The sequence below is a fragment of the Pandoraea cepalis genome, from assembly GCF_902459665.1.
GTDB classification, from domain to species: Bacteria; Pseudomonadota; Gammaproteobacteria; order Burkholderiales; family Burkholderiaceae; genus Pandoraea; species Pandoraea cepalis.
The window spans coordinates 1-56,672 of sequence record NZ_CABPSL010000013.1 but is presented as its reverse complement, the minus strand read 5'-3'; the positions used below and the strand labels follow the sequence as shown (position 1 = coordinate 56,672).

The window sequence follows — 56,672 nt, the reverse complement described above, 5'->3', positions numbered from 1 at the left end:
GTCCGTTGCTGTCACGCTTCACCGCGATGACGTAACGATCGCGCTCCTGCGAGTCGTTGCACAGCGAATAGCTGCGTCGCAAACCGTTGGGGGCCACAACGGTCAAGTTCGCGCCCGCCTCGAACGGCGGCAACGGCGCGCCCTGCGGGTCGGTCAGATCAAAGCGCCAGATGTCACGGGCGATCTTCTCCTTGCCCGCAATCTTCAGACGAAGAAAGCCGTCTTCCTGGGGTGTCGTCATATCTGTCTCCTTCTGGCCGATCCGGCGCTGCGTTGCCTCAACATGAATCGTATATTATTACTAGATCTCTAATTTATCAAGTCAAGACGCGCGACGCTTCGCGACCTTACTCTCGGTATAAACCCGTGCTTGCCAGCGACAAAAAGCCGCCGTAACCTTAAGATTAGAAATCTAATTATGTGATGGGGGAACGCCTGTTCCAGCCGGCATCACAAATGAAATTCGGAGACATTGAGACATGGCACATTCAACGTTGCACTCTGGGGACGTACCCCTGCCTGCCGTAGCCGACTCGGCGGCCGAGGAGGCGACTTACCGCAAGATCACGCTGAGGTTGATGACCTTCCTTTTCTTTTGTTGGGTCCTTAACTATCTCGACCGCGTCAACGTCAGCTTCGCGCAATTGCAGCTGAAGCACGATCTCGGTATGAGCGACGCCGCTTACGGCCTTGGGGTGAGTCTGTTCTTCATTGGCTACATCCTGCTCGAAGTGCCGAGCACGCTCTTGCTCCGTCGCATCGGCGCCCGCAAGACCGTCACGCGAATCATGCTGCTGTGGGGGGGCATCTCCACTGCGATGGCGTTCATGACCGCTCCCTGGCAGTTCTACCTCGCCCGAACACTCCTCGGCGCGGCGGAGGCGGGCTTCTGGCCCGGGATCATCCTCTATCTCTCGTACTGGTACCCGGCCAAACGCCGTGCTCGCATCACGTCGCGATTCTTGCTGGCGATTGCGGTTGCGGGGATCGTCGGCGGACCGCTTTCCGGCTACATCCTGCAAAACTTCATGGACGTCTGGGGTTTTCGCAACTGGCAGTGGCTGTTCTTTCTCGAAGGATTGCCGGCTGTGATTGCAGGCGTCGTTGCGTATTTCTATCTGATCGACAGACCGCAGGAGGCCGCGTGGCTGACCGATGAGCAAAAGCGTCTCGTCATTGGCGCACTGGAGGAAGAAAGCCGCAGCAAGCCGCACGACGCGCCGAGCAATCTGCTCGCCGCACTGCGCGACCCGCGCGTGTACGTGATTGCTGCAGGCTGGGCCACGGTGCCCATTTGCGGGACCATCCTTAACTACTGGACGCCGACGATCATCAAACAGGCAGGCGTCTCCAACCTGTTGCAGATCGGCTTCATGTCGGCCCTGCCTTACATCGTCGGCGCCGTTGCCATGTTGTTCATCGCGCGCAGCTCGGACCTGCGCCTCGAGCGCCGCTGGCACTTCGTCAGTGTGACGACAGCAGGCGCGGCAGGCGCTGTGCTCCTCACCCTGGTCACGCATAACTGGCTCGCTGCGATCGGATGCCTGAGTCTCGTCTCGATCAGTTATTTCGCGGCCGCAGCGATTATTTGGACTATCCCGCCGACGTACCTCAAAGGCACGGCCGCCGCCGGCGGTATTGGTGTGATCAGCAGCCTCGGGCAAGTCGGCGCCTTCTTCGCGCCTATCGTGCTCGGCTGGGTGAAGAGCGTGAGCGGCAGCTTTTCAGCGGGCATCCTGCTGGTCGCATTGTTTACGTTTGTAGGCGGCATCGCCGTGCTTCTGGGGGTTCCGCGCGAGCGGCGAGCATCGTAACGCCCGACGCTGGGTGCGACACCAGGAATTTTCATTGTGAGAAGGGAACAGGAATGAGCAAGCTTCAACTTTCCATCGCCGTGGGCAACTACGACCGGATGCGTCCGCTGATCGACGGCGACGTCCAGATCGACGGCGTGGACCCGGTGTTTATGTTGCAGGATCCGGAGGAGATTTTCTTTCGTGCGTTCCGCCATGCCGACTATGACATTTGCGAGCTATCGCTCAGCAGCTACTCGGTGAAGACGGCGGCGGGCACGTCGCCGTACATTGCCGTGCCGGTCTTCCCGTCGCGCGCGTTCCGCCACAGCTCGATCTACGTGCGCGCCGATCGCGGCATCAACCGGCCCGAGGATCTCAAGGGCAAGCGCATTGGTGTGCCGGAGTATCAACTCACGGCCAACGTGTGGGTCCGAATGTTCCTGGAGGAAGAGTACGGCGTGAAAGCCTCGGACATCCGCTGGGTGCGCGGCGGCTACGAAGATCCCACGCGCGTGGAGAAAATCGCACTCAAGCTTCCCGAGGGCGTGGTGCTGGAAAACGCACCAGAGGGCCGGACGATTTCGAACTTGCTGGCCGAGGGGGAAATCGACGGCGTGATCGGACCGCGCGCACCGTCGTGCTTCGACCGCGGACATCCGCAGGTGAAATACCTGTTCGAAGATCCGCAGCAGGCCGCCGCGGAATGGTATGAGCGGCGCAAGCTGTTCCCGATCATGCACACGCTCGGCATTCGCAAGTCGCTCACGGAGCAGCATCCGTGGCTGCCAGGCGCCATCGTCAAGGCATTTGAGAAGTCGAAGGAGGTCGCGCTCGCACGCCTGAGCGATACTTCGGCGACTAAGGTGACGCTGCCATTCATCGAGGACCAGTTGCGCAACGCGCGACGACTGATGGGCCACGATTTCTGGTCGTACGGCTTCGCGGAGAACGAGAAAGTGATCGACCGCTTCCTCGCCCAGCACTATGCGGAAGGGTTGTCGAGCCGCCGTGTGCAGCCCGCTGAACTGTTTCACCCGGCAAGTCTGGAGAGTTTCAAGATCTGAGCTCCCGCCCCGCAGGTTCGGTCGCCGCCGCGCGCGAACTCCCGCCGTACCCGTCTGCTGTGGCTCATGCGCCGGATTCGGCGATATGATTGCCGTATGTTTGGTTATTACGGGATGAGGAAGGTATGGCAACAGCACGCTCCCTTGGCAAATCCGGGGCACAAAGCACAGATCCCATTCTCCGGCACTGGCGCGAGGCGGTGCCCGACGATCGTCTCGCCCACCTGATCAAGGATGCAGCCCGCGCGATGGTGCGCGGACTGCAAATGCGCCTCGCGCAACATGAGGTGTCATTTGGCCACTGGGCTTTCCTGCGCGTGCTCTGGGTCAACGACGGGCTCACGCAAAAAGAGCTCAGCGACGAGACCGGAACCACGACGCCCACCACCTTCAGCGCGGTGCAGGCGATGGAAAAGCTCGGTTATGTCGAGCGCCGTTATGCCCCCGGCAACCGCAAGAACACGCACGTCTACCTCACGCCACGCGGCCGTAACCTCAAGAAAAAGCTCGTTCCGCTTGCAGAAGAAGTCAATGAGATCAGTGTTGACGGTTTAAAGGCGACCGAGATTAACGTCGCGCGCAAGGTTCTGCTTACGATCATCGAGAACATGGCACGCGACGAATCCGAGTCTAACGATCCGTCGCGTCGCATTCCGTCGACGCGCGAGGTAGGTAATCTCATCGCGGCACGCGCCGAAGCGTCCGAACACGATTGACGCGCAGCGCGACACTTCAGACCATTCCAAGCTGGCTATATTATTATAGATCTAATAATATTGGTGACCGTGCCCACGCACGATGGCAGGCCACTGCATGCTGCTTTCCCGCTCAAAAATACGGATACTGGAATGGATGAAATGACCCGCGCGGCGATGTTGCGCAACGTCCGCGATGCGCTTGCGGAAGATGTCGGCAACGCCGACTGGACGTCGCTGCTGATCAACCCCGACGCCTCAGCCGAGGCCGTCCTGACCGTGCGGGAGCCCGCACGGCTATGTGGCAGGCCGTGGTTTGACGAAACCCTCCGGCAGGTGGATCCGCGTATTGCGATTGAGTGGTTTGTCGGCGAAGGCGAAGGAATGCACGAAGGGCAGATCGTTTGCCGGATCACCGGTCCAGCCCGCGGCATGCTCGTGGCCGAGCGCACGGCGCTCAACTTCCTTCAGTTGCTTTCGGGTGTTGCCACCGAGACGAGTGCGATGGTGCGCATCGTCGAGGGCACGGCGGCGCGCATCCTCGACACGAGAAAGACGCTTCCGGGCTTGCGCCTCGCGCAAAAATACGCGGTGCGTATCGGCGGTGGCGAAAACCATCGTCGTGGCCTGTACGACGGCATCCTGATCAAGGAAAACCATATCGCGGCCGGGGGCGGCATTGCCTCCACGGTTCGGGCAGCGCAGGCTCTGGGGGCGGGCGTACCGGTGCAGATCGAAGTGGAAACGCTCGCTGAGTTAAACGAAGCGTTGGCCGCGGGCGCCACGGCGATTCTGCTCGACAATTTCTCGCTCGACGCGATGCGTGAGGCCGTGGATGTCACCGCAGGGCGCGCTGAGCTGGAAGTGTCGGGTGGCGTTACGGAGGACACCCTGCGCGCCATTGCGGAGACCGGCGTGGACCGCATTTCGTTAGGCAAGCTGACGAAGCACGTCACGGCGACCGATTTTTCGTTGCGCTTTGCAGCGTTCGCCGGATAGCGCAGTTGAGCGCACATACGCGCCCCGCAGAAGTCGGGGCCGTTGCCAGCGTTCCAGTTTTCCAACTGTCCGGAATGCCGCAAGCGCCGATAAAAAATCCCTCGTTTTAACTGTACTTGGCTCAGTTCAAAACGAGGGTAACAAGGGATCTTGCGCTTTCCTGAAGCGATCAAAGGGTTACATCTGCGCCCGTTTCGCTCGACTTCAGAATCGCGATGCAGATTTCCAGCGTGCCTTTCGCCCATTCGCCATCGTGCAGCGGTCTGCGTCCGTCGACGACCGCGCCATACAACTCGTCGATGACTTCAGCGCGCGGCACGACGGGCACAGGCAGCGGCAGCGTTTGGCACTGCTCGTCGCCGTAGATGACGATCGAATCGGGCAGCGGGCGCAGGTCCGCATGCTCGCAGGACACGATGATCGGGCCGAAATGCTGATGGAATCGTTGTGGCTCGTCCGCGGCGGCGGTGGGCGGTTTGCATGCCGATCCGCCGTAGGTGCCAGCCGCCTTGAGGTCGGCCTCGTCATCCGAGGACGCAAGCGTCTTCAGACGGCGGCGGGCGCTGCCGTACGTGTCGGGGCTCGTACGATCGCCCATTTCGCCGATCCAGCCGCTCCACTCGTCGGTATTGAAGTGGCCGTACCCGTTGTATGAGAGCGAGGCATAGGCGCCGTTTTCGAACCAGATCAGCGCAGAATAGGCTCCCTCGGTGGGGCGCGACGGATCCCACCGGCCGACACTCGCACGCAGCCGGATTGCGCGTGAGCCGGCCAGCATTCGCACGATGTCAACCTGGTGTGCCGCCTGGCTGAAGACGGCGCCGCCGCCTTCAGCCGTCGCCAGCTCCTCGGGCCGGCGCGGTCGGTACAGGTAGTCGGTGTAGTTGATGGCCTGGATCATCTTCACCGCGCCGAATTCGCCGAGACGGATCAATTCGCGCGTACGCAGGTACGGCGTATCGAAGCTGTGGCAATGGCCGACGATCAGATGCACGCCCGCGGCACGGCATGCGGCGATCATGCGGTCGCAATCGGCGGCGCCGAGCGCCATGGGTTTCTCGACCAGTACGTGTTTGCCTTTTGCCGCGGCGATTTCCGTGTGCTGCGCGTGGAACTGGTGCGGGCTCGCAACGTAGATGATCTCGACGTTATCGTCATCTGCCAACTCCGCCACGTCCGCATAGGTGGGCGCCGCGAAGTCGGCGGCGAACTGCCGCCGCGCATCCGCACGCGGATCGCACGCAGCGACGAGCTGGACTCTGGGGTCGCGCAGGAAGGTCGGCAGCATCAGCGAGAATGCCCGTCCCAGTCCTGCGACCCCGATGCGCAAACGGCGCTGCTCCATAACCGTGTGCCTCCCGTTATTGCTTGACCTGATAGTCCGTTGCGAGCGCGGCCGGTTGGTCGGCGAGTTCCGGGTTCCGCTTGCTGACGTAACGCGCGGCATACGTGCGCCAGTCGATTTCCTTCGGCACGACGGCCTGGTACGAGCATGTGTCCTGGGGAATCGCCTTCGCACCGGTGCCAATGGCGTTGCCGTCCTTGTCGAATTCCGCGAGTGCGTCGAGCATGCGGCGCCGGAATTCGACGATCGCGAGATCGCTTGCCCCGAGACGCTCGTCAGAGCGGTCAGCGATCGGACCCATCGTGACCCACATGGCGATGTCCTGGTTGGGGAAGCCCGAAATGCCCGTGAAATTGCCGGCCTTCATCGCCTGGCGGTCCTGCCAGAAGCGGTTGTCGTAATTGCGCAGCGGGCGATAGTGCTGGTCGAGATCGATGCCGATCTGCTGACGCAGGAACTTGCGCCAGGTTTCAGTTTCCGGTGTCGTCTCCGGATCGCCCCAGGCGATGAAGTAGAACGCCGTGTTCGTGTCGTCCATCGGCACGTTGATGTTCGCAACGTTGTAGAGATTGTTCGGGGGAATCAGCACCGTGCCCGGCGCCACGAACACCGTCGAGCGCACGTAGTCGTGCGTGCCGGCGTTGAAGATCGGGCGGCGCAGCGCGGCATAACGGAAGCCGTAGTCGGTACGCTCGACCTGCAGGCGCGGGGCCTTGTCGGTGGACGGGCGCAGCCAGTTCTTGTCGGTCGCTTCGGCGCCGCCGACGCGTGCCGGCACGAAGTCGGACGAATGCAGGCTGGAGCTGTGTGCGGAGTCGATCGCGCCTTCGAGGATCTGCGCCCAGTTGCACGGCAGCAGTGCTTTCGCGATGCTTACGCGGGTGTCGGCGGTCGGTGCCCAGGCCGGCGGCTGGAAGTCGGGGATGGCGTCTTGCGGGCCCATATACGCCCACACCATGCCGCCCCATTCCCGCACCGGGTAGGCCTTGTGCTTGACCTTGTTGGCCATGCAGCTCGTCGCCGGCTCGGACACCATTTCGAGCACGTTGCCCCCGACATCGAACTTCCAGCCGTGATACAGGCAGCGCAGGCCGGCGTCTTCATTGCGGCCATAGACGAGCGATGCGCGACGGTGCGGGCAGTACTCGTCCAGCACCCCAACGCGGCCTTCCGAGTCACGGAATACGACGAGATCCTCGCCAAATACGCGCGCCTTTACCGGCGCGCCATCCGGCTCGGCGACTTCTTCGATCAGGCAAACCGGCGTCCAGTGTCGGCGCATCAGTTGGCCCATCGGGGCATCCCCTTCGACGCGGCACAGCAATTCGTTCTCTTGGTGGGTCAGCATGTCATGTCTCCCGGCGACAGGTCGCCTTCATCAGCAGGTTTTGCTAACTATATTAGATATCTAGTTAAATTGGCAAGAGACTTGCTGGCGCATCCGGGAAAGTACGCATGGCGGATAGCGTCGCTGGACCGGAGATATTCGATCCCAAAATATAAGGAAGCGAGATTCAACGACGATAGATACCGGAATGAAAAACAGATATCTAATCTTCAGATATTGCCGAGACGACGATGTCGCGCTGTCGGCAACGCGACGCGGGACATCGAAACGCTGGTCGGCGCGTCGGATGGATACGTTCAGCAGGGAGTAATGCAGGCGGGTGTGGCAGGCGGGCATGCCGCTGATAGCCACGTGTACAAAGCCACTACCCAGCCAATTGCACAAGCGCCCGATTGAATGCGCCAGGGTTAGCGATGTTCATGCCGTGCGAGGCACCAGCGATGGTCTGACGCCCGGCGTGTCCGATCCACTGCTGAAGTCGCTCGACGGTATTCCGAAACATGCGCGGGCTCTTCTGCCCATCGATCAACAGCGTCCGGCACTGGATTTCGCGGGCGGCTTCGGGGGTATAGGCGGGCAGCGGATCGCGCAACTGCTTGGGCAGCGTTACCGCATTGTCCAGCGCCATCCTGCGGAAGCTCTGGGTGCTCTTGCTCCAGAAGCCCGGCATGGTGACCGAGTCCACAAACAGGTTCAGGCCGGCGTCGAATTTGCCTTGCTCGATCAACTCGGCGGCCGTGGCTCTCAGCAATTGCGTAGCGGGTGGCAATTTACCGGTCTCCGCGTTCGGCGTCATCTGCAACGGACCGCCGGGGTCGGCCAGCGTGAGTGTCTTCACCAGATGCGGGTATTGGCGGGCCAGATGAAACGCCACGCAGCCGCCACGCGAGTGGCCAACCAGATGCACTGCGCCAAGGCCCAGCGCCTCGATGAACTCCGCCATCTCCACCACGTGCGCTTCCCAACTGAAGTCACCATGCCCGAACGCGTGCGTCTCCGGCCAATAGTGACCCAGGCTCGGCGCGAAACAGTGGAAGTGCGCCGACAACGCGGCAAGCTGAGGATCCCAGTAGCGGTAATCGCACAACGATCCGTGCACAAAGACCATCGGCTCGCCGCTTCCGGCTTCCACGTAGGGCACCGAGGCGCCTGACGCAATGGCCGCAAAATTGGGTTGCGGCTGCACACCGGCAAGGGCCAGCGTCGTCAGGGGCGTGTGGGCATTCATGGTCAAGACTCCGTTTTCCCAAACTTTGCGCCAATGCGATGGAAAAGAAAATCGCATAATATTGATGCAATCTTTCAGTTTTTCTGATGTATATACGCGAGCCAATACCCATGAGTACCGAGATGAAAGCCCTCGACGTTGGCGTGCTCACCATGATCGTTGCCGTTGCCGATACAGGCACGATCAGCCGAGCCGCCGATCTCGTGCATCGATCGCAATCGGCGGTGAGCATGCAGATCAAGGCGCTGGAGTCGGCGCTTGGCAAAGCGCTCTTCGTGCGCAAGCCGCGCAGCGTGGTGCCGACGCAAGACGGCGAGGTGCTTCTGGCATACGCGCGGCGGATCATTGCGCTGCGCGATGAGGCCTGGGCAGCGGTCGTGCGGCCGGATGTGACGGGCCGCGTGGTGATTGGTGTGCCGGACGATTACGCGTCGTCGCTTTTCCCGCCGATTCTCAAGAAATTCTCGGCCAGCTACCCCAAGGTCGAAATCCAGGTGATTGGCCTGCCCAGCGTTGCGCTGGCGCCGATGCTGCGCGACGGCACGGTGGACCTCGTATGCGCAACGCGGGTTAAAGGACTAACCGGCGATTTCTTGCGGCACGAGCCGATGGTGTGGGCCGCCGCCCCGGGCGCGACGGACATTTGGCGAGAGCGGCCACTGCCCATCGCGGTGTTCTTGCCGGGCAGCGTGGCACGCGAGAAGGCGATTCGGAGTCTGGAGCGCGCAAAGATCGCCTATCGAACGTCGTATGAGAGTCCGAGCCTGCTGGGCCTGCTGACGATGGCCCGCGCCGGCCTCGCCATTACTCCGCTGGCGCGATGTGCCGTGCCGTCTGATTTCACGTTGCTCGGGGCGGCGCATGGTCTGCCGGAGATTGGCACGCTCGAGATCGTGCTTGCGCGAAGTGTGACGTCCAACCGACAACCCTGCGATTTTCTCGCGGAGCGCATCATTGCTGAGCTGAATGCATGAATGCGCTGAGATGTGCCTCGTCTGCCGTTGTCCGCGGCTGCATCCTGACCGAAAGCGCTGCCTTGAGACGGATAATCTGCTGACCAAGCGCGGAGGTCCCAACGCCTGGTTCGGCGGCGGCCCGGTCCATCGGAGAGCGAACGGCGCACGCGACCTGCGAGCGTGCGCCGCCACGCGCATTTCTAATGGACGCTATGTGGCTGCCCATTCTTGTTTTCGCGCGCTAGTACCGACATGACGTCGGTTACCCGCTTCGATGTAGTTAAAACCGGTGACGAAGGCCGACGGTCACGGCCGTCTGATTGTTTGTGGACGACGCCGTCAGTCCGTCGATGTCGGCCGTAATGCCAGATCGTCCCGTTCCGCTGACATGCTGATAGATGGTCTGCAGATAGACGTCGGTTCGCTTCGACAGCAGATGATCCAGCTCGACATTCACCTGGTTGAACTTCGGCGACACACCATTGAAATTCGCGTCAGTGAACGTGTACGAACTAAGCAGCATCCATGCGGGTGATATGTTGTAACGCACGTTGACTTCGTAGTTCGTGAAGCGCGCACTGCTTCCTGCGAGTGCGAGATTGCCGGAACGTCCAGACGCCGAGCCGCTGATGGAGACTGGGTTGTCAAGGCGCGTTTGCGTAAATACCAGGCCGACGGTTGTCTTGCCGAATGCGTAATTGAGCCCGGCACCATAGGTGCGCTGACGTTCCGCAGTAAAAGGAGCATCGTCGCTGACAGCGCCGCTGGGATTGACGGAGGTTCCGCCGTGATTGACGAACAAATACGAAGTGGCAAATCTTAGCGATCCATACGCATAATCCACACCAAGATTCCATGTGCGATTCGCGCTGAAACCTCCTGCCTGGTTCGAGAAGCCATAAATGCCGCCGAATCGTAATCCGCCATACGTCGGGCTCTGATACTTCACAGAGTTATTGACGCGGAAAGAGTTGTTGAGATTGTCGTTGTCGTATGGGTGATTGGACCAGGAGCCGGCGGGAAGCGACATCGGACCGAGGTAGTCGACGATGTTGCTTGTCTGCCTCCCTACCGTTACGGTGCCGTATTGCGTGCTCGCTAGACCAACGAACGCTTGGCGTCCGAATTGCCTGCCACCCTGTTTAAGCTTGCCATCGAGAATGCCGTACCCGCTCTCAATGGTGAACAGCGCGGACAATCCCCCGCCGAGATCCTCGACGCCTTTCAAGCCCCAGCGGTTGCCGTTGAGGCTGCCCGCGGACGTCTGCACATTGTGCGAACCTCCTTGATTGCTGACGAAGGTAATTCCGGTGTCGATGAGGCCATAAAGCGTCACTGAACTTTGCGCATGGGCGAGCGACGTCGTTGCGGACAAAATGCCCGCAAAAAGGAGTTCTTTTCTCAAGATTCAATTCCCTGTAGATGTGAGGGTATTCGACGCGAATCCGCAAGCATCGTTGAAACGCATAAATGCCGGATTTGCCGAATGCCAAACGCTATTTCATCGCCATTGGCCAGATGGGTATTGAGTAACTCGTGCCGAAAATTACCAAGTCAATTTGGGATTTGAAATTAATTTTTTCTTATGCTGCATAAGTGCGATGAATTGTTCACGCGTGAGCGCACGACATGTCGACACTTATCGCTGAGGGGGAAGTGATGCAGGAATGCAACGGCGATGAGGGCCAGCACGCTATCGAGGCGTCGATCCGACCCAGGGGAACCAATGTGGCAACGCGAAGGCCAGTCGAGGATCTATATCCCAGCCATCACATGGCGAAGGAGCGCTGTCCTTCTTGCTTGATGACACTTACACGTTTGACGGCGTACACGCCTTCTGAACGATATCGCGGCGCAGTTGAGGGGCGAGCATCGTGATGAACGCGTACGTGTATGGCCGCAGGTAATGCTTGTTGTTCAGTACGAGGTAGGTGGTGCTCTCTGGGAACAGGTGATCGACGTTGATTGCGCGCAAGCCGAAATCACGCTGCGGATCGAACGCGATGTCGGGTAACACGGTAACGCCGAGTCCATGTTCAACGTACGCTTTGACGACGTCTGCATTGGTGCCTTGCAGCAGCGTCGGTGATCTGAGCTGCAGTCGATCAAGCTCGCGCAGCAGTGTTGTGCGTGAGTTCGACGGCTCGAAAACCACGATCGGATAGCGTGCAATATCTTCGAGGGTAGGTCGCTCCACGTCGAGGAGTGCATGCCCGATCGGAACCAGCAACACCCGCCGGTACGTGTGGAAGGGGAGCGCCACGAGACCCACGGGCAGCGAGTCGAACGTACTGAGCACACCAATGTCCGCGCGCCCGGTTATGATCGCGTCGAGAATTGCTTTGCCGCTCTCGGGCCGGATGGTAATTTGCACCTTCGGGTATTCCCGAGTGAATGTGCTTAATACCGTGGGCAAACGAAAGCGCGCCTGAGTGTGACTCGCTGCAATGGCGAGCGTCCCGTTCTCATCGGTGCGATGCGCCCGCCCAAGTTGTCGGATGTCGTCGATCTCCATCAACGCGCGCTGGGCTCGCTCGATGACCAGCGCACCATCACTACTGATCGCAACCAGGCGGCTGCGCTGCCGGACGAAGATTGCGAAGCCGAGTTCCTCTTCCAACTGTCGGATCTGCGTGCTTACACCAGGTTGCGACGTATTCAACGTCTCGGCTGCTTTGGAAACATTGAGATCCTGGCGGGCCACCTCGCAAATGCAGCGTAGTTGCTGAACGTTCATGGTGGACCTTCCCTTGCATGTATAAAAAAATCGTATAGCACATTATAGAGAGTTACTTCCTCTGCAAAAAATGAATTGGTAACGTTTCTCCATCAAACAGGAGAAATAGACATGGATCGTCGGACCAAACGCCACGCCCTTGTGCAGGAAACAATGGCGGAGATCATCGAACGAGTTGGGCAGCGCACCCCCGATCGCGCGTTGCTGAGCGAAGTGAGCCGGATTCTGCAACGCCTCACCGCCGCGCAGGACTTATTCCCATTAGAAGATTTTCCCGCGCCGGAGGCCGGTGCTCCGCAGACTTCGCTGCGTTATCTGCTGAATGAGCAGCCGGATCATGGCTTCGCGCTGTACGTGAATTCGATCGTGCCGGGCAAGCGCACTGCGCCGCATAACCACGGCACTTGGGCCGTTATCGTCGCCTTGGCGGGAGATGAGCTGAACCGCATCTACCGGCGCATCGACGACGGCAGCGACCCGGAGCGCGCGCAGCTCGAACTGGATCGGGAATACGTGGTCCGGCCGGGCGCGCCCATCGAGTTCATGCCGGACGATATCCACAGTATCCACGTTGACGGCGCCAGCACTGTGCGGCATCTGCACTTGTACGGCCGTGCTCTCGAAACGTTGAATGAGCGGATTGGCTTCGATCTGGAGACCGGTCGGGTCCTCAACTACAACCAGAATTTCATGCGGCCGACCGTCGGCAAGGATTTCGCGTAACCCACGCGATTTCGATGGAGCGCTCGCGCGACGGTATATGCGGGCGACGCAGATATTCACACGGGGGTCGTCAATGATTGATGTATGGGGACGCAACACATCATCCAATGTCGCGAAGGTGGTATGGGCGCTGAGCGAGCTCGATGTGCCGTTCAAACTTCACCTTGCGGGTGCAAACTTCGGTTCCCTGCGCTCCGAGGAATACCTGTCGCTCAATCCCAACGGACGGATTCCGACGCTGCGTGACGGCTCGTTGGTGTTGTGGGAGTCGAACGCGATCGTCCGTTATCTTGCCGCGCGTTACGGTGACGGCACGCTGTGGCCGGTTGATCCGGGCGCACGCGCGGCCAGCGACAAATGGATGGATTGGGCGTCGTTGAATCTCGTCCCGGCGCTGCGGGCGCTGCGTGAGGCTCAGAAACAGTCGGCGCCGATTGACCATCGACGTGTGCTGCGCAACAGCGTTGTCGCGACGGTGAAGATCCTGGATGCGAGCCTTGGCGAGGGGCCATTCATCGCTGGCGCCGGGCTCACGATGGGCGACATCGCACTCGCGCCACACATTCATCGGCTGTCGCTCGTTGACGATGTACTCGCCGAACTGCCCGCGGTTGAGCGCTATCGCGCAGCGCTGAAGGAGCGCATTGGCTATCGCGAATGCATCGAAGCGCACATCACTTGAGTTGAAGCAAGGTCAGCGCGGGCGTGCGCCGAGCATTGCCAGGAACGAACGTATGCATCGCTTGGATTGCTCGCCTCGCGCTTGCGCCACCGATCTCGTCGAGGCGGCACATTGCCCGTCGATGAACCTTAACGCAAACGGACAAACTATTTCATGAAACGAGCTGATACGGTATTGACCCATGCCGGCCGTAGCCCCGCCGACCAGGAGGGGATGGTCAACCCGCCGGTATATCGAACATCGACGGTGATCTTTCCGACGCTGGCATCTTATGAAAAGCGGCACGAACTGGGTGACCATGGCGTGCGCTATGGTCGTCATGGCACGCCCACGACATTTGCTTTCGAACGCGCTGTTGCTGAGCTGGAAGGCGGCTACCGGTCTGTGGCGCTACCCAATGGTCTGGCGGCTATCGCATCAACGCTTCTAGCCTTGGCCGCGCCGGGCAGCCATGTATTGGTGCCTGATACGGTGTACGCGCCAGCGCGTAAATTCTGTATGCGGCGACTAGTGCCGCTCGGCATCGATGTGCAGTTCTACGACCCAAAGATCGGCGCCGGCATCGCAGCGTTGATTCGTCAGGAGACTGCAGTTGTGTATTGCGAATCGCCCGGATCGATGACGTTCGAGGTGCAGGACATTCCGGCGATCGCCAAGGCGGCGCGGGCCGCGGGTTGTGCGATCGTCGCCGACAACACATGGGCTACGCCCTACTTCTACTCGCCATTTGAACATGGCGTCGACGTGTCGATCCATGCCGCCACCAAGTATATCGGCGGTCATTCCGATCTGATGATGGGCGTGATCACAACCAATGAACGCTATTGGCGTGTAGTGCGCGATGCAGTGAGCGATTTCGGCTACGGCGTGAGCCCCGACGACTGCTACCTCGCGTTGCGAGGACTGCGCACGATGGGCGTGCGATTGAAGCAGCAAATGGAGAACGCACTGGCTGTCGCGCGCTGGTTGCAGGCGCGCCCCGAAGTCAGTCGCGTGCTTTATCCCGCGCTACCTGAAGATCCGGGCCACGCAATTTGGCAGCGAGATTTTCGTGGGGCGGCGTCGTTGTTCGCCATCGTGCTTCGCGAGGAATGCACAAACGTACGAGCCTTCGTTGACGCACTTCGGCTATTCGGGATTGGGTCCAGCTGGGGTGGCTACGAAAGCCTGGTCAACGTCGTCCACGCCGAAGCGGTGCGCACCGTGAACGCGTGGCGGCCGGAGGGGGCCGTGATCCGACTTCACGTCGGTTTGGAGGACGTGGCGGATCTGATCGGCGATCTGGAACAAGCAATGCCCGCGCTGCAGACCGCGTGCTGACATGCAATTTCAACAAAGAGAAGGAGACGAACATGAGTAAAGGCATCTTCTGGAAAATCGCGGCTTTGTTTGCAGTACTGACTTCGTCGCTACTGACGACGGGCGCGCACGCAGCCACGCTCGCGGAAATCAAAGCGCGCGGCAAGTTGATTTGCGGTACCCAGAACGCGACTGCTCCGTATGCGTATCAGGATCCTAAGACCCGCACTTTCGTTGGTTATGACGTCGATATGTGTCATGCGCTTGCCGCCGGGCTAGGCGTTGCACTCGAGCACAAGCCGATGTCGACCGAGGCGAGAATCGCGGAATTGGATATGGGTCGGGTTGACGTGGTCGCAGGCTCAATGACTTACCTGCCGCAGCGCGCGCAACAAGTCGACTATAGCCTGCAGTATCTGCAGGACGCGATCCGTGTTCTGGTCAAAAAGAAGTCGGGCGTCACCGACATTTCGCAGCTCAAGGGTGCTCGCGTGTGCGCGACCAGCGGCTCCGGCTCGGCCGCAATAGCAGGCCAAGTGCTCAAGCAGGCAAAAATCATTACGTTCAGCGACATCGCCGCATGCTATCTCGCGCTGCAGGACGAGAAGGTTGACGGCGTGGTGGGCGGTGAATTGGGTTTGATTCGCTTTCAGAACAATACGAAAAGCGGGGACGACCCGACCGTGCTGCTGCCGCAACCCGTATTCACCGAACATATGGGAATCGTCGTGAAGAAGGGCAATGCGGCGCTCTTGGCTGCGATTAACCAAGTGATCACCCAAATGGATCGTAGCGGTGCGCTCAGTGCGATATACGACAAGTGGCTCGGGTCGCAGTCGATCTACAAGCTGACTCGCACCTTCAAGGTCGAACCCGTCGATCAGCCCTGATTTGGCCAAATTGAACGATGCAATTTAATCTTTCGTTCCTCCTGACGAACGGTTTTGCCGACCTGCTCGCCTCAGGCGCGCGCACCACGTTGTCGCTGTTCGCATGTGCGTGGGTCGGCAGCTTCATCGTCGCGCTGGTGATCGTCGTGCTGCGGGTAGTACCCGCTAAGCCGATCGCCGCCTTGATGAGCGCGTTTGTCATCTACCACCGCAACGTGCCGACCGTCGTGCAGATCATGGTCTGGTATTTCGGGGTGCCACAGATGCTGCCTCGTGCCATCCAGCTCTGGATCAACCACCACGACAGCGAGTTCCTATTGGCTGCCGTTGCATTGTCTCTCAACGCCGCCGCGTACTTTTCGGAGGACATTCGCTCGGGACTGCGCTCGGTTCCGTACGGGCAAATTGAAGCGGCGCGCTCGATCGGCCTGAGCGCCGGCGGATCGATGCGTTACGTGTTGTTGCCGCAGGCGCTGCGTATCGGACTGCCGTCGCTGCTCAACCGCTCGCTGATCCTTTTCAAGGACACGAGCCTTTCGATGGTGATCGGGGTAGCGGAAATGACGTATCAAGTGCATGCGATCGAAAACCAAACGTTTCGCGCCTTCGAAGTGTTCGCGGTATCGACGGTGTTTTATCTAATGTCCTGTTGGCTTCTGATGGGCCTGGGCGCGTGGTTGTCCCGGCGCTATGCGCCGGCGCCGAGGGGGTGAGCGCGATGTTCGACATTCTGCATCGATACCTCCTGGTCTTTCTGGTGGGAGGCTGGCCGAGAGGGCCGATCGGCGGCTTCGCGTTGACACTGATCCTTGCGGTCCTGGGCTTGGGGCTGGCGTTTCCAGTCGCACTTGCGCTCGGTCTGGCAAGAATGAGTCCTTGGCGAGTACTACGCTGGCCCGCATTCGCCTGGGTTTACACGCTGCGTGGTATCCCGCTCCTGATGATTGTGTTTTGGGCCTACTACGTGATTCCGCTTGCCACTGGGCGGACCATTTCGGCGTTCCACACGGCGCTCGCAGCAATCGTCGCCTACGAGGCGGCGTTTCTCAGCGAGATCGTGCGGGCCGGATTACTCGCATTGCCGCGCGGGCAAATCGAGGCGGCCCGCGCATCAGGTTTGTCGTACCTGCAAGCGCTACGGCACGTGCTGTTGCCGCAGGCGCTGGTGAACATGATTCCTTCGTTCGTCAATCAGTTCGTGTCGACGATCAAGGCAACCTCGATCGTGTATGTGATCGGCGTGCAGGAAGTGACGTTCTCGGCGCAGCAGGTCAATAGCATGGAAACGACGAATGCGCTGCAGGTTTTTCTAGTGCTGGCCGGGTTTTATCTGCTGGCCTGTGCATCGCTTTCAGCGCTTGCGCGAATGCTGGACAGACGTATCCAGCGGCGACGAGCGGCGCAATGAGCATTCGGCAAGTGATGAGCAAAGGATTGGAAATGGACGCGATGATCGAGTTCGACAACGTACAGAAATGGTATGGCAAGTATCACGCGCTGAACGGCGTCAGCGGGAGCGTGAACAAAGGTGAAGTGGTCGTCGTCTGCGGGCCGTCGGGCTCCGGCAAGTCGACATTGATCCGCACCGTGAATCGTTTGGAGGATATCGGCGGCGGCACGATCCGCGTTGACGGCAATGACATCCACGCCAAAGGACGGAGTCTGAACGCATTGCGCGCCGGAATTGGCTTCGTGTTTCAGCAGTTCAATTTGTTTCCGCACTTGTCGGCACTCCAGAACGTCATGCTTGCGCAGATGAAGGTGGCTGGAACGTCGCGGCAGCGCGCCGAGCAGCGCGCAATGGCGCTGCTGGAACGGGTTGGACTCGGCCATCGCGCGGACGCAATGCCGAGCATGTTGTCGGGAGGGCAGCAGCAGCGCGTTGCAATCGCGCGCGCGTTGGCGCTGCAACCCCCGCTGATCCTGTTCGACGAGCCAACCAGTGCGCTGGATCCCGAGATGGTGTGCGAGGTGCTTGGCGTCATGAAAGCACTCGCGGCGGACGGCATGACGATGGTGGTGGTCACGCACGAGATGGGCTTCGCGGCCGATGTGGCCGACCGGATCTGGTTCATGGATGCCGGCACGCTCCTCGAAGATACGACGCCGCAACAATTCTTTTCGGCGCCGCGCCACCCGCGTGCGCGCCAGTTTCTATCAGACGTGGTCCGGCCTCAGCCGTTGGCCGATTCCCATCCTGTTTTGCAGCCGGCCGCGGGCGCATGAGCGCGTCTTCGTAGCGCCACCGTATCGACATTGGAGAAAGGTAGATGATGCATCTCGACGACGTCTCGATCGAGCAATTGAAGCAATGGTTGGCGGGTAGCGACGAGTTCGCGCTCATCGACGTCGGCGAGGAGGGCGAATTCGGACTCGGCCATTTGCTGCGGGCGATTAACGTGCCGTATAGCCGGCTCGAACTGCTGGTGCCGCCGCTTGTGCCGCGCCGCGCCTGTCCGGTCCTGCTGATCGATCATGGAAACGGCATCGCATCGCGCGCGCGTGAACGGCTGCATGCGCTCGGCTATACGCAGGTAGGTGTAGTGCGGGGGGGCGTACCAGCGTGGCGTATGGCGGGCAACGAGGTATTTCAAGGCATTTATGTCCCGAGCAAGGCCTTTGGCGAGTGGGTTGAGCATACTTTCGGCACGCCTTCGATCGATGCAGGTCAGTTGGCGGAATTGTTGGATGCCAATGCCGAGGTGATCGTGCTTGACCCGCGCACGGAAGCGGAGCACGCCGCCCGGCATGTGCCGTCCGCCGTATCTTGCCCGGGTGGGGAATTGGTCTATCGATTCGACGATCTCGTGTCGTCGCCTGATACGCTGGTTGTCGTTGCGTGTGGCGGACGCACGCGTGGCATCGTCGGCGCTCAGACGCTGATCAATTCCGGCGTGCCAAATCGTGTCGTTGCGCTTGCGGATGGCAACCACGGTTGGCGCCTCGCGGGCTTCGAGCTGGAGGTAGGCATGCACCGCCGCTTTCCTTCGGTGAGCGCGGTGGGTGGTGCACGCGCAGCCGAGCGCGCGGCGGGTGTCGCTCGCCGCTTCGGCATCGCACGCATTGATCGCTCGACGTTCGACGACTGGATGTCCGAAGCACAGCAGGCGCGTCGCACGACGTACGCGTTCGACGTCCGTACACCCCAGGAATTTGCATGCGGCCACCTCCCCGGTACGAGGTCGGCGCCGGGTGGGCAGTTGATTCAGGCGACCGATCAATGGGTCGGCACTTTGAATGCACGTGTCGTGCTGATCGATTCGGACAATGCGCGTGCGACGATGACTGCGCACTGGCTTAAGCATATGGGCTGGGACGTCTACGTGCTGACGGACGCGTTCGGCATAGATGCGCCGTCGTCGGACGCAGCTCAGGTTAACGGCTATGCCGTCGGCGCCGACGCGGCAGATCGAGCGGCGCGAGTCGAGCGCGAATGGAGCGCCGGCGTTCGGGGTGCCTGCGAAATTGCGCCAGCCGATGCGATGGAGCGAATTCGATCCGGCGCACTCGCCGTTTCGTTCGATTCGAGTGCGGACTATCTCGCGGCACATCCGCCCGGCGCGGTGTGGGCGAATCGAGCGCGCCTGGAGAAGATCAAGGCGCATGTTCGAGATGGCCGGTCGCTCGTGCTTTTTTCGAGCGATGCGGCTACTGCCCATCTGGCCGCGCTCGATCTGGCCGAAATCGCTGGTGAAGACGTAGCGATCGCCGTTGTGGCCGGCGGGCTGCGCGCTTGGCGCGAGCAAGGGCTTCCAATCGAGGCGTCTCCCGAAAGCGCATTGTCGCAAGACGCGCGTGTAGACGTGCTGTATTGGGCGAATGATCGTCGCCAAGGTAATGCTGACGCGATGCGCGCGTATCTCGATTGGGAGAAGCATCTGCTTGCGCAAGTAGCCGCAGACGGCCATTCTTTCGGGTTGGGTGGAAGATCGATCGACGCGCCCACGCTGAAGCGATGGCTGCACGACGGCGACGAAATCGCACTCTTCGACGTTCGCGAACATGGTCAGTATGGCGAAGGACACCCGCTCTTCGCGGTGTCGCTACCGTACAGCCGGCTAGAAATCGATGCCGAACGGCTTGCGCCACGAAAAGATGTCAGGGTCGTCGTATTCGACGGCGGCAGTGAAAGCAGCGATGACGGCGCGCCGCCGGTCGCTGCGCGGGCCTCGCAGAGGCTGGCCGCGCTCGGATATACGAAAGTGCATGTTCTCAACGACGGCATGCATGCGTGGCGAGACGCCGGGCTGAACGTGTTTAGCGGCGTGAACGTTCCGTCGAAGGTCTTTGGGGAACTGATCGAGCATGCATACGACACGCCGCGCGTCGGCGCCGACGAGCTCGTCGCTTGGCGTGCTAGTGGGCGCAATGTATTGCTGCTCGATGGACGCCCCATTGACGAACACCGAAAAATGTCGGTGCCCGGTTCAATTTGCGTGCCAAACGGCGAATTGGCGCTTCGCGTCAATGATTTGCCGGGCAGCAACGAGGCGATCCTCGTCGTCCACTGCGCCGGACGTACGCGCAGCATTGTGGGCGCCCAAACCTTGATCAATCTGGGCTGGCCCAAGGACCGCGTTCTGGCGCTCGAGAACGGAACGCAGGGTTGGTATTTGGCCGACCACGCGCTTGAACATGGGGACGAACGGCGCTATTCGGACACTGTGTCGCCTGCCGCGCTTGCCGCGGCGCAAGTTGCAAGCGCGGCGCTCGCGGAGCGCTTCGGGGTGCCGAGCGTCGATGCTGACGCGGTCGTGCGATGGCAGGCGGAAGGCGAACATTCCGTGTTTCTCTTCGACGTGCGGACGGGTGACGAATTCGCCGCTGGCAGTCTTTCTGGCGCACGCCACGTGCCAGGCGGGCAGCTGGTGCACGCAACGGACCGCTACGTCGGTGTGCGCCACGCGAAGGTGATCGTATTTGACGACGACGGCGTTCGGGCGCCCGTCATCGCTAGTTGGCTGCGTCAACTCGGCCACGACGCCTACGTGCTGACGGCCGGCTTGCGTAGCGGGCTGACGCTGCCGCGCCCGGACGGGTGGCGAGCGCAGGCTCTGCCAGGCATTGACGCGCGCGAGCTATCGGCGCGTCGGTACGATGCGAAGGTCTGCGTGATTGATGTCCGCTCGAGCATGGCGTTCAGGCGCGCGCACATGGCGGGCGCCATCTGGTCGATTCGACCGCGCCTCGCGACGCTCGCGTTACCGTCCGATCGCTCGGATGTCGTGCTCGTTGCTGACGATGATGCCGTTGCTGCGCTAGCGGCGGCAGAATTGCTGGCGCGTCGCGATGTCTCGAGTGTGTCGGTGCTGACGGGCGGCTTCGCTGCGTGCGCTGCCGCCGGGCTGCCTTGCGAAAGCTCACCGGATCAGCCGTCGGATCAGGCCTGCATCGACTTTCTGTTCTTCGTGCACGACCGGCACGAAGGTAACCGAGAGGCGGCGCGGCGCTATCTGGAATGGGAAACCGGACTCATCGCGCAGCTTGATTCCGACGAGTTGGCCGAGTTCGACATGCGCGGGGGGCGGTGATCCACTGAATTAGCCTTTGCCCGTACCTTAGTCCGCTGACAGCTTCATCCATGAACCGGTCGGCGGGCTGGTGAATGCCGCCGGTTCATCCGCACCGATGAGTATAAAAAATGGCGCCGCGAACTGAAGGTTCGCGGCGCCATTTCACTGTGCTTCCCGCATTACGGCCCAACCAACGTACCGTAACGCGCCATCAAACTTACATCTGCACTGTGTCGGCGACTTCCTTGAAGTCTTCGATTTGGTCGAAGTTCATGTACTTGTAGATCTTGTCGCCGTCGGTGGCGAGCACGCCCATGTCGGCCATGTACTCTTCCTTGCTCGGAATCTTGCCCAGACGCGAGCAGATCGCCGCCAGTTCCGCCGAGCCGAGATACACGTTCGTGTTCTTGCCCAGACGGTTCGGGAAGTTGCGGGTCGACGTCGACATGACCGTTGCACCTTCGCGCACCTGTGCCTGGTTACCCATGCATAGCGAACAGCCCGGCATTTCCGTACGCGCACCCGCCGTACCGAACACGCCGTAGTGACCTTCTTCGGTCAACTGCTTCTGGTCCATCTTCGTCGGCGGGGCCACCCACAGCTTGACCGGAATGTCGCGCTTGCCTTCGAGCAGCTTCGATGCCGCGCGGAAGTGACCAATGTTGGTCATGCACGACCCGATGAACACTTCGTCGATCTTCGCACCGGCTACGTCCGACAAGGTCTTCACGTCGTCCGGATCATTCGGGCAGGCCACGATCGGTTCGTGGATGTCGGCCAGATCGATCTCGATGACCGCGGCGTACTCGGCATCCGCGTCCGGCGACAGCAGTTGCGGATCGGCCAGCCACTGCTCCATGGCCGCGATGCGGCGTTGCAGGCTGCGCGGATCCTGGTAGCCCTGCGCAATCATCCACTTCAGCAGCGTGACGTTGCTGTTGAGGTACTCGATGATCGGTTCCTTGTTCAGGTGCACCGTGCAACCGGCGGCCGAACGTTCGGCGGAGGCATCCGAGAGTTCGAACGCTTGCTCGACCTTCAGATCGGGCAGGCCTTCGATTTCGAGCACACGGCCGGAGAAGATGTTCTTCTTGCCCTGCTTGGCGACCGTCAGCATGCCTTGCTTGATGGCGTACAGCGGAATCGCGTTAACGAGATCGCGCAGCGTGACGCCCGGCTGCATCTTGCCCTTGAAGCGCACGAGCACCGATTCCGGCATGTCCAGCGGCATCGTGCCGGTGGCCGCGGCGAAGGCGACCAAACCCGAGCCTGCCGGGAAGCTGATGCCGATCGGGAAGCGCGTATGCGAGTCGCCGCCGGTACCGACGGTGTCCGGCAGCAGCATGCGGTTGAGCCACGAGTGGATCACGCCGTCGCCCGGACGCAGCGCAATGCCGCCGCGCGTGCTGATGAAGTTCGGCAGGGTCTGGTGCGTCTTGACGTCCACCGGCTTCGGATAGGCGGCGGTGTGGCAGAACGATTGCATGACGAGATCGGCCGAGAAGCCGAGGCAGGCCAGATCCTTGAGTTCGTCACGGGTCATCGGACCGGTGGTGTCCTGCGAGCCGACCGAGGTCATCTTCGGTTCGCAGTACGTGCCCGGGCGGATCCCCTGGCCTTCGGGCAGACCGCAGGCGCGGCCGACCATCTTTTGCGCCAGCGAGAAGCCGCGGCCGTTGTCGACCGGTTGCTGCGGCAGACGGAACAGGGTCGACGCGGGCAGGCCCAGCGCTTCGCGCGCCTTGGCCGTGAGGCCGCGGCCGATGATCAGCGGAATACGGCCGCCGGCACGCACTTCGTCGAACAGCACGTCGGACTTGACCTGGAATTCGGCGATCACTTCCCCGTTCTTGAGGGCCTTGCCTTCGTACGGGCGCAGTTCGACCACATCGCCCATTTCCATCTTCGACACGTCGAGTTCGATCGGCAGCGCGCCGGCGTCTTCCATCGTGTTGTAGAAGATCGGGGCGATCTTGCTGCCCAGACACACGCCGCCGAAGCGCTTGTTCGGGATGAAGGGGATGTCTTCGCCCGTGAACCACAGCACCGAGTTGGTGGCCGACTTGCGCGAGGAGCCGGTGCCGACCACGTCACCCACATAGGCGACGAGATGGCCCTTTTCCTTGAGCGACTCGATGAACTTGATCGGGCCGCGCTTGCCGTCTTCTTCCGGGGTGATGCCGGGGCGCGCGTTCTTGAGCATCGCCAGCGCGTGCATCGGAATATCCGGGCGGGTGGTGGCGTCCGGTGCCGGCGACAGGTCGTCGGTGTTGGTTTCGCCCGTCACCTTGAATACGGTGATGGTCAGGCTCTGCGGCACTTCCGGACGGCTCGTGAACCATTCGGCGTCGGCCCAGCTTTGCAGCACCGCGCGGGCGTTGGCGTTGCCCTTGTCGGCCAATTCCTTGACATCGTGGAACTGATCGAACATCAGGAGCGTTTTCTTGAGGGCGTCGGCAGCCACGGTGCCGACTTCGGCGTCGGACAGCAGCTCGATGAGCGGCTGGATGTTGTAGCCGCCCAGCATGGTGCCGAGCAGTTCGGTCGCACGGGCGCGCGAGATGAGCGAGCAGGCGGTCTCACCCTTGGCGACGGCGGCGAGAAAACCGGCCTTCACGCGCGCGGCTTCGTCCACCCCGGCGGGCACGCGGTTCGTGATGAGGTCGAGCAGCGTTTCCGCTTCACCCGCCGGCGGATTGGTCAGCAGCTCGACCAGTTCAGCGGTCTGCTGTGCCGTCAGCGGCAGGGGCGGAATACCAAGCGCGGCGCGGGCGGCCACGTGAACACGATAGTTTTCGAGCATGAGAAGACCTGCTGGCAATTCGTTTCGGGGGGAGGGGTTCAGCCCTCCAGGGCGTTATCCAAGACTGCGTTTCCCGCGATTTTAGTCCTTATGTCCGATAAGATCAAACGTCTTATGTCTTATGTCTTATATAAGACTTTCCTGTGCTGCGTAAGCGAGCGTTTCAGTAGCAGCAGAGGGACAGGCGAAGACCTCCCCCGCCCCCGCCGCTTTCTTTGTCACCTTTTCGCCGTGGCGCGCGTCTAATAGGCGAACACGAACATCATCGTCAACCGCGTCCCAAACGGAGTCTGCCTATGCCACCGGCCATTGATGCCCGAACGGACGCGGATCTCGTCGAAAGCGCTCGCGCCGGCGACGCCAGCGCCTTTGAAGCCATCATGCGGCGCAACAACCGCTTGTTGTTTCGCACGGCGCGCGGCGTGGTGTCGAGCGACGATGAGGCCCGGGACGTCGTACAGGAGGCTTACCTGCACGCGTTCACCCGTCTCGAGTCGTTTCGCGGTGAGGCCGCATTGAGCACCTGGCTGGCGCGAATCACGATCAACGTCGCGCTGACGGCGCAGCGCAAGCAAGGCCGGATGGCTCGGAGGGAACTGGCGCTCGACTACGACGATCCGCCCGGCGACGATTCACAGGAGAACAGCATGGCTTTGCGCACCTCCAGCGGGGACTCGCCCGACGTCATGGCCGAGCGCAGCCAAGTGCGCGACATCCTGCAGGCGGCGGTCGAAAATCTGCCCGCGATTTACCGGTGCGTGTTCATCCTGCGCGCGGTCGAGGACATGAGCGTCGCCGAGACGGCCTACTGCCTGGATGTCAGCGACGACGTCGTGAAGACACGGTTTCTCCGGGCTCGCACGATGCTGCGTCAGTCACTGGCCGAACAAGTGAAACCCTACCTGCAAAGTACTTTCAGTTTCGCAGGGGCGGATTGTGACGCGGTGGTTCATCACGTTCTCGGCGCTCTCCGCCTGCGCGGAATGGTCCGATCGCACTGACCGGGTTCGCTGGGGACTTTTCTGGGAGTAGCACACGGAGGTTCCATATCATGAAGATTGCAAGCATTCTCTTATCCGGCATGCTCGCCTGTGCGGCGCAAGCTGCCATGGCGCAGGGGGCCGCACCGAACGACGCCCAGATCGCATCCATCGTCGTCACGGCGAATCAGGTCGATATCGACGCCGGCAAACTCGCCGAGTCCAAGGCGGCAAGCAAAGACGTGAAAGCGTTCGCCAAGCGGATGGTCGTCGACCATACCGGCGTGAACCAGTCGGCCGTTGCCCTGGTCGAGAAGCTGAAAGTCACGCCTGAAGACAACCCCACCAGTCAAAGCCTGAAGACCGGCGGCGACACGAACATCCAGTCGCTGAAGGCACTCAAGGGGGCGAAATTCGATCACGCGTATATCGACCACGAAGTTGCCTATCACGAGGCGGTGATCGACGTGATGGACAAAACCCTGATTCCGAGCGCCAAGAACGACGAGTTGAAGGCGCTGTTGGTCAAGGTGCGGCCGGCCTTCGTCGCGCATTTGGACCACGCGAAACATATCCAAAGCGAACTGGCCAACAAGTCCTATTACTAGACCATGCGACGCCCATCGATCGCGTTGCTGATGGCATTGAGCCTGGGGATGGCGGTGGGCTCGGCGCAGACTGTTTGCGCCGAGCCGGCGGTCCACACGGTCACGATAGACAGCATGCAATACTCACCGCCGACTCTGACCGTCAAGGTGGGCGAGACGGTCGTGTGGGTCAACCGCGACCCTTTCCCCCATACGGTGACCGCGCAAACCGGGGACTTCGACTCTAAGGGCATCGCGCCCGGTGAGTCGTGGCAGTTCAAGCCGACGAAGAAGGGAAAATTTCCCTACTTCTGTCGATTTCACCCAACGATGAAGGGCACGTTGCGGGTCGAGTAGGGGCCGTTGCCGGTCGATTACCGTCGCGCGGATCTTCTGCCGGACGACGCCAGTGAGAACGGCCTCGCCTCGGCCCCGTGTTGCGCCGCCGCCTGGCGAGCGGTGACGTCGGCAAAGGCGGCCGATGCGCCGATTACTCGAATACGACGAGGGTCTCGGGCGACGGTGGGAGGGGCGCGACACTTATCTTTGAAAAGCCGGCTTCGCGGCCCATCTCCTCGAGCTCACGCGCGGTGTATGCATCGCCTCGCGGTGTCGATCCAAGCATCATGAACGAGAATGCCGAGGCGAAGGGCGGCGACACACGATCGTCGTCAGGAACGAATTCCACCGCGAGCACTCGCCCGCCGGCACTGAGGCTGTTGCGAACTTTAGAGAGCAGTCCCACGCAGGTGGCCTGATCGAAGTGGTGCAGGAAATTCGAGAGCACAACAAGATCGAAGTCCTTTCCCCATTCGACGTCAAACGCGCTGCCCTCGATCGTCTGATAGCGCGCGCTTACGCCGGCCGTCGCGGCGTTCTCCTTCGCAACTTCCAATACCGTTTTCCAGTCGGTCGCCACGACTTCCGTCGCAGGAAAGGCGCGAGCGATCGCAATGCCAAAGACCCCGTGCCCGGCGGCAATGTCGAGCACGCGCTTCGGTGCTTCCGGCCATGTGCCGACGTGCTCGGCCACCGCCCGCGCGGTTGGCGCCACAAAGGGCACCATCGCGCGCGCGAATTTCACCCAGACGGGGTTGTCAGGGGACATGTTGCCCAGCCCTACGGAGCCGCCGTTTCGAACGAACGCAACCGGATCCTCCAGCCACAGCGCCGTCATTTCGGGGGCCGCAAGAAAATCAGTAACGCTTCCCATCCAAGCCGGCGATGAAGTCGTAAGGAACGCCGCAGTCGATGGCGTCAACAGATACCGCCCTGTCTGCTTCTGCAGCAGCCCCAGCACGGTCAGGTAATCGCACAAAATGCGAACGCCGCGCTCGGAGGCCCGCACGCGTTTCGCTATCGGCTCAAGTTCGCCTTTTTCATGCTCGATCGCGGTGAACAGATCGAGCGCGACGGCGGCTTTCAATGCTGCGGTCTTCTGATATCCGAGTAAGGCATCTACGAAGGCTTGCGGAGAAATGTCGTCCATGACCAAAGTCCTGTCGCGAAGTACCGTGCAGACGGCGTTGCCGATGAGGATGGGCGGTCACACCCCACAGGGTGACGGGCTGAGCGCTCCGTGAATCTGTTCGAGTATAGGAAATTCGCGACTGGATGCTAACGTTTTAATTTCACCCGCGTTGCCTCGCCCTTGTACGGGCGGGTCGAGGGGGTGGGTAACCCGTGTCCGTGCAGACGTCGCGACTTGTGGCAGTCGGCGCTTGGACTGACACGACGCCGCTGCTGATCACTACGCGCGGCACGCAGCGCCGTCCTATTTCAGCGAGCCCTCGCCCCGATGCGAGACCTCTCGAATTTCGAACCCGTCGCGCACAATCGTTCCGTCGTGTTCCAGTTGGGCGAGGGTGCGATAAAGGGTTTCGTGGGCGACGCCGAGGGTGGCGGCCCATTGCATGAGCGTTCCGGGCGGTTTGAACCGCCCTTGGTCGTCGCACTCCAGTCGCAGGCAATGCAGCACGCGCTCGCGCGGCGAGCGTAGCGTCAGGCGCTCAGCACGGGCTCGGCTGCGCACAAGCTGTTGCGATAGCAGCCGGATCCAGTCGATCGCAAACCCGGAATCGTGCTGCAGACATGCCAGCAAAGTCTTCGCGGAAAAGGCCAGCAATTCGCTCGCACTCCCGCTAAACGCGTCGCAGTGATAACGCGAGCTGAAGAGGCTCGCCTCGGCCAGGAAATCTCCAGGCCCCGCTGTCTGCAACGTGATGGATTCGCCTTGCGCTTCGTCGCGTCGCAACAGCACCTGCCCCGTCTGAATTTGATACACCGACTCGACGCGCTGTCCGCGCTTGAACACGTAAGTGTTCGGCTCGTATCGGCACAGCCGGGCCGATTCGCACAGCGCGTCTGGCCACGTCGGCGGGCACGACGCCGATCTGGTAGCGAAGGTGTCGGAGACGTCGGTCATGGCCATCCAGGACAGGTGCGCGACTTACTTCGCCGTCGAAGCGTTCATCGGATGATGATGCATCATGCCGGGATCGTGTCCCGCCATGGCGTCATGACCATGATCGGACAACTGTGCGTCGAACCATGCATGCAGCGCGTCGACCACGCGCGGCTCGGTCGCGCGATAGACGATCTCACCGCCATTCGGCAAGTCGCGATAGCTGACCTTAAGTTCGCCCGGCGGGGCGCTCTGCAACACCTGTAGACCTGGCATGTCGTTGCCGTGAATCGTCTCGGGCGGCCCGAAGTTGCCCGCCGCGAATTGGCGCGTGATGACGGTCATATGCTCGCGGATCAGCGCGACCTGCTTCGGGTCGCGATGCTTTGTGACAACCTGCTGGACGCCGCCCGTGGTCGTTTTCGTAAAGACATGGGTCGTCGCGGCCAAGGAGAACGGCATCACCTCCGCCCCGTGCTGCGCCACCGTCGCCTGGCGCGCGGTGAGGTCGGCGAAGGCGGTCGACGAGAAAACGACGCCACCGAACAGGGCGGCGGTCGCGGCCCCAACTAACAACACTGAAGGGCGTTTCATGGATAACTCCAATCGAAAGTGCATTTGAAGTCTACCGGCGGCAAGCCACGCTGACTATGACTGAAATCATACGGTGCGCCATACCGCTCGACTCGGTCAATACTGTGCGACGCTCCGGAAATACCGTCGCGTAGTCACGATTGGGTGCGAGCCCGTTCCACCAGGTGTTCGACCATTCGCTGCGCTGCGGGCGGTAACGTTTCAAAGTCGCGACGAGATCCGACGCCATCTGCGCAATTCGCTTGCGGATCGCCGACGGCGATTCGATGCCGCGCCAACGGGATCGTGTATTCGGCCAGTCGGGCGGGCGCCATGCTTTCCGGCTTCCTCATCGCGGCATTGCTGCGCGACTTCGGGGTGCCCGGCGTCTTTGCCGGCATTACGGTCTGCATGCTGGTCGTCATGATTTCCATCGGGGCTTTCGGGCCGAAGACGAGCGGCATACGTCTGGAAGCGCTGTCGCACTGACGTTGATGTTCCCCCGTTGATGGCCGGGCAATAAGGCGTACGATTCCCATTGCGTCCCGGTCGCCCGACGGGGACCGGGCAGGCCCATCGCGCAGGCGATGGGTTACCGAGAGGACTCCGTCAATGGGTATGCCTTCCCAGGTCATGTCATCTGCCGTTCATCACGAAGCGGATGACCCGCTGCCGCCCACCGACCCTACGAAAGGGCTGACCGCCCACGCGGCGCAGGATCGGCTGCAACGGTTTGGCGCCAATGTCATCGAGGATGTGCAACTCCCCGCCTGGCGCCAGTTCGCAGGCAAATTCTGGGGGCCGGTGCCGTGGATGCTGGAAGCGGTCGTTGTGCTTCAAGTAGCGCTGGGCAGACCTCAGGAGGCCCTCGTCATCCTGTTTCTATTGGCCTTCAATGCGGCCGTCGCGTTTGTCCAGGAACGTCGCGCCAAGGACGCGCTGGCGCTGCTGCGTCGCCAGTTGCAAGTCAGTGCGCGCGTGATGCGCGACGCGCAATGGATGCGGCTATCGGCCACCCAACTCGTGCCGGGAGATGTCGTCCACGTGCGCGCCGGCGACATCGTGCCCGCCGACCTCAAGTTGTTCGACGGCACCGTATCGCTCGATCAATCGGCGCTCACGGGTGAGTCGCTGGCCGTTGGCGCCGGTCCGGGGCAGCCGGCCTACACCGGGTCGATCGTGCGTCAGGGGGAAGGCAGTGGCGAGGTCACTGCCACCGGGGCACGCACTTACTTCGGCCGGGCTGCTGAACTGGTGCGCACCTCGAATGCACCGAGTCACATGCAGCGCACCATTTTCGCGATCGTCAAACGCCTCGTCGCGTTCGACGCCGTGCTGGTTGTCCTGGTAATTCTCTACGCTGTGACGCACGGACTTCCCATGACGGAGACGGCGATCTTCGCGCTGCTGCTGCTCGTGGCGTCCGTGCCGGTCGCGCTCCCTGCCACCTACACGTTGGCCACCGCGATGGCGAGTGCCACGTTGGCCAAGCAAGGCGTGCTGGTCACGAGACTGCCGGCGGTTGAAGAGGCTGCGGCGATGGACACGTTGCTCTCCGATAAGACTGGCACGCTGACGAAGAACGAGTTGTCGGTCGCGAAAGTGACCGCCTTCGAGGGTCTCGATGACATGGCCGTGTTGCGCGCGGCCTCGCTGGCGAGCGACGATGCTTCGCAAGACCCCCTGGACCTCGCTATTCTTGCGGCCCATCGTGGCCAACCCGGTGCGCAAGCGCTGCCGGTGCGCAAAGCCTTCCGTCCTTTCGATCCCGCGACGCGCTTCAGTGAGGGGGTCTATCTCGTCGACGGCACCGAATGGTATGCGCTGAAGGGCGCGACCCGTGCCGTGCTGGCACAGTGCAGTGTGTCGCCTGCGCAACCCGATGCGATTGCCGAAGCGGAGCGGCTGTTGGAGGGCGCCGGCGCGCGCGTGCTGGCTGTTGCGCAAGGGGGCGCTGGCGCTATCCGGATGGTCGGCCTCGTAGCGCTATCGGACCCGCCCAGAGAAGATGCCCACGATCTCATCGTCAAGCTGGGCAACCTTGGGGTGCGGGTGTGCATGGCCACAGGTGACGCGCTGGAAACGGCGAAGGCCATCGGACAACGGCTTGGCCTTGGTGCGCGCGTATGCTCCGCGCATGCCGAGGATCTGCGTCACCCCGAGCAATGCGACATCTTTGCGCGCGTGTTGCCTGAAGAGAAGCATGCCATCGTTGCCGCGCTACAAACGGCAGGACACGTGACCGGCATGACCGGGGATGGCGTGAACGATGCCCCCGCGTTGCGTCAGGCGGAACTCGGCATCGCCGTCGCCAGCGCGACCGACGTGGCCAAGGCGGCGGCAGGCGTCGTGCTGACCGATCCAGGTCTCGAGGGCGTACTGTCGGTGGTCGCGGCGGGACGGGAGGTGCATCGCCGCATGCTGACGTACATCCTCAACAAAGTCGTCAAGACGCTGGAAATCGTCGTGTTCCTGACGCTCGGTCTGTGGTTCACGCACGGCTTCGTGATCTCGTCGCCGTTGATCGTGCTTCTGCTGTTTGCGAATGACTTTGTCACGATGATTATCGCCGCCGACAGGACACTGCCGGCAAGCCGACCGCAGCGCTGGCAAGTAGGACAACTCATCAGTGCGGCAGCCGTTCTGGCGGCGGTGTCGCTCGTGTTCTCGCTGTCGCTCTATGCGACGACGCGCAGCCGGCTCGGATTGGATCCTGCGCAGATGCAGACGCTGGTATTTCTCCTGTTGGTCTTTACGACGCAGGCCAACGTCTATGTGCTGCGCACCGACGGGCGAATCGGATCGTTGGCGCCCAGCCGGGTCCTCGTGGTGGCGAGCGTGAGCGCCGTGTCCATCGTCAGTGGCATGGCCGCGAGTGGAACGTTGATGGCGGCTGTGCCGATAACGCTCATCGGCATGCTCCTGGTCGCCGTGACCGTGTTCGCATTCGTTCTGGATGCGATCAAAGGCGTTGTGTTCAGGCACAGCCGTCTCGTCGAGCGATAGCGAAATCGTCGTTTCGTGCACCGAACCGCACTCACGCGCGTGTGACGAAAGACCGAGGGGCAACGCGCGATCGCGCTAAGGGTTCGCTAAGGCAGCGCGCCTACGATCAATGTGAAGGTTGCGCGATGGCTGAGTCATCGCCCCTTCACACCCATCGTCACCCTTAGGAGTTCGATCATGAAGACCTCATATGTTGCTGCGCTCGTCGCCGTGGCGGGATTGCTTGGTGCGGTACAGATCAACGCTCAAGCGGCGCAAAGCCAATCCGCGATGCCCAGCGCTGCTCAGTCGTCTTCGCCCACCCGTGCGCAGGTGTATGCGCAACTCGTGAGCGCGGAAAAGCATGGGCTGTTGCAGCAAGGCGACACGGTCTATCCCGAGACCGCGATGAACCCACGTTCGCAGATGCACGTCACGCGGCTTGCCGTCGAGCAAAGCCTGAGCCGGGCCGAGCAGCACGGCTTGCTCACGCAGTCCCGTAACGCCTATCCCGTGGTTCACCTGACGGCCCGCACGCAAGCGGCATGGGCGCCGACGATGCAGGTCGCGAGCGAGTCGTCGATCGAGCGTGAGTATGCGCATCCGTAATCGTCACGCGGCGTCTGGCCGATGGATATTGACGATTCGGTCACGAAATGCGCACTTGCTAAGTCTTCGCTAAGTGTCGCGCCCCAGAATTCTGATCCATGGGGCACGGCGCTTGGCGGCCGTGTCAGCCGGATTACGTTTTCAATCAGTGGCGAAGAGGCTTCGATGAAACAAACCATTACCCGTTACGATGCGGCATCCCGCTATCTGCACTGGCTTACTGCAGCCTTGTTGGCTGCGCAATTCGTTGTCGCCTTTGCGATGCCCGATATCACGCGCAACACGCCTGCCGTCGGACTGGTCGCGTGGCATCTCTCGCTGGGCGTCACGATTCTGGGACTCACTGCCATTCGATTGGTGTGGGCGCGTTGTCGCAGCACCCCGGTCAAAGGCGTGAAGTCGATCTTGCATACGTTCGCCTCCATTGCGCACAAGGGCTTGTACGCACTGTTGGTGGTGGTACCCGTTCTGGGTTGGATCAACGCCTCGGCGCGGGGCTATGGGCTGAAGTTGCTCGGTGCGGTGCCGTTGCCTGCCTTGTCGGCACAGGGGTCGTCGTTCGGACACTCGATGGGCGACGTGCACTCGTTCCTCGCGTATGTATTGCTGGGCGCGATCGGGCTGCATATCTGTGCGGCGCTCTACCACCACTGGGTTCTGCGTGACGGCACCTTGCACAAGATGCTGCCCGTGCAGAACCAGCCGGCGCCCAGCACGACCCGTTGATAGGCTGTCTCTTGCGCGACGCTGTCTGATCGCCGTCGAGCCGCACGAATTCACCCGTCGAATCCATTCGCCCGCCCACCGTTCCCGGTGGCTGCGGGCGAATGCGTTTTCGGATCGCCACGGTCTTTACACGCCCGGCCATCAACGCGCCGCGACCGCTCCAATAGCGACGGATTCTAATGCGTGGCTAAGTGAGGTCGTTTAGGCTTCGTTTTGCGCGAATTCCCGCGCCACTTTAAGCCATCTCACTTCAAGGAAGACGCCGCATGGAGCGCCTGAATGACACGTTGTTTCTCATGCTCAATGCGTCGGCGTTACCCACGCCCCCAGTATTCGGTATGGCGGTTTTCTTTGCGCAGTACTTGATTCTGACGGTGCCTGTGGCAATGGGGCTGTTGTGGCTGCGTGCCGACGAGGCGCAGCGCCGGTCGCTGATTGCCGCCGCCATGGCCGGCGCCATCGGCCTCGCTGTCAATCAGGCGATTGGCTGGGTGTGGCAACATCCGCGCCCGTTTGTCGTTGGCATCGGACATACCTATCTCGCACACGGCGCCGACACCTCATTTCCCAGCGATCACCTCACGCTGATCTGGTCCGTCGCCTGCGCGCTCCTGTTGGACAATCGAACCCGAACGGTGGGCATTGCCGTCGCACTGCTCGGCCTCCCCGTGGCGTGGGCGCGCATTTTCCTCGGCGTGCATTACCCGATGGATATGGCGGGATCGGCAATTGTTGCGGGCATTGTCGCCTGGCTTGTCGCCCGGCAAATGCGCTGGCCTCGGATCGCCGCATACCGCCTGGCTATGTCGATTCACCAAAAACTTTTCGCGCGATTGATCGCACGTGGGTGGGTGAGGGCATGAGCAGCATGGCGTACTAAGGATGAACTAAGCGTTCCGTTAGATACTTCACATGTTATCTAATAAACCCGGAGGCAAGCATGAATCGTATCAATGCATCTAGCCCGGTATGGTTGAATAAAGTGCCTGAAGTGACTTTGACGTTCTGGCTCATCAAGATGATGTCAACGACGGTCGGAGAGACGGCGGCCGACTTCTTGAACGTCAATCTTGGGTTCGGATTGACCGGTACGTCTGCCGTGATGGGCTTGCTTCTGGCGATCTTCCTGGGACTGCAAATCAATGCGCGCCGATACATCCCATGGCGCTATTGGAGCACCGTCGTATTTGTCAGCGTTTTCGGAACGCTCGTTACCGACAACTTGAGCGACAACCTTGGCGTACCGCTTGCCGTGTCGACGCTTGCGTTTTCGGCCGCGTTGCTCGCGACATTCGGGATTTGGTATGCGAAGGAGCGGACCCTGTCGATTCATTCGATCGACACGATCAAACGAGAGCTTTTCTATTGGACCGCAATTTTGCTCACCTTCGCACTCGGCACGGCAGCGGGCGACTGGGTGGCCGAAGGTCTGAATCTTGGGTACGCGAACTCCGCTTTGATGTTCGGTGCGCTGATCGGCCTGGCTGCCATTGCGAGATTTGTGTTTCAGCGAAACGCTGTCACCACGTTCTGGATCGCCTATATCCTGACTCGCCCGTTCGGCGCCTCGTGTGGTGATCTTCTGTCGCAACCCATTTCCAATGGTGGTCTGGGCCTGGGTGTTGTCGGCACGAGCGCCGTATTCGTTACGGCAATCATAGCGCTGGTCCTGTATCTCTCCATTGCCGAGCGCAATGCAGCGCGTCAGCAAGTCTGAATTCTCTAGGACACTTCCAACCGTGAATACAACCGTACAGAAAACACTTAGCAAGGTCCCCGAGGTCACCCTCTTGTTCTGGGTGATCAAGATCGCCGCCACGACCCTGGGCGAGACCGGAGGCGATGCCGTCTCGATGTCGATGAATCTCGGCTACCTTGTCGGCACCGCGATCTTCGCGGTGGTGTTCGCCATTGCCGTCTCGGCGCAGATTCGTGCCAAGGCATTTTCGCCAGCGTTGTACTGGGTGACGATCATTGCCACGACGACGGTCGGCACCACACTCGCGGACTTCGCCGATCGGTCGCTTGGCATTGGCTACGCCGGAGGCTCGTCGATCCTGCTCGCCTTGCTGCTTGGCTCGCTGTGGCTCTGGTACCGAACGATGGGCTCCGTGTCCGTGCATTCGATCCACTCGCCCAAGGCCGAAGCGTTTTATTGGGTTACGATCATGTTTTCCCAGACGCTGGGCACCGCTTTGGGTGACTGGACGGCAGACACCGCGGGGCTCGGCTATACGGGCGCGGCCGTGGTGTTCGGCGCGCTCCTGTTGATTCTCGTCGGTGCGTATTTGTGGACACGCACGTCGCGCACGTTCCTGTTCTGGGCAGCGTTCATCCTGACGCGTCCGCTGGGTGCCGTTGTCGGTGATTTTCTGGACAAGCCGGTCAGCGCCGGTGGGCTTGCTCTGAGCCGGTACTCGGCGTCGTTTGCCCTGCTTGCATTTATTCTGACGAGTCTGCTCTTGTTCCGGCAACGCGCCGCGGCGAAAGCGCATTGATCCGTCGCTAGAAAGGAAATGGCATGCGCATCTTGCTCGTCGAAGATGATCCAATGATCGGCAGTGTCGTTCGCGATTCGCTCAAGGATGCGACATTCGCCGTGGATTGGGTTACCGACGGGCAGGCGGCGCTGGCGGCAGCCGACTGCCAGCATTACGACCTGGTACTGCTGGATCTGGGCCTGCCGGGCAAAGATGGTCATGCGGTGCTGCAAAGCCTGAGATCGCGAGGGCATCAGGTTCCCATCATCATTGTCACGGCGCGCGATACACTGCCGGAACGCTTGAAGGGCCTCGACGCCGGCGCTGACGACTACGTGCTGAAGCCTTTCGAGATGGCGGAATTGCTCGCCCGCATCCGGGCCGTCATGCGGCGGCAGGCGGGACAGGCGCTGCCGGTCATGTCGAATGGCATCGTCACCCTCGATCCGGGCACCCGGCAAGCCCATACGTCGGACGTTGCACCGGTGCAATTGTCGAATCGGGAGTTCGCGTTGCTGCAGGCGTTGCTGACGCGGCCCGGTGCCATCCTGTCCAGAAGCGATCTGGAGGATCGGATTTACGGGTGGGGAGACGAGGTCGAGAGCAACGCCATCGAATTTCTCATTCACTCGCTTCGCAAGAAGCTCGGCTCGAGCATCATTAAAAACGTGAGGGGAGCGGGATGGATGGTATTAAAGGGCGATTGAGCGATTCCATTCGCCTGCGCCTGAGCCTGTGGCTCTCGGTGGCGATCCTCGTCTTTGCCGTGATCGCCGGGGTCATTTCGTTCGCCGCAGCGTTCGACGAAGCCCATGAACTGCAGGACGATGTGCTGCGTCAGGTCGCGGCCCTCGTCGATAACAACCATCTGCAGACCAGCGAATTTCGCAATCTCCAGGCGCCTCAGGCGCCACAGGCGAGCGGTGAGGAGGCACGCGTGGTTGTTCAGCCGCTCGGCGTGGCAACGCGTCCGGGCGCGGGCGACGGCGACGACAAGCTGCCGCTGTCGCTCCCGGTGACGATGGCCGACGGCCTGTCGACCGTCACCGTGGGCAAAGAGCCGTATCGGGTGCTGGTCAAGACGCTGCAATCCGGCGCGCGTATCGCGGTGGCGCAAGAGACGGACGTGCGTGACCAGATCGCCCGGACCAGCGCGATCCGGACCATCATGCCGCTCGTGGCATTCGTTCCCGTGTTGCTGCTGGTGGTCGGTTGGCTGGTGCGCAGGATATTCCGGCCGGTGGCGAGCCTGTCGAGCGAGATCGACAGGCGTCAATACAGCGAGCTGCATCCGGTGTCGACCGCGCATCTGCCGAACGAGATTCGTCCGTTTCTGCGTGCCATCAACAACCTGTTGTCGCGCGTGTCGACGTCGGTCGACGCGCAGCACCGCTTCGTGGCCGACGCCGCGCATGAATTGCGCACGCCGTTGACGGCGCTTTCGCTTCAGGCGGAGCGCCTTGCCGAGGCGGATATGTCCGCGACGGCCAGGGAGCGCCTGGTGGAATTGCGCCAAGGCATCGAGCGCGGTCGACACATGCTCGAGCACCTGCTGACGTTGTCCAGCGTGCAGGCGACGCAGAGCGACAGGCACGCCACCACCGACTCCGTTCTGCGGGTCTTCCGTCAAACGCTGGAAACGCTGTACCCTCTGGCCGAAGCGAAGGGAATCGACCTCGGCATCGAGGCGATTGAGGACGCGTCGCTACCGATGAGCGAGGCGGACCTGAGCATGCTGATCAAGAACCTGGTCGACAACGCCATTCGCTATACACCGGCCGGGGGGCGGGTCGACATGATGCTCTCGTCGGGCAAGGGGCAGACGGTTCTGTGCGTCAAGGATACCGGTCCGGGGATCGCGCCGAAGGAGCGTGATCGTGTTTTCGATGCTTTCTACCGAGGGCTGGGCACCAGCGAAGTGGGGTCGGGCCTTGGGTTGTCGATCGTGAAGGCCATTGCAGAGAAGGCCGGCGCCGATGTGCGCCTCGCCTACGCGGATGAGGTCGCGCGAACGGGCCTGAGCGTGACCGTCGTCGTACCGGGTGCATCGATCGATGCGCATGAGGGGGGCGGGGCGTGATGGGCTTCTCCGACGTCTACGAGAAGCGGCTCCATTTCATCTTCGAGGCGAGCCTGTGGATAAAAGCGCTCTTCGCCCTTGCCGAGATCGTCGGCGGCGTCGTGGCGTACTTTATCCCCCAGCATTTCCTGCTGTCGACCGTGCTTTGGGTAACGGGGAACGAAATTGCGGAAGATCCGCACGATGTCGTCGCCAGCTTTTTGCTGCATACGGTGCAGCATCTTTCCGTCAGTTCGCAGAAGTTCGCGGCGGCTTACCTGCTCGCGCACGGCGTGATCAAGTTATGGCTGATCATCGGCTTGCTGCGCGACAAGCTCTGGTATTTCCCCGTTTCGATGGTCGCGTTCGCCCTGTTCGTCGCCTACCAACTCTACCGATACACATTCACCCATTCGCCATGGCTGCTGGTCCTCTCGGCACTCGACATTGCCATCATTGCACTGACGTGGCACGAATATCGCCTCTCGAAGACGCTCCATGCGCGTGGGAACGCCGGAACCGTCACGCGCAGCTAACGGCCTCCGGGCGTCAGTGAAACAGGCTCGTAAAACAAAAAGGCAGACGAACTCGCGTTCATCTGCCTTTTGAATGCCTGGTGCCCAGGGCGGGACTCGAACCCGCACGCCTCTCGGCGCTACCCCCTCAAGATAGTGCGTCTACCAATTCCGCCACCTGGGCGGGGGACGGCGATTGTAACGGGAAAATCGAGTTTTGTGAACGGCCGTTATAGCCCCTTAGGCCGCCCGACGCTTCGTCGACCCCACGACCGACAACGACGGCGCGTGCGGCGCCGCGTGCTGCCCATCGCGCAGACGGAAGCGCGCCACCGTCTCCGCCAGCATACGAGCCTGCTCGCTCAGCATGGCCGACGCGGCCGCCGATTCTTCCACCAGCGCGGCGTTCTGCTGTGTGGCCTGATCCATCTCCGAGACCGAGCGGTCAATCTGGCTGATGCCCGTGCTCTGCTCGGTCATGGCGCCGTTGATCTCGCTCACCAGACGCTGCACGCGCGTAATCCCGTCGACGATTTCGTTCATCGTCGTGCCCGCCGCCTGCACCCGCTCCGTACCGCTCTTGACGTTCTGCACCGACGTCTCGATCAGCGTCTTGATTTCCTGCGCGGCCGCCGCGCTGCGTTGGGCCAGCGTGCGAACCTCGCCCGCCACCACGGCGAAGCCGCGTCCCTGCTCGCCGGCACGTGCAGCCTCCACCGCCGCGTTGAGCGCCAGGATGTTGGTTTGGAACGCAATCCCGTCGATCACGCTGATGATTTCCGTGATGCGTTCCGACGACTGCGTGATGGCCGCCATGGTGCCGACTGCATCGGTGACCACCTGACCGCCACGCGCGGCGGCGGCGCTCGCATCGTTGGCCAGGCGCGTGGCATGCTCGGCGGTCTCGGCCGTCTGCTTGACGCTGGACGTCATCTCCGTGAGCGCCGACGACGTCTCCTGCAACGACCCTGCCGAAGCTTCTGTACGCTGCGACAGATCGCGGTTGCCCATCTCGATCTCGCTGGTGGCCGATGTCATCGACGACACGCCCGAGCGCACGTCGAGCATCACCGAGCTGATCTTGTCGACGAATGCGTTGAACGACTTCGAGATTTGCGCCACCTCGTCCTGCCCGATGACATCGAGACGCTGCGTCAGGTCGCCGTCGCCCGAGCCGATGGTGTCCATGGCGTCGCGCACGATCGATAGACGCTTGAACGCGCGCGACGTAAAGATGGAGGCAATGACCAGTGCGATCAACGTCAATATCACGAGCGTGATGCCTGTTGCGTCCAGCACATGCGTCAGGCCCGCTGTGGCTTCCGTGCGGTCGAGCGCCACCACCAGATACCAGTCCGTGCCCGGAATGCGCTTGGCCTTGAGCAGCTTGGGTGCGCCGGAGAGTTCCATCGCGACCGGTGCGGCGCCGTCGGCAGCCATGCCCGGCAGCGAGTCGGCGGTGAGCGCGGGCGCGACGTCCGTCGACGGCTTGAGCGAGAACTTGTTATCCGGGTGAGCGATCACCTGACCGTCGCTCGCCACCACCAGCGCGAGGCTCGACGGCGTGGGATGCACCGCCTTGATGATGTCCTGCACACCAGTGAGCGCCACGGCGCCGCTGACCACGCCGGTGGTCTGGCCGTCACGCAGGATCGGCGCGGTGAAGGCGACATACGGAATGCCCGTCGACGAATCGCCATACGGCTTGGTGACGGTGAGCTTACCCGCCGCCAGGGCGCTCTTGTACCACGGGCGCGCCGTCGGGTCGTAGTCCGGCGGCGTGGGCGCGGTGGAGAAGAATGTTTTGTCCGACCAGCCGATGCTCGTGATCGGGAAGTCGTTGGTCTTGCCCATGAGCTTCACGAGCCCGGCCGGATCTCCTTTCTCGACGACTTGCGACGTCGCCACGACCGCCTGCGCCTTGTCGGCGGACCAGCGCTCGATGGTGCCGGCATTCCCATTGGCCACGGCCGACAGCGTGTCGGCGATGCTCGACATCATGCTGTCACGCACGATGACGTAAGTCGTGATGCCAGAGAGAATCAGCGCGCCCACCACCGTCAGGCAGGAAATGAGCAGAATCCGGGTTCGCAACGAAGTGACTTTCATGAGCTTTCATCGGTAGGCCCGCGTGCGGACCGTTGAATGGGGGGGGCGACGGGCCAGGCGGTGCCACCTGCGCCGTCGCATTGATACATTGCAGCATTACTCTCTGCGCTTACGGCTGGGGGAGGCCGAAACTTTAATGAGTGCGGATCAATGAGCGCATGAGTGCGCCTTGCGGCCCACGGCAGGGCGAGCGGGAATTCAGCGGGTGCTGGGGCGCGTGAGATCGGGGAAGCCGAGCGTTGTCGCGTGGCAACCGTCAGCCAGCGCATCGTCGTGGGTCGAGAAGAAGACGCAGCAATCCTTGCCGAGGGTCGTGAACCAGTCGATCAGCACGGCGCGCGAGGCGGCATCGAGTCCGCCACTGGGCTCGTCCGCGAGAATCACGCGCGGCGTGCCAAAGCGCGTGGCGGTCAAATAGAATTTTCGACGCGTGCCGAGCGACATCTGGTCGAAGCGCTTTTCCATATGCGGCATCAGCCCGAACCGCTCGGCCAGATCGAGCACGCTGGCACTCACGTGCGTTTGCCTGTCGGCGGCGCGCTGTTCGAGAAAGCCACGTCCGGTTTGCGACGGCTCGCCCAGGCAGTCGAACGGCACCACGGCGAGCGACGCCTTGGCCTCGGCAGGGGCGTCGCGCATGGCATGTTCGTCGATCCAGACCTGACCGTCGTCCGGCACGACCGTGCCCGCGAGCATGCCGAGCAGCGTGGTCTTGCCGCCGCCCCCTTCGTCGCGCAGAGCAAAGCATCCGCGCTCGGCGCGGAAGCTCAGGTGCTCGAAAAGCGTGAAAGTGCCGAAGCGTTTGGCAAGATTCTCGAAACGGAGCATGGGCGTGTGACGGCTACTTCAGATAGGCCTTGATGACATGAAGCACGGGGGCCAGTTCGGCCTCGCGATGCGCCTGCTCGGACTCGTTGACGAGGTGATCGACGAGATGCCCCTCGATGACCGCGCCCATCAAGCCGTTGACCGCCCCGCGAATCGCCGCGATCTGCTGGAGAATTTCGATGCAGTCGCCCTCTTCGCTCAACTGACGCTCCAACGCCTGCGCCTGGCCCTGAATGCGACGTACGCGTGCCAGCAACTTGTGCTTTTCCCGAATCGTGTGCACGGTCTGTCGCGCTCCTGTCTGTGTCGATCAAATGGCCGAAAATGTTAGCACGTACATACTAGGGGGTAGTATATCCCCGATTCGGCTTCCCGAGGATCGGAGGCGCGCCGCCGATTACTCGCCGATCAGAAACGGTGGACCGAAGCGCGTGGCGATGTGCTCCGTCGACTCGAACAATTCGCGCAGGACCTGACTCGTACACGTCGGCTGCACGTAAAGATAGAACGCGACGTCGGGCAAGCGCGGCAGGCCGTCGGCTTCGGAGAGCACGCGCATGTTCGCATCGAGAAGCTCGGTGGTGCGAGCCGTCACCCCGAGGCCCGCGCTGATCGCCGCCCTGATGCCGGTGAGCGTTGGCGAGATGAAGCTCGTGCGCCAGGCGATGCCTGCCGCGTTGAGCCGCTCGATGGACAGGCGGCGAAACAGGCTCAGTTCGTCGGCCATCACCAGCGGCACAGGCGCGGACGAATTGAAGATGAAGTCGTCGGCACAGATCCACACCATCGGCGAAGTGCGCAGCTTGATGCCGGGGAAGGCTTCGTCGTAGCGCGTCGAGATCGCCAGATCCAGCTCCTTGTCGCGCAGGGCGTCCATCAAATGCGGGCTGCGGCCGACGATGATCTCCAACTGCAATTCCGCCGAGAGTTTCGATAACCGTCGCAACATGCTCGGCAGAATCGAGTCGGCCACGTCGTGCGGCGATCCAATGCGCAGCTTTTCCACCGGTCCGCGCGTTTGCATGACCTGTACGGCCTGGTCGTTGAGCGCCAGGATCTTGTTCGCATAGGCCACGAGTCGCACGCCATCGGCGGTCATCGCCTTCTGCCGGCCCTGCTTTTCGAACAGCGCGCACCCCATCTCCTGTTCGAGCCGCTGCATCTGCTGGGTGATGGCAGACTGGGTGCGTCCCACGCGCGTGGCGGCTGCCGCAAACGTCTCGTGCTGCGCAATCGCCACGAAAGTGCGCAACAGGTCGATATCCAGATTTCGCATAACGGTTCCGCGCCAATACTTCAGACGCGCTAATGTTTCAGGGATAAAAATTAAATTGTTCTCGGGGATTTTGGTCGATAACCTGCCTGACACTCAAGCAATATTTATGTAATCGGGTGGAAGCCGGCGTTGACCGGTCCCCCTGATCATCGATTCGCCCTTCGGTCGAACTCAAGGAGACTCAGGATCATGTGGCAACGACACTTTGCAGCCGCGCTGTTCGCAACACTCGCCATCACGGGCGTCGCACACGCTGACCAACTGGCCGACATCAAGGCGCGCGGCACGCTTGTTTGCGGCACGCAGAACGCCAGCGAGCCGTATGCGTTTCCCGACGCGGCCACGCGCAAGATCGTCGGATTCGACGTTGACGTGTGCAACGCGATCGCGAAGGGATTGGGCGTGAAGCTCGAACACCGTGCGCTGTCGACCGACGCCCGCATCCCCGAACTCAAGACGCATCGCGTCGACGTGCTGGCTGCCGCCGTTGCCTGGATGCCGGCCCGTGCCGCTCAGGTCGACTTCAGCGACCAGTACTTCGTTGCCCCGATTCGCGTGCTGGTGCGCGCCGACTCGCCGGTGCAGACGCTTGATCAGCTCGCGGGCAAGAAGATTGCCGCGTCCGAGGGGTCCAGCTCGGCCGCCGTGTCGGTCACGCGTCTGCCCGATTCGAACCTGCTCACCTTCCACGACATTTCGTCGGCGTTCCTCGCGCTGCAGCAAGGTAAGGTCGAGGGGCTGGTGGCGGGCCAACTGATTCTGGCGCGCTTCGCCAACGAAGCTGCCGCCAAGGGCGGACAGCAATACCGACTGCTCACCAAGTCGGTCTTCGAAGAACGTTGGGGCGTGGTGACCAACAAGAACGAACCCGCTTTGCTCGCCGCCGTGAACAAGATTCTGGTCGACTACGACAAGTCGAATGGTTTGCAGGACAGCTTCGACAAGTGGCTCGGCAACAAGTCGGTCTACAAGTTCACGCGCGACTATAAGGTCGAGCCGATCAAGGTGCAGTAAGCGAGACGCGGCGTAATGTTCGATCTTTCGTTTCTGCTCGAAGACGGCTACCTGAAGCTGTTTCGCGACGGGGTGCTGACCACGCTCCAACTGTTCGTGGTCTCGGGACTCCTGGCGATCGTGGTGGGCGTGGTGCTCACCACGCTGCGCGCCCTGCCGGTCAAGCTCTTCAAGGGCTTCGTGATCGTGGTAGTGGAATATCACCGCAACGTACCGGTGCTGGTGCAGATTCTCGTGTGGTACTTCGGCGTGCCGCAACTGCTGCCTGAAGGCCTGCGCGATTGGATCAACGCGGGCAACACCGAGTTTGTCTTCGCAACGCTCGCGCTGGCGCTCAATGCCGGCGCGTTCATCTCCGAAGACCTGCGCTCGGGGCTGCGCGCGATTCCGCACACGCAGCAGGAGGCCGCGTGGTCGATCGGTCTCACGTACTTGCAGTCCTTCCGTTATGTCGTGCTGCCGCAGGGTATTCGCGTGGCGACGCCCGCGTTGCTCAATCAGGCGCTGCTGCTCTTCAAGAACAGCTCGCTGGCGATGGCGATTGGCGTGCACGAACTGATGTATCGCACGCGTCAGATCGACAACCTGACGTTCCGCACGTTCGATGTGTTCATGGTGGCGACGATCCTGTATCTGATCGGCACGCTGGCCTTGATGGCGCTCTCCGAGCACGTTGCCAAACGCCGTACGGCGCCCTCGGGAGTTTGAGACGATGTACGAGATCCTGCATGACTATCTCGCGCTGTTCCTCGTCGGGAGCTGGCCCAACGGCCCGCTTGGCGGCGTGGCGATCACGCTCATTCTCTCGGCGCTCGGGCTGGTGATGTCGTTTCCCATCGCGGTGGTGATCGGCATGGCGCAAGTCTCGCCGCTGCGCTGGCTGCGACGTGCGGCCGGTGTATGGACGCGACTGGTGCGTGGCATCCCGCTGCTGATGATCATCTTCTGGGCGTACTTTGCTGTGCCGCTTCTCGTGGGCGCCGAGGTATCCGCATTCACGACGGCCGTGTGCGCGATCATCGTCTACGAGAGCGCCTTCCTGTCGCAGATCGTGCGTGCCGGCCTTGAAGGCCTGCCGCGCGGCCAGATGGAAGCGGCGCGCTCGAACGGGCTGTCGTGGCTGCAAAGCATGCGTTACGTGCAATTGCCGCAGGCGCTCGCGAACATGTTGCCGTCGATCGTCAACCAGTTCGTGTCGATCATCAAGGCGACGTCGCTCGCCTATGTGATCGGGGTGCCCGAGCTGACGTACTCGGCCGCGCAGGTCAATACGATCGTGCTGACCAAGCCGCTGCAGACGTTCCTCGTGCTCGCAGCTTTCTATTTCGTGTTGTGTTTCGCCATTTCGCGTTTCGCCGGCTGGCTCGAGCGTCGTATCGCCCGTCAGCGTGCGGGATTGGCCTAAGTGCAGGATTCAAGAAGGAGAACGCGATCATGACCATGCTCGCATTCGAGAAAGTCGATAAGTATTACGGCGATCATCACGTCCTCAAGGGGATCGATGCCACCATCGGGCGCGGCGAAGTCGTTGTCGTGTGCGGCCCGTCGGGCTCCGGCAAGTCGACGTTGATTCGTACCGTCACGCGGCTCGAAGCTATTCAGAAAGGCCGCATCCTTTTCGAAGGCCGGGACGTCACCGCGCGCGACGTCAAGCTCAATCAATTGCGCGCCCGCATCGGCTTCGTGTTTCAGAGCTTCAATCTGTTTCAGAACCTCTCGGTGCGCCAGAATCTGATGCTCGGACCGACGAAGGTGCTCGGCATGTCGCGTGACGAAGCCACGGCCCAGGCCGAGACGTTGCTCGCAAAGGTCGGCCTTGCCCACAAGATCGACGCCATGCCGGCGAACCTCTCGGGCGGTCAGCAGCAACGTGTGGCCATTGCCCGCGCGCTCGCCATGAAGCCGCCGCTCATGCTGTTTGATGAGCCGACGAGCGCCCTCGATCCCGAGATGGTGCAGGAGGTTTTGCAAGTCATGCGCTCGCTGGCGGAGGAGGGGCTGACAATGATGATCGTCACGCACGAGATGGGCTTTGCGCGCGACGTGTCGAGCCGCGTCTGGTTCATGGACCAGGGGCAGTTGCTCGAAGACGCGCCGCCGGCGGAATTTTTCAGCCAGCCGAAGCACGCGCGTGCGCAGCGATTCCTGCAGGACGTGCTGCGCCCGTCGCCGATGATCGGCGTGCCGCGCGACGCCGTGCCCGCCTGACAACGACCCCACAAGCACGACGCACACGACACTTACGCCATACCCGAACACGCGACCGCGCCCCAGCCGGGACCCGTCGCAGAACAAGATCCTACGGAGAAGACTTCACATGTCCACGCCCACCCTAGCCGAACAACGTCAGGCCGCCGTCGGCGACGCCATTGCAGCCATGAAGGCGTCGCTGGCCCCTGAGGGCGAGACGCGCCCCGCGCTGGCCGCCGTACTCGATCAGGTCAAATCGCTCGCCGCGCGCACCGCGCTGTGGAACGAGGCCGACTTCCCGCCGCCGGCCGACGGCGAACTGCAAGCGCGCTACCTGATTCACGAAGACGCGGACAAGACCTACGCGCTGTACCTGAACGTTATGCGTCCGGGCAAGAAGATCACGCCGCACAACCATACGACGTGGGCCTGCATCGCGGCGGTCGAAGGCGTCGAATACAACTACGTCTACCGTCGCACCGACGACGGCAAGACACCCGGCGTCGGCACGCTGGAAGTGAGCGACACTGTCGTGGTCGATCCGGGCCACGGCATTGCGTTGGCGTCGGACGACATTCATGCCGTCGAGATCCAGGGCGACGCGCCGATTCGCCACCTGCACATGTATGGCCGCGCGCTCGAGACGCTGACCGAGCGCATCACGTTCGATCTCGCCAAGGGCACGTATCAAGTCATGGATATCGGCGTGAAGACCCGCCGCTAAAGCTACCGTGACCGCCGGCGAAACCCGGCGGCGAACTCCCTGACGGCGCGAGCGTTCCTCGCGCCCCCAATTCACATCGCCCCGCCGGGCGGTGCGGGCCCGTTCATCCCTACGTTTTGGACATGACCGGGCGGAACCTGACAACCGACGCAACGCTATGACCTCGTTTACTCCTCACTTCGTGCCGCCCGCCCGCCTCAAGGAATGGTTGCACGACGGCGCCGAAATCGCCGTGTTCGACGTGCGCGAGCATGGCGAGTACGGCGAAGCGCATCTCTTCTACGGCGTGACGCTGCCTTACAGCCGTCTCGAACTCGACATCGTGCGGCTTGCGCCGCGCCGCGACGCCCGCGTGGTGCTCTATGACACCGACGCGAGTGTCGCCGTTCAGGGGGCGCAGCGCTTGGCCGCGCTCGGATATTCCGACGTGTACGTGCTCGAAGGCGGCACACAGGCTTGGCAACAAGCCGGCTTTCGTCTGTTCGCCGGCGTGAACGTGCCGTCAAAGACCTTCGGTGAGTTGGTGGAGATGGCGTATCACACGCCCCGTGTGTCGGCGCGCGAGCTGGCCGCCATGCGCGAGCGCGGCGACGACGTCGTGATTCTCGACGGACGTCCCGTGAGCGAATACCTGAAGATGACGATTCCGTCGTCGATTTGCTGCCCGAACGGCGAACTCGGCTATCGCATTCGCGAGCTGGTGCCGAACCCCACCACGCCCATCGTCGTGAACTGCGCCGGACGTACGCGCAGCATTATCGGCGCGCAGACGCTCATCAACCTCGGCATTCCCAACCCGGTGATGGCGCTGGAGAACGGCACGCAGGGCTGGTATCTGGAAGATTTGCCGCTGGAGCATGGCAGCACGCGCCGCTATCCGGACGCGGTTGCGCCGTCGAGCCTCGCGCAGATGCGTGAAGCGAGCGGTGCGTTGGCCGAGCGCTTCTCGGTGCCCGAAGTGGATGCCGCGACGTTTGCGCAATGGGCCACGGACACGACGCGCACGCTGTTCCTGTGCGACGTGCGCACGCCGGAAGAATTCGCCGCCGGGTCGCTGCCCGGTGCGCAGCACACGCCGGGCGGCCAGTTGATTCAGGCGACGGATCAATACGTGGGCGTGCGTCATGCCCGGGTGGTGCTGTTCGACAACGATGGGGTGCGCGCCCCCATCGTCGCGAGCTGGCTGCGTCAGTTGGGTCACGACGCCTATGTGTTGCGCGGCGGACTCGCCAGCGGTGCGTCGTTGCCGGGCCGTGCGCCGGCTGTGGACACGACGCTGCCCGAGATCGATGTCGCCGCGCTCGCCGCGGCACTGGCCGACGAGCGTGTAACCGTCGTCGACCTGCGGCCGAGCATGAGCTACCGTCGCGAGCATGTGTCGGGTGCGCAGTGGGCGATTCGTCCGCGGCTGCCGAGCCTGCCTGCGTCGCGTAACATCGTGCTGATCGCGGACGAGCGCGGCATCGCGGAACTGTTCGCGGCCGACTGGCGGCGTGCGCATGCCAACGACGCGCGCACGGTCTCGCTGCTTGCGGGCGGCTTCAAGGCTTGGGCCGTGGCCGGCCAGCCGGTGCAGAGCACGCCCGATGTGCCGGCGGACGCCGAATGCATCGACTACCTGTTCTTCGTGCACGATCGTCACGACGGCAACAAGGCGGCGGCGCGCCAGTATCTGGCGTGGGAGACGGGCTTGCTGGCCCAGCTCGACGACCGGGAGCGCGGTGCGTTCCGTATCGGTGAGCCTGCCGCCGCGAAGTAAGTGCAGTCGCTGGCGTGCGCAAGCGTTGCGCACGCCATGCGTTATCTTCTGATTTGTTCGAATCGTTCGAAACCTTATCCCCCCAACGTCCGATCATGTCCCGACAATCGACCCCCAAACGTCTCGCTACCCGTCTGGTCAAGGGCGGCATGCACACCGCCGTGGTTGGCGGTCGTGCCGTCAATCCGCCGGTGGTACGCGCGTCCACCGTGCTGTTCGATACGATGGACGACCTGAACGACGCGCGCCGCCGTCGCGGCACCGAGCGCATGTTCACCTACGGGGCGCGCGGCAATCCGACGGGCTTCGCGCTGGAGGATGTCGTCGCCGAGCTGGAAGGCGGGTATCGCACGCGTCTGTTCCCGACGGGACTGGCGGCGATTTCGATGGTATTTCTGGCTTACGTGCGTCCGGGCGATCATGTGCTGATTTCGGACTGCGTGTATCAGCCGCTGCGTCACTTCGTTGAGACGTTTCTCAAGCCGTGGGGTGTGCACGTCACCTACTTCCGCGCCGATGGCAGCGACGCGGCGGAGCATATGACGGCCCGTACGAAGATGATCTACGTGGAGACGCCGGGCTCACTCGTCTACGAGATGTGCGACATCCCGGCGCTGGCCGATCTGGCGCATCGTCATGGGGCGCTGCTCGTGGCGGACAACACTTGGGGCTCGGGCGTGCAGTGCCGTCCGCTGATGTTGGGGGCTGACGTCTCGGTGATGGCCGCGACGAAATATCTGAGCGGGCACTCCGACGTCATGATGGGAACGGCGACCACGACGCAGGACGTCTGGCACACGCTCTCCACGATGGCGGATGCGCAGGGCGTGGCCGTGAGTCCAGACGACGCGTATCTCGTGCTGCGCGGCACGCGCACGTTGGGGGCGCGTCTGCAGATGCATGAGCGTCATGCGTTGGAAGTTGCGCATTGGCTCGGCAGTCTGCCGGACGTGGCGCGCGTGTTCTGCCCGGCGCTGCCGACGCATCCGGGGCATGCGCTGTGGCAACGCGATTGCGTGGGCACGAACGGCCTGATTTCGTTTGAGTTCGCCAACGCCACGACGGCACAAGCGGACCGCTTCGTCGATGCGCTCGAGCTGTTTGGCATCGGCGCGTCGTGGGGCGGCTTCGAGAGTCTGGCGACGGTGTCGAACGTGGCAGGCACGCGCACGTGCGAGGACTGGACGTCCGCCGGCCCGATCGTGCGTCTACATATCGGTCTGGAAGACCCGCAGGATCTGATCGAGGATATGGCGGCGGCGCTTGAGCAGGTGTTTGGGCGCTAAAGCCTACGGGACTTCAGCGCCGAGTCAAATTCACGACGACGGCGCGGGCGAGGACGCCCGCAGCCGCGCACGTCGTCACTTCCCAGCGGGGGAGGCGTGTGCACCGCCGTCGAGTGTGGTCAGGATGTCGTGCGCTGCGCGGATGCGCTCGTCCATCGCGTAGTTCTTGTTCGCGAGCAGTACGACGCCGATCTGCTTCGACGGGACGAAGGCGACATAAGCGCCGAACCCATTCGTCGAGCCCGTCTTGTTAATCCAGGCCACGGGCGTGGGGGCCATCGGAGGCGCGAGTTCACGAACGGCGGTCGGCTCGTAAGCCATTCGGGCCGAGTTGCCGTCAAGCAGCGCATCGACGCTGACCGGATACGGGTACTGCTCCCAGATCAGGTCCTGCGTGATCGGCTTGTCGAAGAAATAGCCGGTGTGGGTCGCGTTGATCGCTTGGCGCAGCCGGTCGTCCTGCACTGGCTGTCCGAGGTTGGCGCGCACGAACCGCAGCAGGTCGCTCGCCGTCGTCTTCACGCCATAGGCTTCCTGATCGAATACGCCCGGTGAGACGCGAATCGGCTTGCCATCCTTCCCATATCCCCACGCGTAGTTGGCCTGCTGATCCTTCGGCACCCGGAGGTAGGTGTGCTGCATGTCCAGTGGCTTGAAGACGTGCTCCGTCACGAGTGTCGCGAAGTCACCGTGCATGGCGCGTGCGGCGATCCAGCCGAGGGCACCGATACTCACGTTCGAATAGGTGCGCACCGTGCCGGTGGGTTTCGCCGGCTTCCACGACTTGAGGTATTGCAGGACGTCGTGGGTGCCATGAACGTTGTCCGGCACTTGAAGCGGCATGCCGCCGGTCGTGTGCGTGCCGAGATTGACGAGTTTCACGTCGCCGAAGGGGGTGCCTGCAAGTTCGGGGACAAAGCGGCTGGTCTTGTCGGTGAGCGAGAGGGCACCGACGCCTTGCGCATAGGCGGCGAGCGTCGCGGTGAATGTCTTGCTGACCGAACCCAATTCGAAAAGCGTGTCGGCCGTGACGGGTGTGTTGGCCTTCTTGTCAGCCACGCCGTAATTGAAGACGTAGGTATGCCCGTCGAAGACGATGCCGACGGCCATGCCGGGGATTTGCTGTCGGGCCATGAGCGGGGTGATCATCTTGTCGACGAGCGATTTGATTTCGTCTTGCCGAGGATTGGTCTGGACCTGTGCTTGCGGTTCTGCGGCGTAACTGCGCGCGCTGAACGTCATACAGGTGATGGCGGCGGTCGCCGAAAGTGCGGCGAAAACGGCGAGATAGGGCTTTGTCATCGAGGGTCGTCTCCGTGTGGGGGGCTTAGGACGCATGAGGCACGACGGTACCGCGTGCCGATTCGGCGTCATGGTAAAGCGCGGTGATCAATGCCCGAAGCGTAATCGCAAATTGACGCGTACTCGCGGCACGACGATGTAACGAACGTAACCGGTGTAATGGATGTAACCGAATGGGGCTCGCCAAGCGGTGCCAACGGGAGTCGTGCGTCATCGGAGAAGTTGATGACTCAGTCCTCACAGAGTCCGGTCATGTTCTTCGGTGGGCTATTACGGAGCATCTTGATATTTCGCTGGACAATCTGTAACGCGACTACTGTCGGCTTTCGCCGTCGAATCTCATTGCCGTCCATATCACGACCGAGATACGACCATGTGGCAGCGAAGTCCTCGGCGACAAATGGCAGCAGCTCGCCACTGAACGAGTCTTTGTAGAGGAGCAGTCGGCCGTGCCCATTTGCGTTGGTAGAGAATGCGCTGTCGCCACTTTGAGGAGCATCTGCCGGCGCATCCACCCATTGCGCGAGACGAGGAGAACGCTTTTCGAAGTGGGTGTTGAAGTCCTCGAAGTATCCGGGCAGAGACAGCAGGGATACTGCGATGTCACCTTGATCGAATGAAGACTGGGTAACGGTCCAGGCGTTCAACGAAGCTGCTGGTGCCGAGATTATGATTCCGTCGCGGATAAACCGTTTGGCCAGGGCTTGGTAGGCATAAAAGGCGCCCAACGAATTCCAATGCGTATCCGTACGCGTGTACATCTCGTACGGAGTGTTACGTTTCGCATCGTTCAGGGCAGGACGAAGGTCTACCACCCGAAGTCCGGGGAGTTCCACCTTGAAATAGTCGAGCAGTTGATCAAGTTGGGTCGTGCCGTTGGGATTCACATGAATCCCTAACTGTTCGGGGTAGACGTACTGCTTGTCGGGGGCGACGATGAAATAGAAGGGGATCCCGCACGCCGAGAGCGCGTTTTGCGTGACCCCAAGATTCTCCACGATCGCGCGCAACTGGCCTCGAGAGAGCGGGTCCTTGCCTCGCACATCGGCAAAGTGTGGTTGGCCAGGGACGTAGTATTGATCGAAAAAGAGCCACTTATTGGGGCCAACGACGACATCCTGATTTGTTGGCGACCCGGTCCGCGCGATTTGCAACCGTGAGCCGTAATACACGAGTGCATCGCGCATGCCAAAGCGATCGCTGAACCAACGCTCGAGACTTTGCAAAGAGCGTATCGAGAGATCAGGGAATGGCTCTAGCACCCGGTTTTCATGAAGAGGCGAGGGGGCGAAGCTCGCGCGGCCGAACCATGCGATCGGCAGCGCGATCAGCGAAAAAAATGCCAAAGGCACAGCCACCCTATTTAGCTTCTTCAGCCAGGTCAGAGGCCGTTGCGCCCGAGGTTGAATTTCGACGTTTTCAAGCATGACGCGTCAGAAGCGGAAATAGATGAACGGGTTGTACTGCCCAAGTGCGATCGACATCGTCGCGAGGACAAGAGCGGGTGTGACAAACGCGGCCGCGACGACACCGTCGATGTTGCGCGACACTAACCAGGCACGTACCGAGGTGAGGCGTTCGAGTGCCCAAGGGTAGAAGCCAGCCGCCAACACGATGGCGGCAGGTATGAGCCATCCGAGATGGCCAGAGAACAGGGTCTTGACGGTTACCGAGGGATCTGTCGGCGTGGATATGCCGGCGAGTGCCCCGAAATAGCTCAGCGCGCGGTCTATGCTGTCGGCTCTGAAAAGCACCCACGTAAGCATGACGGCCAGGACGAGGTAGCCGTGGCGAGCATATCGCCACGTGGCAGATCTCGACACTACGTTCGACGGAACCAACTTTTCGAGAGTAAGCAGGGCGCCATGCGCCGCGCCCCAAAGCAGGAAATTCCAGGTTGCACCGTGCCAAAACCCAGTCAGAAGGAATACGATCCAGAGATTCCGAAGGGTTCGGCTCGTACCGTCCTTGTTGCCGCCGAGTGGGATGTACACGTAGTCACGAAACCACGTCGACAGAGAGATATGCCAGCGGCGCCAGAAATCCTGCATCGACGTCGCGGCGTAGGGATAGTTGAAGTTCTCTGGGAACCGGAACCCGAACATGCGCGCGAGCCCGATGGCCATATCCGAATAGCCGGAGAAATCAAAGTAGATTTGCAGCGTGTAGCACAGGAGGGAGAACCACGCTACAGATGCTGACAGTTCGCCGGAGGGTACGCTAAAGCCGGCGTCGGCCACGATCGCCAACTGATTGGCGATAAGCACCTTCTTTGCGAGGCCCATGGTGAAGCGAAGCGCGCCGGCCGACGCGTCATCGAGAGTAGCGATGCGCGCTCGAAGTTGTGACTGAATGTCTTTGTATCGGATGATCGGACCCGCGACCAGTTGCGGGAACAACGTGATATAGAGACAGTAATTGACGATACTTCGGTTCGGTTGCGCGTTTTTCCGGTAGATGTCGACAAGATACGAAATCGCGTGGAACGTGTAGAACGAAATGCCAATCGGCAGAGGCAGCGGCCGCAGCGCCAGCGGATCGACGCCCAAAGGCGTCAAGATCCCATTCAAGTTTTCAACAATGAAGCCTGCGTACTTGAATGCCCCGAGAATGAAGAGGTTGATGCCGACGCCAATTCCCACCATCCGGAGACGTTTTTTCGCTCGATCGATGCTGATGGCCAAGCGGAAGTTGATGCCGATGGACACCATCATCAAGATCAAGAAGCGAGGTTCGCCCCAGGCATAGAAAACGATGCTGGCCAGCGCGAGCGTCAGGTTGCGCCAGGCGCGCGGGGTCAAAAAGTACGCGGCCAATGTCATTGGGAGAAATAGTCCCAAAAAGGCGATACTGCTGAATACCACGGGGAAATCCTCTGAATCTATTGTCTGGTCCGAATGCCCGTGCTTAACGACACTTCGATGCACATTCGGGGGGTGTTGTAATGACTGCCGTTGCGGCACCGGAAATCGTCGCAGTAGCGCGAAGTAAACTTGGCGATTGATCTGGGGAGGGAGCGGTCGGCGCTGTACCGGGCCGAGGAAAACGGGAGTATTACCTTAGCTCTCGCACCTCATTTGCTTTCTCATCCGCATAAGTTCCGATGTCGCGCGCGACGGCTTCACCCGCTGCCGTTGCTGCTTGCATCAGGCGCGACGGGTCGTTGAGCAGATCCTGTAGATCAGGTGTGCGAGTTACCGTTTCATTCAAGTCGGTAGTATCGCGATTCACACTAGCCAATGTCTGCGTCTGATTCGCCTCGTCGGTCAGCGTGATCGTGCCTTCGCTTACGCCCGTGCGCGTCGTGGCCCGCTCGCTACCGCTCTCCATTTGCGGCAACATCGGAGAAATCCCACCTGCGTTGTTGCCGGAGCGATTGCCCGTCGTACGCTCGTTCGCGCCGCCATTACCAAGGGTGGCCCCGCCACCGGCACCAAAAGTGTTGGCGCTGCATTCCGAATGGTTCTCAATGTCGGAGCGCGTCAACGTGGATGTCGTCAGTTGATTCAGATCGAACTGCGACAGTGGCCTGGGCATTGGGAGGGCGAACTCATCAAAGGCGCTTTCAATCGTTCTTGCGTGGGCACGCTGGTGGAGCGCAAGACGCGCTTCATGGTGCTGTGCCGTATGGACGGCTGCACGGCCCTGGACGCATTGGAGGGCTTCACGCGCAAGATGAAGAAGCTGCCGGCGTTTCTGCGCGAGAGCCTCACGTATGATCGGGGAGCGGAAATGACTTGTCATGTCGAACTGTCCAGGCGATTGAATCTCGATATCTGGTTTGCCGATCCGCACGCGCCCTGGCAGCGTGGCAGCAATGAGAACAGCAACGGCTTGCTGCGCCAGTTCTTGCCGAAGGGCATAGATTTCTCGAGCGTCAGCCAGACACAACTCAACGACATTGCCAAATTGCTCAATGGACGGCCGCGTCTACTTCGACTGATTCTCTTCGTCGTCCTTCGACTTGTAGCTGTCGCGCGCTTTCTTGTTGCTGCTGTCGAACGGCTTGATTCTTAGTAGCGCTGCACGACTTGTCATCCCTCCCACTGCGGCTATGCCCAAACCGACGAGTAGCAAGGCCCCGCTCCAAATTGATGGCTCAATGAACTTGAACGTGTAATACATAATGCTAAATCCGGCCGCGATCAGGCATAGCCTGAACCATCGTGTGAAGTTCCCTTCCTCAAAAATCTTAATGTTTTTCATCTTTCTTTTCGGATCCATTCACACTTTTAATTGCCTTGCTCCAGTATTTATTGATGAGATCCTGCGTGGACTGTGACGCACTACTGGTGTTTATAGCGTTCGCAGCCGCGTTGATCGCAGGCCCAAAACCTGGAAACCTTTCCGACGCCGCGCTAACCGCAATCCCGACTCCGCTAGAAACCCAATATTGACCAACGTCCGGCTTCGCTATCTGTACCACCGCGTCCGCCGCCATGCCCGTCGCGGTTGCAACGTAAGATGCTGTGGCCAATCCCGGTGCAAAAGGCGAAGGTATGGACGCTCCAGCCGCAGTGGCTGCTCCAAACCGGCCTGCTGCAGTTGAGACGCCGCTCGCCATATTGGCCACAGTACCTCGGACGTCCGTCTTAGCTGGCGTCGGCGCGTATGTGAAGTTACTCGGCACGTGCCCTGGGGCGGCTGAGTCGTAGTTCGCCATAATGAACCCCTGCAACTCCTGATTCGGCTCCTGCAATGACTCAACTATCAACGGATTTCCGTTGGCATTGGTCAATCCTGTGTTAATCCATCGTGCGCCCGGATCTGTCGGCGTGCGTCCATTTAGTTCCTCAGCCACGCCTGCCGGCACCGATCTCCCGTCCGTTTGAGCGACGCCCATAATTCTCATCTGGTCTTCGACCTGTTCCTGCGTATGGCGGCCGTTGCTTTTTGCTGCAATGTGCTTCGCCAAGGTCCGCTCATCCGGATGCAACTGCCGATTGAACCGATCCGCATTGAACCCAGTAAACGCCCCCGAGGTTCCGCCCGCCACCGCACCTACCGCAGTACCTACACCCGTTGCCACAATCTGAGCCAATGCCTGATCGACATCGGCGTTGCCCGTCGGACTGGCATTCTTAATTTCGTCACTCAGCTTGTTTAGCGCCGGACCAAGCTTTGACGTCAACTTCGTGCCTAGCGCATTGCCTGCCCACAGGTCGGCCAACAGCCGTATCGCTATCCGCGTGCGTCGCTGCCAGATTGCGGTTACTCGTACATTCTATTTTTTGCACCAACATATGAATAGGATTGCAACGGAAGCTATCGTTCCTCTTGCAATGACACTCTTTTCGTTTACAGCCATCAGCAAACTTTCTAGATTTATTGACTGCATGCAGCCGTGTGAAATTGTGCATTTAAGCATCAATCCAAATATCCAGATGAAATAAAATCCGCTGACGCAAGTCGTCCATGCAAAGAAAATGGCTAGCAACCACCGAATCATTTTTTATGTCCATTAGATTTTGGTAAGTTATGCACCACGGGCTTTGCGATTTCTTGTCCCGCACCTTCCGCCAGTGTGCCAACTGTGACTGCTGCAGAATTCTTGCCAAAAAGATTCCAGCCACGACCCGCCCACGCTCCGGTAGAAGCCCAAGTTGATGCATCTAGTCCAGGCTTAAGAATAGTATTCACTCCACTTTCGACAAATTTGCCGATTCCGTAACCTAACCCGGACAGGGCACCATTTACGAGAGCTGCGTCTGCGAGACTATTATTCTCTCCGCGCATAAAATTGTTGATGCTTGTAGTTGCGGCGCCACCCAACGCGTTGACCGTTATGTTCCGAACCAATCCTCCAGACGCCCCAGCTACGCCAGTTACATACGCTCCGGCCACGTCCACGGGATTGATGTTGCCGTTTTGAACATACTGCGAGCCCGCATTGATGGTCGCGCTGATGACACCCGTGCCATTTGCCGAAGCCGCCGCACTGGAGCCAAGCATCCCGCCCGTACTAAAAATCGGCGTTCCGGGCAACGCCACCAAAGGGCCGCCTATTGCTATCGTCGCCGCGCCAGCGGCCGCTCCAATCGTCCCCTTCGCATAGGCGTCTCGATACGCTTGTTCGCGACTCATTGAATCCTTGATCGCTTGTCGTCCCGGTGACCTGACTGCTTTTTTCGTACCACTGGCGTCTAGGGAATCACGGCCCCGGTGGTTGAACTACATTCGCTGACCCG

General features: G+C 61.4%; 52 protein-coding genes, 1 tRNA gene and 3 pseudogenes (1 of these 56 running past the window's edge). 35 read left to right on the top strand and 21 right to left on the bottom strand.

Annotation, left to right across the window (positions count from 1 at the left end):
• Positions 1–241 carry the 5' portion of a PDR/VanB family oxidoreductase gene (locus tag PCE31106_RS16080; protein WP_150563957.1) on the bottom strand. Its footprint begins 725 nt before the window's first position, so 241 of the gene's 966 nt are visible here — the first part of the coding sequence; the start codon lies at positions 239–241; the stop codon falls past the left edge of the window.
• 238 nt (positions 242–479) lie between these two features.
• On the opposite strand from PCE31106_RS16080, the gene PCE31106_RS16075 reads away from it, so the two are divergent.
• From PCE31106_RS16075 to nadC, 4 genes are all read left to right on the top strand, one after another.
• On the top strand, positions 480–1,814 hold the full coding sequence (locus PCE31106_RS16075) for an MFS transporter (RefSeq protein WP_150563956.1): 1,335 nt from the start codon (positions 480–482) through the stop codon (positions 1,812–1,814).
• 53 nt (positions 1,815–1,867) lie between these two features.
• Positions 1,868–2,860 carry a PhnD/SsuA/transferrin family substrate-binding protein gene (locus tag PCE31106_RS16070; RefSeq protein ID WP_150563955.1) on the top strand — a complete coding sequence of 331 codons (993 nt, stop codon included), beginning with the start codon at positions 1,868–1,870 and terminating at the stop codon, positions 2,858–2,860.
• Between the two features lie 125 nt (positions 2,861–2,985).
• Positions 2,986–3,576 carry a MarR family winged helix-turn-helix transcriptional regulator gene (locus PCE31106_RS16065; RefSeq protein WP_026131495.1) on the top strand — a complete coding sequence of 197 codons (591 nt, stop codon included), beginning with the start codon at positions 2,986–2,988 and terminating at the stop codon, positions 3,574–3,576.
• A gap of 132 nt (positions 3,577–3,708) precedes the next feature.
• Positions 3,709–4,554: a carboxylating nicotinate-nucleotide diphosphorylase gene (nadC, locus tag PCE31106_RS16060; RefSeq protein ID WP_150563954.1), complete on the top strand. Its 846-nt coding sequence runs from the start codon at positions 3,709–3,711 to the stop codon at positions 4,552–4,554.
• 169 nt (positions 4,555–4,723) lie between these two features.
• Here nadC and PCE31106_RS16055 read toward each other — a convergent pair whose 3' ends face one another.
• From PCE31106_RS16055 to PCE31106_RS16045, 3 genes are all read right to left on the bottom strand, one after another.
• On the bottom strand, positions 4,724–5,899 hold the full coding sequence (locus PCE31106_RS16055; RefSeq protein WP_150563953.1) for a Gfo/Idh/MocA family protein: 1,176 nt from the start codon (positions 5,897–5,899) through the stop codon (positions 4,724–4,726).
• Positions 5,900–5,915: 16 nt separating this feature from the next.
• The gene (locus tag PCE31106_RS16050; protein WP_150563952.1) at positions 5,916–7,247 is read right to left on the bottom strand and encodes a Rieske 2Fe-2S domain-containing protein; all 1,332 of its coding nucleotides are present in this window, start codon (positions 7,245–7,247) and stop codon (positions 5,916–5,918) included.
• A 364-nt stretch (positions 7,248–7,611) separates the two neighbouring features.
• Positions 7,612–8,475, bottom strand: a complete 864-nt coding sequence (locus PCE31106_RS16045; RefSeq protein WP_150563951.1) for an alpha/beta fold hydrolase — start codon at positions 8,473–8,475, stop codon at positions 7,612–7,614.
• Positions 8,476–8,597: 122 nt separating this feature from the next.
• Between PCE31106_RS16045 and PCE31106_RS16040 the strand changes: the two genes are divergently transcribed.
• Positions 8,598–9,449, top strand: coding sequence for a LysR substrate-binding domain-containing protein (locus tag PCE31106_RS16040; protein ID WP_017231454.1), 852 nt, complete (start codon positions 8,598–8,600; stop codon positions 9,447–9,449).
• A gap of 262 nt (positions 9,450–9,711) precedes the next feature.
• Here PCE31106_RS16040 and PCE31106_RS16035 read toward each other — a convergent pair whose 3' ends face one another.
• The gene (locus PCE31106_RS16035; RefSeq protein ID WP_150563950.1) at positions 9,712–10,836 is read right to left on the bottom strand and encodes a porin; all 1,125 of its coding nucleotides are present in this window, start codon (positions 10,834–10,836) and stop codon (positions 9,712–9,714) included.
• 405 nt (positions 10,837–11,241) lie between these two features.
• On the bottom strand, positions 11,242–12,168 hold the full coding sequence (locus tag PCE31106_RS16030; protein WP_150563949.1) for a LysR substrate-binding domain-containing protein: 927 nt from the start codon (positions 12,166–12,168) through the stop codon (positions 11,242–11,244).
• 111 nt (positions 12,169–12,279) lie between these two features.
• On the opposite strand from PCE31106_RS16030, the gene PCE31106_RS16025 reads away from it, so the two are divergent.
• The 9 genes and pseudogenes from PCE31106_RS16025 (at position 12,280) to PCE31106_RS24325 (ending at position 21,293) form a co-directional block, all read left to right on the top strand.
• The gene (locus tag PCE31106_RS16025) at positions 12,280–12,891 is read left to right on the top strand and encodes a cysteine dioxygenase family protein (protein ID WP_150563948.1); all 612 of its coding nucleotides are present in this window, start codon (positions 12,280–12,282) and stop codon (positions 12,889–12,891) included.
• A gap of 37 nt (positions 12,892–12,928) precedes the next feature.
• A complete protein-coding gene (locus tag PCE31106_RS16020) occupies positions 12,929–13,573 on the top strand; it encodes a glutathione S-transferase family protein (RefSeq protein WP_174975226.1) in 645 nt (214 codons plus the stop codon).
• A gap of 153 nt (positions 13,574–13,726) precedes the next feature.
• A complete protein-coding gene (metC, locus tag PCE31106_RS16015; RefSeq protein ID WP_150563946.1) occupies positions 13,727–14,893 on the top strand; it encodes a cystathionine beta-lyase in 1,167 nt (388 codons plus the stop codon).
• A gap of 32 nt (positions 14,894–14,925) precedes the next feature.
• The gene (locus tag PCE31106_RS16010) at positions 14,926–15,762 is read left to right on the top strand and encodes a transporter substrate-binding domain-containing protein (protein WP_150563945.1); all 837 of its coding nucleotides are present in this window, start codon (positions 14,926–14,928) and stop codon (positions 15,760–15,762) included.
• Between the two features lie 17 nt (positions 15,763–15,779).
• The gene (locus PCE31106_RS16005; RefSeq protein WP_150563944.1) at positions 15,780–16,475 is read left to right on the top strand and encodes an amino acid ABC transporter permease; all 696 of its coding nucleotides are present in this window, start codon (positions 15,780–15,782) and stop codon (positions 16,473–16,475) included.
• Positions 16,476–16,480: 5 nt separating this feature from the next.
• Positions 16,481–17,170: an amino acid ABC transporter permease gene (locus PCE31106_RS16000; RefSeq protein ID WP_150563943.1), complete on the top strand. Its 690-nt coding sequence runs from the start codon at positions 16,481–16,483 to the stop codon at positions 17,168–17,170.
• 41 nt (positions 17,171–17,211) lie between these two features.
• Positions 17,212–17,988, top strand: coding sequence for an amino acid ABC transporter ATP-binding protein (locus tag PCE31106_RS15995; RefSeq protein ID WP_150564012.1), 777 nt, complete (start codon positions 17,212–17,214; stop codon positions 17,986–17,988).
• A gap of 44 nt (positions 17,989–18,032) precedes the next feature.
• Positions 18,033–19,082, top strand: a pseudogene (locus PCE31106_RS24330) (rhodanese-like domain-containing protein); the annotation flags it as partial.
• 597 nt (positions 19,083–19,679) lie between these two features.
• A complete protein-coding gene (locus PCE31106_RS24325; protein ID WP_254441099.1) occupies positions 19,680–21,293 on the top strand; it encodes a rhodanese-like domain-containing protein in 1,614 nt (537 codons plus the stop codon).
• Between the two features lie 199 nt (positions 21,294–21,492).
• Here PCE31106_RS24325 and acnB read toward each other — a convergent pair whose 3' ends face one another.
• Positions 21,493–24,078, bottom strand: a complete 2,586-nt coding sequence (acnB, locus tag PCE31106_RS15985; protein ID WP_150563941.1) for a bifunctional aconitate hydratase 2/2-methylisocitrate dehydratase — start codon at positions 24,076–24,078, stop codon at positions 21,493–21,495.
• Positions 24,079–24,374: 296 nt separating this feature from the next.
• Here acnB and PCE31106_RS15980 point away from each other — a divergent pair, with 296 nt between their 5' ends.
• Genes PCE31106_RS15980 through PCE31106_RS15970 form a run of 3 tightly spaced genes read left to right on the top strand, consistent with a single transcriptional unit; the run spans position 24,375 to position 26,002 of the window.
• Positions 24,375–25,079 (top strand): RNA polymerase sigma factor, encoded by a 705-nt coding sequence (locus tag PCE31106_RS15980; RefSeq protein WP_150563940.1) that lies wholly within the window; start codon positions 24,375–24,377, stop codon positions 25,077–25,079.
• Between the two features lie 50 nt (positions 25,080–25,129).
• Complete coding sequence (locus PCE31106_RS15975; protein ID WP_150563939.1) at positions 25,130–25,666, top strand: DUF4142 domain-containing protein; 537 nt, start codon at positions 25,130–25,132, stop codon at positions 25,664–25,666.
• A 30-nt stretch (positions 25,667–25,696) separates the two neighbouring features.
• Positions 25,697–26,002, top strand: a complete 306-nt coding sequence (locus PCE31106_RS15970) for a cupredoxin domain-containing protein (RefSeq protein WP_150563938.1) — start codon at positions 25,697–25,699, stop codon at positions 26,000–26,002.
• A 133-nt stretch (positions 26,003–26,135) separates the two neighbouring features.
• Here the strand turns inward: PCE31106_RS15970 and PCE31106_RS15960 are convergent, their stop codons facing one another.
• The 3 genes from PCE31106_RS15960 to PCE31106_RS15950 all read right to left on the bottom strand — a co-directional run bounded on the left by PCE31106_RS15960 (position 26,136) and on the right by PCE31106_RS15950 (position 28,643).
• On the bottom strand, positions 26,136–27,134 hold the full coding sequence (locus PCE31106_RS15960) for a methyltransferase (protein WP_150563937.1): 999 nt from the start codon (positions 27,132–27,134) through the stop codon (positions 26,136–26,138).
• A 285-nt stretch (positions 27,135–27,419) separates the two neighbouring features.
• Positions 27,420–28,070 carry a Crp/Fnr family transcriptional regulator gene (locus tag PCE31106_RS15955; RefSeq protein ID WP_254441094.1) on the bottom strand — a complete coding sequence of 217 codons (651 nt, stop codon included), beginning with the start codon at positions 28,068–28,070 and terminating at the stop codon, positions 27,420–27,422.
• A gap of 24 nt (positions 28,071–28,094) precedes the next feature.
• Positions 28,095–28,643 carry an aspartate carbamoyltransferase gene (locus tag PCE31106_RS15950; protein ID WP_150563935.1) on the bottom strand — a complete coding sequence of 183 codons (549 nt, stop codon included), beginning with the start codon at positions 28,641–28,643 and terminating at the stop codon, positions 28,095–28,097.
• Between the two features lie 252 nt (positions 28,644–28,895).
• On the opposite strand from PCE31106_RS15950, the pseudogene PCE31106_RS15945 reads away from it, so the two are divergent.
• The 10 genes and pseudogenes from PCE31106_RS15945 to PCE31106_RS15900 form a co-directional block, all read left to right on the top strand.
• Positions 28,896–29,111, top strand: a pseudogene (locus tag PCE31106_RS15945) (MFS transporter); the annotation flags it as partial.
• 144 nt (positions 29,112–29,255) lie between these two features.
• Positions 29,256–31,628: a plasma-membrane proton-efflux P-type ATPase gene (locus PCE31106_RS15940; protein ID WP_150564011.1), complete on the top strand. Its 2,373-nt coding sequence runs from the start codon at positions 29,256–29,258 to the stop codon at positions 31,626–31,628.
• A gap of 177 nt (positions 31,629–31,805) precedes the next feature.
• Positions 31,806–32,216 (top strand): DUF4148 domain-containing protein, encoded by a 411-nt coding sequence (locus tag PCE31106_RS15935; protein WP_150563934.1) that lies wholly within the window; start codon positions 31,806–31,808, stop codon positions 32,214–32,216.
• A gap of 165 nt (positions 32,217–32,381) precedes the next feature.
• Positions 32,382–32,942 carry a cytochrome b gene (locus tag PCE31106_RS15930; RefSeq protein WP_150563933.1) on the top strand — a complete coding sequence of 187 codons (561 nt, stop codon included), beginning with the start codon at positions 32,382–32,384 and terminating at the stop codon, positions 32,940–32,942.
• 266 nt (positions 32,943–33,208) lie between these two features.
• A complete protein-coding gene (locus tag PCE31106_RS15925; RefSeq protein WP_150563932.1) occupies positions 33,209–33,805 on the top strand; it encodes a phosphatase PAP2 family protein in 597 nt (198 codons plus the stop codon).
• A gap of 77 nt (positions 33,806–33,882) precedes the next feature.
• A complete protein-coding gene (locus PCE31106_RS15920; RefSeq protein ID WP_150563931.1) occupies positions 33,883–34,659 on the top strand; it encodes a COG4705 family protein in 777 nt (258 codons plus the stop codon).
• Between the two features lie 22 nt (positions 34,660–34,681).
• The gene (locus PCE31106_RS15915; protein ID WP_026131502.1) at positions 34,682–35,440 is read left to right on the top strand and encodes a COG4705 family protein; all 759 of its coding nucleotides are present in this window, start codon (positions 34,682–34,684) and stop codon (positions 35,438–35,440) included.
• A gap of 23 nt (positions 35,441–35,463) precedes the next feature.
• On the top strand, positions 35,464–36,129 hold the full coding sequence (locus PCE31106_RS15910; protein WP_017231474.1) for a response regulator transcription factor: 666 nt from the start codon (positions 35,464–35,466) through the stop codon (positions 36,127–36,129).
• A complete protein-coding gene (locus PCE31106_RS15905) occupies positions 36,105–37,502 on the top strand; it encodes an ATP-binding protein (protein ID WP_174975224.1) in 1,398 nt (465 codons plus the stop codon). The genes PCE31106_RS15910 and PCE31106_RS15905 overlap by 25 nt, the downstream gene beginning before the upstream one ends.
• Positions 37,502–38,017, top strand: coding sequence for a DUF2127 domain-containing protein (locus PCE31106_RS15900; RefSeq protein ID WP_150564009.1), 516 nt, complete (start codon positions 37,502–37,504; stop codon positions 38,015–38,017). The genes PCE31106_RS15905 and PCE31106_RS15900 overlap by 1 nt, the downstream gene beginning before the upstream one ends.
• 78 nt (positions 38,018–38,095) lie before the next feature.
• On the opposite strand, the gene PCE31106_RS15895 is transcribed toward PCE31106_RS15900, so the two are convergent.
• The 5 genes from PCE31106_RS15895 to PCE31106_RS15875 all read right to left on the bottom strand — a co-directional run bounded on the left by PCE31106_RS15895 (position 38,096) and on the right by PCE31106_RS15875 (position 42,209).
• A tRNA-Leu gene (locus PCE31106_RS15895) sits at positions 38,096–38,180 on the bottom strand.
• 56 nt (positions 38,181–38,236) lie between these two features.
• Complete coding sequence (locus tag PCE31106_RS15890) at positions 38,237–40,105, bottom strand: methyl-accepting chemotaxis protein (RefSeq protein WP_017231477.1); 1,869 nt, start codon at positions 40,103–40,105, stop codon at positions 38,237–38,239.
• Between the two features lie 198 nt (positions 40,106–40,303).
• A complete protein-coding gene (locus PCE31106_RS15885; protein WP_150563930.1) occupies positions 40,304–40,933 on the bottom strand; it encodes an ABC transporter ATP-binding protein in 630 nt (209 codons plus the stop codon).
• Positions 40,934–40,946: 13 nt separating this feature from the next.
• Positions 40,947–41,216: a metal/formaldehyde-sensitive transcriptional repressor gene (locus PCE31106_RS15880; protein ID WP_150563929.1), complete on the bottom strand. Its 270-nt coding sequence runs from the start codon at positions 41,214–41,216 to the stop codon at positions 40,947–40,949.
• A gap of 114 nt (positions 41,217–41,330) precedes the next feature.
• Positions 41,331–42,209 (bottom strand): LysR substrate-binding domain-containing protein, encoded by an 879-nt coding sequence (locus tag PCE31106_RS15875; protein WP_017231480.1) that lies wholly within the window; start codon positions 42,207–42,209, stop codon positions 41,331–41,333.
• A gap of 189 nt (positions 42,210–42,398) precedes the next feature.
• Between PCE31106_RS15875 and PCE31106_RS15870 the strand changes: the two genes are divergently transcribed.
• From PCE31106_RS15870 to metC (PCE31106_RS15840), 7 genes are all read left to right on the top strand, one after another.
• On the top strand, positions 42,399–43,223 hold the full coding sequence (locus tag PCE31106_RS15870) for a transporter substrate-binding domain-containing protein (RefSeq protein WP_017231481.1): 825 nt from the start codon (positions 42,399–42,401) through the stop codon (positions 43,221–43,223).
• Between the two features lie 15 nt (positions 43,224–43,238).
• Positions 43,239–43,931, top strand: coding sequence for an amino acid ABC transporter permease (locus tag PCE31106_RS15865; protein ID WP_017231482.1), 693 nt, complete (start codon positions 43,239–43,241; stop codon positions 43,929–43,931).
• Positions 43,932–43,935: 4 nt separating this feature from the next.
• Entirely contained in the window at positions 43,936–44,628 is a 693-nt protein-coding gene (locus PCE31106_RS15860; protein WP_017231483.1) for an amino acid ABC transporter permease, read from the top strand.
• A gap of 29 nt (positions 44,629–44,657) precedes the next feature.
• Entirely contained in the window at positions 44,658–45,431 is a 774-nt protein-coding gene (locus tag PCE31106_RS15855; RefSeq protein WP_302476057.1) for an amino acid ABC transporter ATP-binding protein, read from the top strand.
• A 109-nt stretch (positions 45,432–45,540) separates the two neighbouring features.
• Positions 45,541–46,137, top strand: a complete 597-nt coding sequence (locus tag PCE31106_RS15850) for a cysteine dioxygenase family protein (RefSeq protein WP_017231485.1) — start codon at positions 45,541–45,543, stop codon at positions 46,135–46,137.
• A 157-nt stretch (positions 46,138–46,294) separates the two neighbouring features.
• Complete coding sequence (locus PCE31106_RS15845; protein ID WP_150563928.1) at positions 46,295–47,896, top strand: rhodanese-like domain-containing protein; 1,602 nt, start codon at positions 46,295–46,297, stop codon at positions 47,894–47,896.
• Between the two features lie 95 nt (positions 47,897–47,991).
• A complete protein-coding gene (gene metC / locus PCE31106_RS15840; RefSeq protein WP_150563927.1) occupies positions 47,992–49,182 on the top strand; it encodes a cystathionine beta-lyase in 1,191 nt (396 codons plus the stop codon).
• A gap of 75 nt (positions 49,183–49,257) precedes the next feature.
• On the opposite strand, the gene blaPNC is transcribed toward metC (PCE31106_RS15840), so the two are convergent.
• The 4 genes from blaPNC to PCE31106_RS15820 form a co-directional block, all read right to left on the bottom strand.
• The gene (gene blaPNC / locus PCE31106_RS15835; protein ID WP_150563926.1) at positions 49,258–50,484 is read right to left on the bottom strand and encodes a PNC family class C beta-lactamase; all 1,227 of its coding nucleotides are present in this window, start codon (positions 50,482–50,484) and stop codon (positions 49,258–49,260) included.
• A 230-nt stretch (positions 50,485–50,714) separates the two neighbouring features.
• Complete coding sequence (locus PCE31106_RS15830) at positions 50,715–51,911, bottom strand: alginate O-acetyltransferase AlgX-related protein (RefSeq protein WP_150563925.1); 1,197 nt, start codon at positions 51,909–51,911, stop codon at positions 50,715–50,717.
• Between the two features lie 6 nt (positions 51,912–51,917).
• Entirely contained in the window at positions 51,918–53,348 is a 1,431-nt protein-coding gene (locus PCE31106_RS15825; RefSeq protein WP_150563924.1) for an MBOAT family O-acyltransferase, read from the bottom strand.
• 190 nt (positions 53,349–53,538) lie between these two features.
• The gene (locus PCE31106_RS15820) at positions 53,539–53,970 is read right to left on the bottom strand and encodes a hypothetical protein (RefSeq protein WP_150563923.1); all 432 of its coding nucleotides are present in this window, start codon (positions 53,968–53,970) and stop codon (positions 53,539–53,541) included.
• A gap of 24 nt (positions 53,971–53,994) precedes the next feature.
• Here PCE31106_RS15820 and PCE31106_RS15815 point away from each other — a divergent pair.
• A pseudogene (locus PCE31106_RS15815) lies at positions 53,995–54,414 on the top strand (IS30 family transposase); the annotation flags it as partial.
• Positions 54,415–54,676: 262 nt separating this feature from the next.
• On the opposite strand, the gene PCE31106_RS15810 reads toward PCE31106_RS15815, so the two are convergent.
• Positions 54,677–55,615 carry a hemolysin gene (locus tag PCE31106_RS15810; RefSeq protein ID WP_150563922.1) on the bottom strand — a complete coding sequence of 313 codons (939 nt, stop codon included), beginning with the start codon at positions 55,613–55,615 and terminating at the stop codon, positions 54,677–54,679.
• A gap of 314 nt (positions 55,616–55,929) precedes the next feature.
• Positions 55,930–56,568 carry a hypothetical protein gene (locus tag PCE31106_RS15805; protein WP_150563921.1) on the bottom strand — a complete coding sequence of 213 codons (639 nt, stop codon included), beginning with the start codon at positions 56,566–56,568 and terminating at the stop codon, positions 55,930–55,932.
• Positions 56,569–56,672 lie beyond the last annotated feature (104 nt).

What these genes read in the sequence shown, in the direction of transcription:
- PCE31106_RS16075 (WP_150563956.1), top strand. Translation starts at nt 480, where the DNA reads ATGGCACATTCAACGTTGCACTCTGGGGACGTACCCCTGCCTGCCGTA.
- PCE31106_RS16070 (WP_150563955.1), top strand. Translation starts at nt 1,868, where the DNA reads ATGAGCAAGCTTCAACTTTCCATCGCCGTGGGCAACTACGACCGGATG.
- PCE31106_RS16065 (WP_026131495.1), top strand. Translation starts at nt 2,986, where the DNA reads ATGGCAACAGCACGCTCCCTTGGCAAATCCGGGGCACAAAGCACAGAT.
- nadC (WP_150563954.1), top strand. Translation starts at nt 3,709, where the DNA reads ATGGATGAAATGACCCGCGCGGCGATGTTGCGCAACGTCCGCGATGCG.
- PCE31106_RS16055 (WP_150563953.1), bottom strand. Translation starts at nt 5,899, where the DNA reads ATGGAGCAGCGCCGTTTGCGCATCGGGGTCGCAGGACTGGGACGGGCA.
- PCE31106_RS16050 (WP_150563952.1), bottom strand. Translation starts at nt 7,247, where the DNA reads ATGCTGACCCACCAAGAGAACGAATTGCTGTGCCGCGTCGAAGGGGAT.
- PCE31106_RS16045 (WP_150563951.1), bottom strand. Translation starts at nt 8,475, where the DNA reads ATGAATGCCCACACGCCCCTGACGACGCTGGCCCTTGCCGGTGTGCAG.
- PCE31106_RS16040 (WP_017231454.1), top strand. Translation starts at nt 8,598, where the DNA reads ATGAAAGCCCTCGACGTTGGCGTGCTCACCATGATCGTTGCCGTTGCC.
- PCE31106_RS16030 (WP_150563949.1), bottom strand. Translation starts at nt 12,168, where the DNA reads ATGAACGTTCAGCAACTACGCTGCATTTGCGAGGTGGCCCGCCAGGAT.
- PCE31106_RS16025 (WP_150563948.1), top strand. Translation starts at nt 12,280, where the DNA reads ATGGATCGTCGGACCAAACGCCACGCCCTTGTGCAGGAAACAATGGCG.
- PCE31106_RS16020 (WP_174975226.1), top strand. Translation starts at nt 12,929, where the DNA reads ATGCGGGCGACGCAGATATTCACACGGGGGTCGTCAATGATTGATGTA.
- metC (WP_150563946.1), top strand. Translation starts at nt 13,727, where the DNA reads ATGAAACGAGCTGATACGGTATTGACCCATGCCGGCCGTAGCCCCGCC.
- PCE31106_RS16010 (WP_150563945.1), top strand. Translation starts at nt 14,926, where the DNA reads ATGAGTAAAGGCATCTTCTGGAAAATCGCGGCTTTGTTTGCAGTACTG.
- PCE31106_RS16005 (WP_150563944.1), top strand. Translation starts at nt 15,780, where the DNA reads ATGCAATTTAATCTTTCGTTCCTCCTGACGAACGGTTTTGCCGACCTG.
- PCE31106_RS16000 (WP_150563943.1), top strand. Translation starts at nt 16,481, where the DNA reads ATGTTCGACATTCTGCATCGATACCTCCTGGTCTTTCTGGTGGGAGGC.
- PCE31106_RS15995 (WP_150564012.1), top strand. Translation starts at nt 17,212, where the DNA reads ATGATCGAGTTCGACAACGTACAGAAATGGTATGGCAAGTATCACGCG.
- acnB (WP_150563941.1), bottom strand. Translation starts at nt 24,078, where the DNA reads ATGCTCGAAAACTATCGTGTTCACGTGGCCGCCCGCGCCGCGCTTGGT.
- PCE31106_RS15980 (WP_150563940.1), top strand. Translation starts at nt 24,375, where the DNA reads ATGCCACCGGCCATTGATGCCCGAACGGACGCGGATCTCGTCGAAAGC.
- PCE31106_RS15975 (WP_150563939.1), top strand. Translation starts at nt 25,130, where the DNA reads ATGAAGATTGCAAGCATTCTCTTATCCGGCATGCTCGCCTGTGCGGCG.
- PCE31106_RS15970 (WP_150563938.1), top strand. Translation starts at nt 25,697, where the DNA reads ATGGCATTGAGCCTGGGGATGGCGGTGGGCTCGGCGCAGACTGTTTGC.
- PCE31106_RS15960 (WP_150563937.1), bottom strand. Translation starts at nt 27,134, where the DNA reads ATGGACGACATTTCTCCGCAAGCCTTCGTAGATGCCTTACTCGGATAT.
- PCE31106_RS15955 (WP_254441094.1), bottom strand. Translation starts at nt 28,070, where the DNA reads ATGACCGACGTCTCCGACACCTTCGCTACCAGATCGGCGTCGTGCCCG.
- PCE31106_RS15950 (WP_150563935.1), bottom strand. Translation starts at nt 28,643, where the DNA reads ATGAAACGCCCTTCAGTGTTGTTAGTTGGGGCCGCGACCGCCGCCCTG.
- PCE31106_RS15940 (WP_150564011.1), top strand. Translation starts at nt 29,256, where the DNA reads ATGTCATCTGCCGTTCATCACGAAGCGGATGACCCGCTGCCGCCCACC.
- PCE31106_RS15935 (WP_150563934.1), top strand. Translation starts at nt 31,806, where the DNA reads ATGAAGACCTCATATGTTGCTGCGCTCGTCGCCGTGGCGGGATTGCTT.
- PCE31106_RS15930 (WP_150563933.1), top strand. Translation starts at nt 32,382, where the DNA reads ATGAAACAAACCATTACCCGTTACGATGCGGCATCCCGCTATCTGCAC.
- PCE31106_RS15925 (WP_150563932.1), top strand. Translation starts at nt 33,209, where the DNA reads ATGGAGCGCCTGAATGACACGTTGTTTCTCATGCTCAATGCGTCGGCG.
- PCE31106_RS15920 (WP_150563931.1), top strand. Translation starts at nt 33,883, where the DNA reads ATGAATCGTATCAATGCATCTAGCCCGGTATGGTTGAATAAAGTGCCT.
- PCE31106_RS15910 (WP_017231474.1), top strand. Translation starts at nt 35,464, where the DNA reads ATGCGCATCTTGCTCGTCGAAGATGATCCAATGATCGGCAGTGTCGTT.
- PCE31106_RS15905 (WP_174975224.1), top strand. Translation starts at nt 36,105, where the DNA reads ATGGATGGTATTAAAGGGCGATTGAGCGATTCCATTCGCCTGCGCCTG.
- PCE31106_RS15900 (WP_150564009.1), top strand. Translation starts at nt 37,502, where the DNA reads ATGGGCTTCTCCGACGTCTACGAGAAGCGGCTCCATTTCATCTTCGAG.
- PCE31106_RS15890 (WP_017231477.1), bottom strand. Translation starts at nt 40,105, where the DNA reads ATGAAAGTCACTTCGTTGCGAACCCGGATTCTGCTCATTTCCTGCCTG.
- PCE31106_RS15885 (WP_150563930.1), bottom strand. Translation starts at nt 40,933, where the DNA reads ATGCTCCGTTTCGAGAATCTTGCCAAACGCTTCGGCACTTTCACGCTT.
- PCE31106_RS15875 (WP_017231480.1), bottom strand. Translation starts at nt 42,209, where the DNA reads ATGCGAAATCTGGATATCGACCTGTTGCGCACTTTCGTGGCGATTGCG.
- PCE31106_RS15870 (WP_017231481.1), top strand. Translation starts at nt 42,399, where the DNA reads ATGTGGCAACGACACTTTGCAGCCGCGCTGTTCGCAACACTCGCCATC.
- PCE31106_RS15865 (WP_017231482.1), top strand. Translation starts at nt 43,239, where the DNA reads ATGTTCGATCTTTCGTTTCTGCTCGAAGACGGCTACCTGAAGCTGTTT.
- PCE31106_RS15860 (WP_017231483.1), top strand. Translation starts at nt 43,936, where the DNA reads ATGTACGAGATCCTGCATGACTATCTCGCGCTGTTCCTCGTCGGGAGC.
- PCE31106_RS15855 (WP_302476057.1), top strand. Translation starts at nt 44,658, where the DNA reads ATGACCATGCTCGCATTCGAGAAAGTCGATAAGTATTACGGCGATCAT.
- PCE31106_RS15850 (WP_017231485.1), top strand. Translation starts at nt 45,541, where the DNA reads ATGTCCACGCCCACCCTAGCCGAACAACGTCAGGCCGCCGTCGGCGAC.
- PCE31106_RS15845 (WP_150563928.1), top strand. Translation starts at nt 46,295, where the DNA reads ATGACCTCGTTTACTCCTCACTTCGTGCCGCCCGCCCGCCTCAAGGAA.
- metC (WP_150563927.1), top strand. Translation starts at nt 47,992, where the DNA reads ATGTCCCGACAATCGACCCCCAAACGTCTCGCTACCCGTCTGGTCAAG.
- blaPNC (WP_150563926.1), bottom strand. Translation starts at nt 50,484, where the DNA reads ATGACAAAGCCCTATCTCGCCGTTTTCGCCGCACTTTCGGCGACCGCC.
- PCE31106_RS15830 (WP_150563925.1), bottom strand. Translation starts at nt 51,911, where the DNA reads ATGCTTGAAAACGTCGAAATTCAACCTCGGGCGCAACGGCCTCTGACC.
- PCE31106_RS15805 (WP_150563921.1), bottom strand. Translation starts at nt 56,568, where the DNA reads ATGAGTCGCGAACAAGCGTATCGAGACGCCTATGCGAAGGGGACGATT.